This is a genomic window from Frankia sp. CcI49, from assembly GCF_001983215.1.
Lineage (GTDB): Bacteria > Actinomycetota > Actinomycetes > Frankiales > Frankiaceae > Parafrankia > Parafrankia irregularis.
Map to the genome: position 1 here is coordinate 1 of NZ_MOWP01000048.1, position 57671 is coordinate 57671.

General features: G+C 71.6%; 42 protein-coding genes and 2 tRNA genes (1 of these 44 running past the window's edge). 9 read left to right on the forward strand and 35 right to left on the reverse strand.

Annotated features, from left to right (window positions below):
- Nucleotides 1–229: 229 nt before the first annotated feature.
- Nucleotides 230–1237 (reverse strand): NAD(P)H-dependent glycerol-3-phosphate dehydrogenase, encoded by a 1008-nt coding sequence (locus tag CcI49_RS37045; RefSeq protein ID WP_198955743.1) that lies wholly within the window; start codon nucleotides 1235–1237, stop codon nucleotides 230–232.
- Nucleotides 1234–2283 carry a 1-acyl-sn-glycerol-3-phosphate acyltransferase gene (locus CcI49_RS44325; RefSeq protein WP_277872780.1) on the reverse strand — a complete coding sequence of 350 codons (1050 nt, stop codon included), beginning with the start codon at nucleotides 2281–2283 and terminating at the stop codon, nucleotides 1234–1236. Before CcI49_RS44325 ends, CcI49_RS37045 begins: the two co-directional genes overlap by 4 nt.
- Nucleotides 2284–2542: 259 nt before the next feature.
- On the opposite strand from CcI49_RS44325, the gene cofC reads away from it, so the two are divergent.
- Both cofC and CcI49_RS37060 read left to right on the forward strand, forming a co-directional pair.
- On the forward strand, nucleotides 2543–3319 hold the full coding sequence (cofC, locus tag CcI49_RS37055) for a 2-phospho-L-lactate guanylyltransferase (RefSeq protein WP_054565451.1): 777 nt from the start codon (nucleotides 2543–2545) through the stop codon (nucleotides 3317–3319).
- Nucleotides 3316–4134: a cyclase family protein gene (locus CcI49_RS37060; protein ID WP_054565018.1), complete on the forward strand. Its 819-nt coding sequence runs from the start codon at nucleotides 3316–3318 to the stop codon at nucleotides 4132–4134. Before cofC ends, CcI49_RS37060 begins: the two co-directional genes overlap by 4 nt.
- On the opposite strand, the gene CcI49_RS37065 is transcribed toward CcI49_RS37060, so the two are convergent.
- Nucleotides 4110–6647 carry a bifunctional diguanylate cyclase/phosphodiesterase gene (locus CcI49_RS37065; RefSeq protein WP_076834336.1) on the reverse strand — a complete coding sequence of 846 codons (2538 nt, stop codon included), beginning with the start codon at nucleotides 6645–6647 and terminating at the stop codon, nucleotides 4110–4112. The two genes, CcI49_RS37060 and CcI49_RS37065, sit on opposite strands and share 25 nt — an antisense overlap.
- Nucleotides 6648–7072: 425 nt before the next feature.
- Complete coding sequence (locus CcI49_RS37075; RefSeq protein WP_054565021.1) at nucleotides 7073–8092, reverse strand: transglutaminase family protein; 1020 nt, start codon at nucleotides 8090–8092, stop codon at nucleotides 7073–7075.
- 249 nt (nucleotides 8093–8341) lie between these two features.
- Between CcI49_RS37075 and CcI49_RS37080 the strand changes: the two genes are divergently transcribed.
- The gene (locus tag CcI49_RS37080; RefSeq protein ID WP_054565022.1) at nucleotides 8342–10537 is read left to right on the forward strand and encodes an RNA degradosome polyphosphate kinase; all 2196 of its coding nucleotides are present in this window, start codon (nucleotides 8342–8344) and stop codon (nucleotides 10535–10537) included.
- A gap of 150 nt (nucleotides 10538–10687) precedes the next feature.
- Here CcI49_RS37080 and CcI49_RS37085 read toward each other — a convergent pair whose 3' ends face one another.
- The 3 genes from CcI49_RS37085 to leuC form a co-directional block, all read right to left on the reverse strand.
- Nucleotides 10688–10972 (reverse strand): HU family DNA-binding protein, encoded by a 285-nt coding sequence (locus CcI49_RS37085; RefSeq protein ID WP_006541029.1) that lies wholly within the window; start codon nucleotides 10970–10972, stop codon nucleotides 10688–10690.
- A 571-nt stretch (nucleotides 10973–11543) separates the two neighbouring features.
- A complete protein-coding gene (leuD, locus tag CcI49_RS37090; protein ID WP_054565023.1) occupies nucleotides 11544–12131 on the reverse strand; it encodes a 3-isopropylmalate dehydratase small subunit in 588 nt (195 codons plus the stop codon).
- A gap of 84 nt (nucleotides 12132–12215) precedes the next feature.
- A complete protein-coding gene (gene leuC / locus CcI49_RS37095; protein WP_054565024.1) occupies nucleotides 12216–13613 on the reverse strand; it encodes a 3-isopropylmalate dehydratase large subunit in 1398 nt (465 codons plus the stop codon).
- Nucleotides 13614–13850: 237 nt separating this feature from the next.
- Here leuC and CcI49_RS37100 point away from each other — a divergent pair, with 237 nt between their 5' ends.
- Together CcI49_RS37100 and CcI49_RS37105 are read left to right on the forward strand one after the other, a co-directional pair.
- A complete protein-coding gene (locus CcI49_RS37100) occupies nucleotides 13851–14636 on the forward strand; it encodes an IclR family transcriptional regulator (RefSeq protein WP_054565025.1) in 786 nt (261 codons plus the stop codon).
- A gap of 439 nt (nucleotides 14637–15075) precedes the next feature.
- Entirely contained in the window at nucleotides 15076–17262 is a 2187-nt protein-coding gene (locus CcI49_RS37105; protein ID WP_076834314.1) for a serine/threonine-protein kinase, read from the forward strand.
- 464 nt (nucleotides 17263–17726) lie between these two features.
- Here CcI49_RS37105 and CcI49_RS37110 read toward each other — a convergent pair whose 3' ends face one another.
- From CcI49_RS37110 to CcI49_RS37130, 4 genes are all read right to left on the reverse strand, one after another.
- Nucleotides 17727–19460: a HAMP domain-containing sensor histidine kinase gene (locus CcI49_RS37110; protein ID WP_076834316.1), complete on the reverse strand. Its 1734-nt coding sequence runs from the start codon at nucleotides 19458–19460 to the stop codon at nucleotides 17727–17729.
- Between the two features lie 920 nt (nucleotides 19461–20380).
- Nucleotides 20381–20453, reverse strand: a tRNA-Glu gene (locus CcI49_RS37120).
- 45 nt (nucleotides 20454–20498) lie between these two features.
- Nucleotides 20499–20570, reverse strand: a tRNA-Gln gene (locus tag CcI49_RS37125).
- A 145-nt stretch (nucleotides 20571–20715) separates the two neighbouring features.
- On the reverse strand, nucleotides 20716–21492 hold the full coding sequence (locus CcI49_RS37130; RefSeq protein ID WP_006541022.1) for a fumarylacetoacetate hydrolase family protein: 777 nt from the start codon (nucleotides 21490–21492) through the stop codon (nucleotides 20716–20718).
- Between the two features lie 313 nt (nucleotides 21493–21805).
- On the opposite strand from CcI49_RS37130, the gene CcI49_RS37135 reads away from it, so the two are divergent.
- Nucleotides 21806–22072: a hypothetical protein gene (locus tag CcI49_RS37135; protein WP_006541021.1), complete on the forward strand. Its 267-nt coding sequence runs from the start codon at nucleotides 21806–21808 to the stop codon at nucleotides 22070–22072.
- Here the strand turns inward: CcI49_RS37135 and CcI49_RS37140 are convergent.
- The 7 genes from CcI49_RS37140 to CcI49_RS37170 all read right to left on the reverse strand — a co-directional run bounded on the left by CcI49_RS37140 (nucleotide 21984) and on the right by CcI49_RS37170 (nucleotide 30999).
- Complete coding sequence (locus CcI49_RS37140; protein ID WP_054565028.1) at nucleotides 21984–22832, reverse strand: hypothetical protein; 849 nt, start codon at nucleotides 22830–22832, stop codon at nucleotides 21984–21986. The two genes, CcI49_RS37135 and CcI49_RS37140, sit on opposite strands and share 89 nt — an antisense overlap.
- Nucleotides 22833–22921: 89 nt before the next feature.
- Nucleotides 22922–24706, reverse strand: coding sequence for a murein transglycosylase (locus CcI49_RS37145; protein ID WP_241840494.1), 1785 nt, complete (start codon nucleotides 24704–24706; stop codon nucleotides 22922–22924).
- Nucleotides 24707–25269: 563 nt separating this feature from the next.
- On the reverse strand, nucleotides 25270–26850 hold the full coding sequence (cimA, locus tag CcI49_RS37150; protein ID WP_116437606.1) for a citramalate synthase: 1581 nt from the start codon (nucleotides 26848–26850) through the stop codon (nucleotides 25270–25272).
- Nucleotides 26851–27391: 541 nt separating this feature from the next.
- Nucleotides 27392–28069, reverse strand: a complete 678-nt coding sequence (locus CcI49_RS37155; RefSeq protein WP_006541017.1) for a Crp/Fnr family transcriptional regulator — start codon at nucleotides 28067–28069, stop codon at nucleotides 27392–27394.
- Between the two features lie 108 nt (nucleotides 28070–28177).
- On the reverse strand, nucleotides 28178–28564 hold the full coding sequence (locus tag CcI49_RS37160; protein ID WP_054565031.1) for a CBS domain-containing protein: 387 nt from the start codon (nucleotides 28562–28564) through the stop codon (nucleotides 28178–28180).
- 237 nt (nucleotides 28565–28801) lie between these two features.
- Complete coding sequence (locus tag CcI49_RS37165) at nucleotides 28802–29725, reverse strand: branched-chain amino acid transaminase (RefSeq protein ID WP_054565032.1); 924 nt, start codon at nucleotides 29723–29725, stop codon at nucleotides 28802–28804.
- Nucleotides 29726–29967: 242 nt separating this feature from the next.
- Entirely contained in the window at nucleotides 29968–30999 is a 1032-nt protein-coding gene (locus tag CcI49_RS37170) for a 3-isopropylmalate dehydrogenase (RefSeq protein ID WP_076834324.1), read from the reverse strand.
- A 412-nt stretch (nucleotides 31000–31411) separates the two neighbouring features.
- Here CcI49_RS37170 and CcI49_RS37175 point away from each other — a divergent pair, with 412 nt between their 5' ends.
- Both CcI49_RS37175 and CcI49_RS37180 read left to right on the forward strand, forming a co-directional pair.
- Nucleotides 31412–32815 carry an EAL domain-containing protein gene (locus tag CcI49_RS37175; protein ID WP_076834326.1) on the forward strand — a complete coding sequence of 468 codons (1404 nt, stop codon included), beginning with the start codon at nucleotides 31412–31414 and terminating at the stop codon, nucleotides 32813–32815.
- Nucleotides 32812–33120 (forward strand): DUF1059 domain-containing protein, encoded by a 309-nt coding sequence (locus CcI49_RS37180; protein ID WP_054565035.1) that lies wholly within the window; start codon nucleotides 32812–32814, stop codon nucleotides 33118–33120. Before CcI49_RS37175 ends, CcI49_RS37180 begins: the two co-directional genes overlap by 4 nt.
- Before the next feature lie 72 nt (nucleotides 33121–33192).
- On the opposite strand, the gene leuA is transcribed toward CcI49_RS37180, so the two are convergent.
- The 12 genes from leuA to gatC all read right to left on the reverse strand — a co-directional run bounded on the left by leuA (nucleotide 33193) and on the right by gatC (nucleotide 48614).
- Nucleotides 33193–34896 (reverse strand): 2-isopropylmalate synthase, encoded by a 1704-nt coding sequence (gene leuA, locus CcI49_RS37185; protein ID WP_076834327.1) that lies wholly within the window; start codon nucleotides 34894–34896, stop codon nucleotides 33193–33195.
- Nucleotides 34897–35302: 406 nt separating this feature from the next.
- A complete protein-coding gene (locus CcI49_RS37190) occupies nucleotides 35303–36172 on the reverse strand; it encodes a septum formation family protein (protein WP_076834337.1) in 870 nt (289 codons plus the stop codon).
- A gap of 109 nt (nucleotides 36173–36281) precedes the next feature.
- Complete coding sequence (gene serA, locus CcI49_RS37195) at nucleotides 36282–37871, reverse strand: phosphoglycerate dehydrogenase (protein ID WP_076834329.1); 1590 nt, start codon at nucleotides 37869–37871, stop codon at nucleotides 36282–36284.
- Nucleotides 37872–38150: 279 nt separating this feature from the next.
- Nucleotides 38151–39146: a ketol-acid reductoisomerase gene (ilvC, locus tag CcI49_RS37200; RefSeq protein WP_054565038.1), complete on the reverse strand. Its 996-nt coding sequence runs from the start codon at nucleotides 39144–39146 to the stop codon at nucleotides 38151–38153.
- A 93-nt stretch (nucleotides 39147–39239) separates the two neighbouring features.
- A complete protein-coding gene (gene ilvN, locus CcI49_RS37205) occupies nucleotides 39240–39764 on the reverse strand; it encodes an acetolactate synthase small subunit (RefSeq protein WP_076834330.1) in 525 nt (174 codons plus the stop codon).
- A complete protein-coding gene (locus tag CcI49_RS37210; protein WP_255354706.1) occupies nucleotides 39761–41605 on the reverse strand; it encodes an acetolactate synthase large subunit in 1845 nt (614 codons plus the stop codon). The genes ilvN and CcI49_RS37210 overlap by 4 nt, the downstream gene beginning before the upstream one ends.
- 324 nt (nucleotides 41606–41929) lie before the next feature.
- Nucleotides 41930–43756, reverse strand: a complete 1827-nt coding sequence (locus CcI49_RS37215) for a penicillin-binding transpeptidase domain-containing protein (protein WP_076834331.1) — start codon at nucleotides 43754–43756, stop codon at nucleotides 41930–41932.
- Nucleotides 43757–43952: 196 nt separating this feature from the next.
- A complete protein-coding gene (locus CcI49_RS37220; protein WP_076834332.1) occupies nucleotides 43953–44864 on the reverse strand; it encodes a metallophosphoesterase in 912 nt (303 codons plus the stop codon).
- A 38-nt stretch (nucleotides 44865–44902) separates the two neighbouring features.
- Nucleotides 44903–46420, reverse strand: a complete 1518-nt coding sequence (gatB, locus tag CcI49_RS37225; protein WP_054565042.1) for an Asp-tRNA(Asn)/Glu-tRNA(Gln) amidotransferase subunit GatB — start codon at nucleotides 46418–46420, stop codon at nucleotides 44903–44905.
- Nucleotides 46417–46692, reverse strand: a complete 276-nt coding sequence (locus CcI49_RS37230; RefSeq protein WP_054565043.1) for a hypothetical protein — start codon at nucleotides 46690–46692, stop codon at nucleotides 46417–46419. Before CcI49_RS37230 ends, gatB begins: the two co-directional genes overlap by 4 nt.
- A 75-nt stretch (nucleotides 46693–46767) precedes the next feature.
- Nucleotides 46768–48300, reverse strand: a complete 1533-nt coding sequence (gene gatA, locus CcI49_RS37235) for an Asp-tRNA(Asn)/Glu-tRNA(Gln) amidotransferase subunit GatA (protein ID WP_076834339.1) — start codon at nucleotides 48298–48300, stop codon at nucleotides 46768–46770.
- Nucleotides 48301–48317: 17 nt separating this feature from the next.
- Nucleotides 48318–48614, reverse strand: coding sequence for an Asp-tRNA(Asn)/Glu-tRNA(Gln) amidotransferase subunit GatC (gene gatC / locus CcI49_RS37240; protein ID WP_006541000.1), 297 nt, complete (start codon nucleotides 48612–48614; stop codon nucleotides 48318–48320).
- Nucleotides 48615–48879: 265 nt separating this feature from the next.
- Here gatC and CcI49_RS37245 point away from each other — a divergent pair, with 265 nt between their 5' ends.
- Nucleotides 48880–49596 (forward strand): ACT domain-containing protein, encoded by a 717-nt coding sequence (locus tag CcI49_RS37245; protein WP_054565455.1) that lies wholly within the window; start codon nucleotides 48880–48882, stop codon nucleotides 49594–49596.
- A 171-nt stretch (nucleotides 49597–49767) separates the two neighbouring features.
- Here the strand turns inward: CcI49_RS37245 and CcI49_RS37250 are convergent, their stop codons facing one another.
- The 5 genes from CcI49_RS37250 to CcI49_RS37270 form a co-directional block, all read right to left on the reverse strand.
- Nucleotides 49768–52191, reverse strand: coding sequence for an EAL domain-containing protein (locus CcI49_RS37250; protein ID WP_241840496.1), 2424 nt, complete (start codon nucleotides 52189–52191; stop codon nucleotides 49768–49770).
- A 140-nt stretch (nucleotides 52192–52331) separates the two neighbouring features.
- Nucleotides 52332–54500 carry an NAD-dependent DNA ligase LigA gene (gene ligA, locus CcI49_RS37255; protein ID WP_116437604.1) on the reverse strand — a complete coding sequence of 723 codons (2169 nt, stop codon included), beginning with the start codon at nucleotides 54498–54500 and terminating at the stop codon, nucleotides 52332–52334.
- Nucleotides 54501–54635: 135 nt separating this feature from the next.
- Nucleotides 54636–55745 carry a methionine synthase gene (locus CcI49_RS37260; protein ID WP_076834345.1) on the reverse strand — a complete coding sequence of 370 codons (1110 nt, stop codon included), beginning with the start codon at nucleotides 55743–55745 and terminating at the stop codon, nucleotides 54636–54638.
- A gap of 211 nt (nucleotides 55746–55956) precedes the next feature.
- Nucleotides 55957–57015, reverse strand: a complete 1059-nt coding sequence (mnmA, locus tag CcI49_RS37265) for a tRNA 2-thiouridine(34) synthase MnmA (RefSeq protein WP_054565044.1) — start codon at nucleotides 57013–57015, stop codon at nucleotides 55957–55959.
- Nucleotides 57016–57127: 112 nt separating this feature from the next.
- Nucleotides 57128–57671, reverse strand: partial view of a cysteine desulfurase family protein gene (locus CcI49_RS37270; RefSeq protein ID WP_054565045.1) — the 3' end only. Its footprint extends 647 nt past the window's final position; the window shows 544 of its 1191 coding nt (coding positions 648–1191); the start codon falls outside the window, past its right edge; it ends in the stop codon at nucleotides 57128–57130.

Consider the following 57671-nt stretch of genomic DNA (forward strand, 5'->3'; position numbering starts at 1 on the left):
CCTCGGCCGGCGGCAGGTCACCAGACCCGCACACCCAACGATCACCCGAATCCCCGCCACCAATTTGCTACAGGCTCCCTGACGACCAAAATCCTCAACGCCTGCTCGGTGGCAACGGCTGCCCGAGGCTCGGGATCTCGCGACGGGCACTCCGGCGACCAGGATCCTCAGACCCTGGTCGCCGGCAGCAGCAGCGGCTCGCAGCGGCAACGGCAGTACCGCCCCGCTGCTAGCGGGGGCGGTACTCGGGGCCGGGCTCGTGGCTCATCAGGTCCTTGACGGCCTCCAGCGGTGGCAGGCCCTCGTAGAGCACCCGCTCGACCTGGCGGGTGATCGGCATCGACACCCCGAGGCCTTCGGCCAGCGCCAGCAGCGGCCGGCAGGACCGCACACCCTCGGCAACCTGGAGCTGCTGCGCCAGTACCTGCTCCAACGTCATCCCACGGCCGAGCCGCTCACCGAAGGTCCGGTTCCGGGAGAGCGGGGATCCGCAGGTGGCGACCAGGTCACCGAGCCCGGCGAGCCCGGCGAACGTCATCGGCTCGGCGCCCAGCGCGGCGCCGAGCCGCATCGTCTCAGCCAGCCCGCGGGCGATCAGCGAGGCCTGGCTGTTGGTGCCGAAGCCCATGCCCTCCAGCATCCCGGCCGCGAGGGCGATCACGTTCTTCACCGCCCCGCCGAGCTCGCAGCCGACGACGTCGCCGTTGGTGTAGGGCCGAAGGTAGGGCGTCCAGCAGGCGCTCTGGACCTGGTGCGCGGTGGCCGCCGAGGAACTCGCCACCACGGTGGCGGCGGGGTGCTCGACGGCGATCTCGCGCGCCAGGTTGGGGCCGCTGACGACGGCGATGCGATCGGGGCCCACGCCGGCCGTCTGCGCGATCACCTCGCTCATCCGGTGGCTGGTGACAGCTTCCATGCCCTTCATCAGGCTGACGTAGACGGCCCCCGGCCCCACCATCGGCGCCCAGTCGAGCAGGCAGGACCGCAGCGCGTGCGACGGCACCGCCAGCACCACCAGGTCGGCGTCACGCAACGCCTGTTCCGGCCGCACCGTGGCGCGCACCTGGTCGGGAAGCCGGACGCCCTCGAGGTACCGGGGGTTCACATGACGGCCGTTGATGGAGTCCGCGACCTCCCGGTCCCGGGCGACCAGAGTGACGCGCGCTCCCGCGTCGGCCAGCACCTTCGCGAAGACCGTGCCCCAGGAACCCGCGGTGAGCACCGCCGCGCGCCTCACCGCCGCTCCCCCGGCGCGGCCGGATCCCCGCCGACGCCACCACCGGGCGCCAGGTCCCAGGGCTGCGCCAGCTCCCGGCTCGGGTTCGGGTACGCATCGGCCGGGGCATCGGGCTGGACGGGAAGGACCTGATCGAGCCCGGGGCGCCGCGGGCACGGTTCGCCGCGCAGACGCTCCAGCTCGACGAGCAGATCCGCCATCACCGCGTCAGTCACCTCACGTAGCAGCCGCGCGCTGTCGGCACCGCCGTCCACGGCCGCACCACCCGTGGCCCCAACGCTCACGGCCGCGCCAGCCGTGGCCTCACCGCTCACGGCCGCGCCAGCCGTGGCCTCACCGCTCACGGCCGCGCCAGCCGTGGCCTCACCGTCCACCACCTCAACGTCTACGGCCTCAACGCCCGCGGCCTCACCACCGGCAGCATCGCCACGGCCCGTCGCCCCGTTTCCAGGCAGCGTGCGGGACCGTTCGGCGAAACGGGCCAGATCCACAGCTCTCCCAGCATGAATCCGGATCTCCGGGCGGCGGATCAGCCGCAGCCGGCGGTCCTTTCCCCAGATCTGTTGTGCACCCCACTGGGCCACCGGGATGACCGGCGCGCCCGTGGCGAGAACCAGTCTCGCCACACCGGTGCGGGACCTGCTCGGCCAGTAGTCCGGATCGGTGGTGATCCCACCTTCCGGATAGATGACCACGGCCCGCCCGGCCCGCAGCGCGGCGATCGCGTCGCGCAAGGCGTCCTGCGCGCTCGGATCCCGGCGGTACACCGGAATCTGGCCGGCACTCGCCAGCACATGGCGCAGGATCGGAACCTCCCACAACTCGCTCGTCGCCATGAACCGGGGGTTACGCCCGGCGGCATACACATAGTGCGCGAGCAGGGGTGGGTCCACCGTCGAAAGGTGGTTCGCGACCAGGATGACACCACCCGAAGCGGGGATGTTCTCCTGACCGGACCAACGCCGCCGGGTCAGCAGCCGCGAGAGCGGCAGGATCATTGCCGCGGCGAGTGTGATCCCGGGGCCGCCCCGCCACGGTCGTCTCATGAACGCGAAGTCTTGCTCAGCGCCGGGAAGCCTGTCGAGTTCGTCGCGCGGTGGCGGGACACGGACCCGCGCGAGGCCTACGCCACCGATCGTACGTTCCGGCCGCGTTCGGACCGATCCGGGCAGCTGTGCCCGGCCCGTGCCAGCCGCCGGACGCGTCGCGGGCAGCCATGCGGCGTCAGCCGCGCCGGCCGGCCCCCGGGGCTGCCCCAGCCCGCCACGGCGCCTTCGCCGGTCCCGATGGCCTATCGTCTGCGCTGTGCAGTCCGCCGAGACGATGCCGCCATGGGTCGTGCTGGTACCGCTGAAACCGCTGCAGGCGGCCAAGTCCCGGCTCGACCATCCCGATCGCGGCGCGCTGGCCCTGGCGATGGCGCTGGACACCACCGCGGCCATCCTCGACGTCGACGCCGAGGTGGTGGGCTCGGTCATCGTCGTCACCGACGACCCTTCGGCCCGCGAAGCCCTGGCCGACCTCGCGAAGGCGTACCCGACCGCCACGTCCACATCGACGTCCGCGGCAGTGGCGGTGGACGTCGACCTCCACCGCCCCGGCAGACCCGACGGATCCGTCGGGCGGGTGGGACGTCTGCTGGTAGCCGCGGACGAGCCGCGCAGCGGGCTTAACCCGGCGTTCGCGCATGCCGCGGCACTCGCCCGGCGGCTGCATCCGGGATGGGGGACGGCTGCTCTCTCCGCGGACCTGCCCGCGCTGCGGCCACAGGAGCTGCGCCGTGCGCTGACGGTCGCGCCGTCGACCGGCCACGCCGTGCTCGCGGACGCCGTCGGCACCGGCACCGTGCTGCTCAGCGCGGCACCCGGCACCGAGCTGCGCCCGCGGTTCGGGTCCGGCAGCTTCCGGGCGCACCGCGACGCGGGAGCCACCGACCTCACCGGGCTCCTGCGCGACCAGGTTCCCGGGCTGCGCCGCGATGTCGACACGGTCTCCGATCTCGCGGACGCCCGCGCACTCGGGCTGGGCCCGGCGACGAGGCGGGTGCTGAAGGCCGACCCGTCGCCACGCAGCGCGGCGTGAGCACCCCGCGCGCCGCGGCGGTCTCCCTCGGCGGGCTCGACGAGCTCACGGTGGTGAGCCTCGCCCACATCCATGATCCGGCGACGACGCCGATCTTCCCGGGGGACCCGGAGTTCACGCTGACCACCGCGGCGACGATCGACGAGGACGGCTACTACCTGCAACGGGTGAGTTGCGGTGAGCACACCGGAACGCACTGGGGGGCACCCGGCCACTTCGAGCCCGGTGGCGCCCTCGCCGACGACCTCGGCCCCGCGGACCTCTTCCTGCCCGCCGTGCGGGTCGACGTCCGGGCCGCCGCGGCCGCGGACCCCGACTACCAGGTGACGCTGGGCGACCTGGCCGCCTTCGAGCGCGAGCACGGCCGGATTCCCGCCGGGGCCGCCGTCATCGCCTGGACGGGCTGGGCCGACCGCTGGGGCACCCCCGCCTACCCGAACCTGGACCGGCACGGCCGCCTGCGCCAACCGGGCTTCGGCCTGGACGCCGTCCGCTGGCTGATCGGCACCGGGCGGCTCGGGCGACGGGGCGCTCTGGGCTCGGACACCTTCGGCCCGGATCCGGGCTCGGACGAGACGTTCGCGGTCTCCAGGGAGCTTTTCCACGAACACCGCATATCCCTGGAGAACCTGACCAATCTCGCGGCGCTTCCCCCGGCCGGTGCCTGGGTGCTGGCCGGGGGCACCGTCAACCGGGCCGGCTCCGGCTCCGCCGCCACGGTGTTCGGCCTGGTCCCGCCCCGCCCGCGCGACGGCGGCCGGCGCAGGCGAACCACGCGAACCATCCGCCATCAGGATGGTCGACGCCACCGCTGATCCGCCGGGACGGTGGCCGCGGGCTCCCCGCTCGGGATCGTGGCCGTGGGCTCCTCGATCGTGGCCAGCCCTGACAGCGGCCCCGGCCGGGCGAAGAGGAAGCCCTGACCGAGCTCGCAGCCGAGCCGGTCCAGCTCCACGAGCTGGGCCTCCCGCTCGATGCCCTCGGCGATCACGACCGCGCCCAGTGAATGCGCCACGTCGATCATCGATCGACGCAGGTTGGAGTACCGGCTGCCGTCCATCGGCGGGTCGATGAGCGTGCGGTCCAGCTTGACGACGTCCACCGGCAGCCGGTGCAGCACAGCCAGGTTCGTGTTGCCCGCGCCGACGTCGTCCAGCGCGATCGTCACCCCGAGCTCCTTGACCTCCGTCAGGACGTCCGCCGCCGCGGCGAGGTCGGTGATCCGGCTGGTCTCGGTGACCTCGACCACCAGGCGCCGCGGGTCGAGACGGCTCGCGGCGAGGACCCGGGCGACCGTGTCACGCAGCCGGGTGTCACCGATCCGGCTGGCCGAGACGTTCACATGCAGGCGCAGTTGGGAACCGGTCGGGTAGGCGAGGGCGACCTCGGTGCAGGCCCGGGTGAGCACCAGGTCGTCCAGGAGCCCGACCATGCCACCGCTCTCCGCCGCGGCGACGAACGTGCCCGGGGAAACCGGCCCGCGGCCCGGATCCGTCCACCGTGCCAGTGCTTCCAGGGCCACCGCCCGCCCGTCGCGGAGCCGGACGATCGGCTGGTAGTGGACGTCGAAGCCGGCGGAGCTCCCGCCGCGGCGCAGGGCGGTCGCCAGCGCGTCCGCGAGGTGTGCGCCGGCCTCGGGTGAGGCCATCCCGGGGCGGTAGGTCACCAGCCGGTCCCGGCCCGAGCATTTCGCCACCTGCACGGCGGTCTCCGCATGCCGCAGCAGTGCCTCCCCCGTCTCGTGCGTGCGGCGGGCGACGGCGAGTCCGGCACTGGCCCGGATCGACCGCTGCCGGCCACCGAACGACACCGGGCGGCGCAGCGCCGCCAGCACCCGGGCACCCACGACCTCGGGCGACTCGCCACCACCAGCCATGAGCACCGCGAACTCGTCCGACCCGATGCGGGCGACGAGATCGGTCGCGCGGACGCAGTGCAGCAGCCGCTGCGCGACCGTGCGCAGCAGATGGTCACCGGCCGCGGGCCCGAGGCTGTCGTTGAGAACGCTGAAGTCGTCCAGGTCGCAGTACAGGATGGCGATATCGGCACCGGGCCCGGCCCCGGACGCGGCCCCGGACGCGGATCCCGACCCGGCGCCCGCCCCCCGGCCGGCGGCCCGCCGGCGGTCGGACAACAGCCCCCGCAGCCGGTGCTGGAACAGGACTCGGTTGGGAAGCTCGGTCAGCGGGTCGTGGAACGCACGATGGTGCAGCTCCCGTTCGGCGGCACGGACCCGCAGCACGAGCCGACGCCCCGCTCGGGCAGCCTCCAGCCGATCCGCGACCATCCCGGTCGCCAGGGCCGCTGCCAGCCCGATCTCGACGCCGTCGGGCCGATGGCCGCTGGCCACCCCGGTGAGCACGACCGCGGTCGCGGCCCCGGCCAGCAGCGTCGGCACGACGAGGAGTGTCCGGCCCTCCGGTCCGTCGCCACCGTCGGCGAGCACGACTCCGGCCTGCCCGCGCGGCGTGGCGCCGGCTGTGTGCCACGCGGCCGCGAGCACCACGGCACAGCCGGCGATCGACATGATCCCGATGAGGAGCTCCGGCGCGTCCGGGCCGGTGGCACCGTCCCGGCCGCTGGCACTGTGTGCCAGCGATGTCGCGGCGGCCAGCAGAACCAGCCCGGCCGCCACCGCGAGGACGCGGACGCGATCGGTGAGCCGACGAAACGCCGCGGTGTGCAGCGACACCAGCACCAGCACCACGACCTCGGCCGGGCGGACGATCCCCACGAACCGTCCCCAACCATCGTCCGCGGCGGTGAGCGCCGGGCGTACGCCAAGCCCCCAGCCGACGAGGAGCACCGAGCAGGCGAGCAGAAAACGGTCGACCAGACCAGCGGACCCGCCGCCCACGATCCCGCTCCCGAACCCGCCCGCACCACCGAACCCGCCCGCACCACCGAACCCGCCCGTGCCCCTGAATCCGCCCGTGCCACCGAACCCGCCCGCACCCCTGAATCCGCCCGCACCACCCGCACCACCGGCACCACCCGTGGGCACTCCGGGGGGAAGCGGCGGCAGGTCTGGCTGGCTCACCGGCCGGCGCGGTCTGGCCGTGGGCGCGGCGGAGAGGGCTGCCAGGGCGAGCACCGGCATGGCCAGGTAGCCGACATCTGCTGGCGACAGCCGGTATGGCCGGCTCCCGTGAGCCGGCCCGGCCTGCAGCAGCCAGACCGACTGGCCCGCGGTCCAGGCGACGAGGGCCACCGCGGCCCAGATCAGCCATCTGCCGTGTGCCCGTCCAAGGCGGCGGCCCTTCCAGACGCAGCCGGTCGCGGCGGCAAGTGCTGACGCGATCGCGGTGCCGTCGAGCAACAGCGGCACGCCCACCCTCCTCCCCTGCGGCCGGTGGTCCGGTCACCCGCCGGCCGTGGGCCGGATTCCCCGCACGCTGGCCCTCTACGGGCCGCGCCGGCTGCGAGCAGGGGCATGGCGGCTGTTCCTGGATGACGGCGCGTCGCGGCTCGGCCGTGACCTGACGGTTCGGCGCCCACGAGGGTCACTGACCGCGGTGAGCGACCGCGGCGCGCTCGTCGGGCGCTCCCGCGAACCGGGCATCCCCTGCCCGATCAACCATTCGACGCCGAGTGACCAGCTCGTCGGAGAGCGCCTCGCGTCACCGTATCTTGTGATCGGGCAAACACAAAGAGTGTCCACCTGTGGTGCGCGCGGCGCGTCGACGACCATTCCCGCCAGATCGCGGCGTCACGAACAGCCGGATTCGGACAACCAGAAGAAGCGCCCGAAGATCACTCGGTGACCGTGGCGGCAACAACGGGGGCCGCGCAGGCGGCGGGGGCCGCGGCGGGAGGGACCACGCTGACCACGTCGACCCGCTGGGTCGCGACCAGCGCCCCACGGCCCACGCCGACGTAACGGCCGGAGGTCGGCGCCACATCCTGGTAGTCACGCCCGACCCCGACGGTCACATAGCGCAGATCCGCGGTCCGGTCGTGACAGGGGTCGAACGGCACCGCCACCGCACCCGCCCCGCCCGGCGACAGCACCCCACCCCGCGGCACCGCCCTGCCCGACGGCAGCGCACCACTCGACGCGAGCGCACCGCTCAACGGCAGCGCACCGCCGGACGACAGCGCCCCGCTCGGCACGACCACCTCGACCCAGGCGTGCGAAGCCCCTTCACCCACCAGGTGCCCGGACACGTAGCGCGCGGGGATCCCGACCGCCCGACACATGGCGATCATGATGTGGGCCTGGTCCTGACACACCCCGGACCCGCCGGCGAGTGCCTGGGCGGCGGTCGTYCCCACATCGGTACTGCCCGAGACGTACTCGATGCGCTGATAGACCCAGCCGCAGACACGACGGGCCGTGGCGACCGGGTCGGAGCTCGCCAACGAGCGGGCCGCGTCGACCATCGCGGCGGTCGGCGTCGTGAGCGGGGTCGGGGCGAGCAGGCGGCGGCTGCTGAGCGCGGACGCCGGAAGCTCCGGCCAGCCGAGGTCGGCGACCCGCTCCACGACCACGGTGATGTCGAAGTCCAGCGTCGGCGGGACGACGTCGATCCTGATGTTGGCCACCTGCAGCCCGTCCGGCCCGCGCTGCCAGGTCGTGCGCGCGTGGGGCGCGGAGACCCGCAGGTCCATGTAACGCCGCAGCTGACCGCCGTGGCGGACGGGCGGCACGGCGACAAGCCGGTGGTCGAGATCCGTCGCGGCTCCGTCGTAGGTGTAACGGAAGCGCTGGCTCACCCGATAGGTGACCCGCTCGGCGCCCACCAGGTCGACCTCGCCCGCGGGTTCCGACATGCCGTGATGGGGATCATGCGGGGCGCACCCGTCCCTGATCGGCCCGGTAGTTGGCGCCACGCCGTCGATCGTCGCTCGTTTCTGTTTCCCGCCCGTTAACGGCGGAGACGCCGCCACCCAGCCTTTACCGAACAAAGTCAACACGGACCATCATCACTTCCTGCGCGACACAACCAGTCCACACGATGACCTCACATCGTCATCCTTCGCGGCTGCCGAGTTCACGCGGAACTGGCAGCATGGGCAAGCATGAGCGAGCTGGTCGCGACCCGGTCGGAACAGCCGCAGCGAAAGGCTCGGAGCGCGCTGCTGGAACCCCTGGAGGCGCCTCGTGCGCCAGCCCCGTCGGATCTTCCCTCGGGTCGGTTCATCAACCGCGAGAAGTCCTGGCTGGACTTCAACGCGCGCGTCCTGGCGCTTGCTGAGGATGTCTCGACACCCCTGCTGGAGCGGGCGAAGTTCCTCGCGATCTTCGCCAGCAACCTCGACGAGTTCTACATGGTGCGGGTGGCCGGCCTGATGCGCCGCCACGCCACCCGCCTCGCGGTCCGCTCGGCGGACGGCCTGACCGCACGCGAGCAGCTCGATCTCATCAGCCGCACGACCGCCGAGCTCACCGCCCGCCATTCCCGGTGCTTCACCGACGAGGTGGCGCCGTCACTCGCCCACGCCGGAATAACGATCAAACTGTGGCAGCAGCTCGAAGCACCACAGCGGGAACGGCTGCGGGACTACTTCGCCCAGCAGATCTTTCCGGTTCTCACTCCGCTCGCTGTCGATCCCGCCCACCCGTTTCCCTACATCAGTGGGCTTTCTCTCAATCTCGCCGTCGCCGTGCGTGAACCGGGCGGCGAATCCGAACGGTTCGCCCGGGTCAAGGTTCCACCGAACGTCCCCCGACTGATCAGGGTGGATGTCGACGAGAGCACCGAGGGCCTGGCCGGTGCGCGGGATGACTCCACCGCGTGCTTCGTGCCGCTGGAAGAGGTCATCGCGGCTCATCTCGGGCAGCTTTTTCCCGGCATGGAGGTCGTCGACTCACACCTGTTCAGGGTCACCCGCAACGCTGACCTCGAGGTCGAGGAGGACGAGGCGGAGGATCTGCTGCAGGCGCTGGAGCGCGAGCTCGCGCGCCGCCGGTTCGGCCCCGCGGTGCGGCTCGAGGTGGACGCCGACATCGACGACGACCTGCTGAACCTGCTGATGCGCGAGCTGGAGATCACCGAGCGCGAGGTGCACCGGGTCCGCGGCCCGCTGGACATGTCCGTCCTGTGGGCTCTGTACGACCTCGACCGCCCCGAGCTGAAGGACGCGCCGCGGGTACCCGTGACCCACCCCCGGCTGCTCAACGACGAGGGCGAGCCGACGGACTTCTTCAGCGTGCTGCGCGAGGTCGACGTCCTGGTTCATCACCCGTACGACTCGTTCACCACGTCGGTGCAGCGCTTCCTGGAGCAGGCCGCCGCGGACCCGAATGTGCTCGCCATCAAGCAGACCCTGTACCGGACCTCCGGCGACTCCCCGATCGTCGACGCGCTCGTCGCCGCGGCGGAGGCGGGCAAGCAGGTCGTCGTCCTGGTGGAGATCAAGGCCCGGTTCGACGAGAGCGCCAACATCCGCTGGGCCCGGGAGCTGGAACGAGCCGGCTGCCATGTCGTGTACGGCCTGATCGGGCTCAAGACGCACTGCAAGATCTGCCTCGTCGTGCGGCAGGAGCGCGGAGGCCTGCGCCGCTACTGCCACGTCGGCACCGGGAACTACAACCCGAAGACCGCGCGGCTCTACGAGGACATCGGCCTGCTCACCGCGAACCCGGACGTCGGAGCCGACCTCACCGACCTGTTCAACGTGCTGACGGGCTACAGCCGGCAGACCGAGTACCGCTCACTGCTGGTCGCCCCGCAGCACATGCGGGACGGAATCATCGAGCGCGTGGAGGCCGAGATCGCCGCCGCCCGCGAGGGCCGGGAGTGCGGCATCCGCATCAAGGTCAACAGCCTGGTCGACGAGCAGCTCATCGACGCGCTCTACCGGGCGTCGATCGCCGGGGTGCCGATCCAGTGCCTCGTCCGCGGCATCTGTGCCCTGCGACCGGGAGTTTCCGGGCTCTCCGAGACGGTGCACGTCCGTTCGATCCTCGGGCGGTTCCTGGAGCACAGCAGGGTGCTGGAGTTCGTGTCGGCGGGCGAGTACTGGATCGGCAGCGCCGACATGATGCACCGCAACCTCGACCGCCGGATCGAGGCGCTGGTGCGGGTTCCACACGCCGAACGCCAGGCCACCGTGCGCGGGATGCTCGACCATGCCTTCTCCGACCAGGTCTCCGCCTGGGTCCTCGCCCCGGACGGCCGCTGGGAGCGGCACACCACCAGTGCCGACGACGTGGCGCTGTCGGACTACCAGCACGACCTGATGGCTCGTGCGTTCGAGCGCGGGCGCCGCTGAGGCTGGCACATCACCGCCGCCCCGGCACCGCACCCCACCGAGCCGGACACGTCGCCGGGCCGGACGGATCGCCGGGCCGGCGGCGGCCGTGCCGCCGGTCACGGCCGCGCCGGAAGGCGGCCGTGGGCGGCGGCACGGCCGCCGTGCGCTTCAGTCGCTGCTGGCGGAAACGCTGGCCTTGAACTCGGAGCCGGGCCGAAACTTCGGCACCACGGACGCGGCGACGTGCACGGGCTCACCGGTCGCGGGGTTGCGGCCGGTGCGGGCGGCACGCTCCACCCGCTCGAACACACCGAAGCCGGTGATCGTGACCTTCTCGCCGCCGGCCACGGCCTCCTGGATCGCGTCGAACACGGCGTCGACCGCCTTGGTGGCGTTCGACCGCCCGCCCTCGATCTGCTGAGCGATGCGGTCAACCAACTGGGACTTGTTCACAACAACCTCCGGACGCCCCCGCGCTTGACGGGGTGGGGAGCAGATCGGGCATCACACTGCGCTGCACCGTAGGCATCTCCACTGTCGAGGGCAATTCCCATGAGCGTGTCGCGTCACACAAACCCGCACGTCAGCGGGTTCGCGCCGGGTGACTACCGCTTGTGCACTGTTCGACGAGGCCGCCGCATCCTGCAGTTTCGTCACCTTGAGTCACTTTTTGCCAGCGGCGATTCATGCCGAACGTCACGAATTGATAGCCCCCAGACGCAACGAGACGGGTGTGCTTACCGCAACGCACCGGCGCACTACCCCAAGCGGATGTGAGATCACACTCAGCACCACAACGAGCACGCGAGCGGGGATGCCCCCGAGGTGGCGCGACCGCCCTCCGACGCGGTGGCCCGATGGCTGTGGATGTGATCAAAGCAACATCCCCGCAGCGGCCCCGACAGGCCGCCCAATGGCCCGAAAAGCCCTGTGCCGGGCCGGGTCAGAGCGTCCGTGCAAGCCCCGGACCCGGCCGGCCCGGTGGCCGTGACGACCCGGACCGGCCCGGCGCAGGGCTTCGGGCTCAGGCCGTGGTCGGCAGCCAGGCCGGCCGGCCCGCCTCGAAGGCGGTGATCCGCTCCTCGTGACGCAGCGTCAACCCGACGTCGTCCAGGCCCTCCATGAGCCGCCACCGGGTGAAGTCGTCGAGCTCGAAGCCGACCGTCCGGCCGGCGCCGCGGACCTCGCGGGCCACCAGGTCGACGGTGATCTCCGTYGTCGGATCGGCCTCCACGGCGGCCGTCAGCGTCTCGACGACGTCGACCGGTACCACCACCGGGAGCAGGCCGTTGCCCAGCGCGTTGCCCCGGAAGATGTCGGCGAAGCGAGGCGAGAGCACGGCGCGGAACCCGTAGTCCTGCAGGGCCCAGACCGCGTGCTCCCGCGACGAGCCGGTGCCGAAGTCGGGCCCGGCGAGCAGGATCGACGCCCCGGCGTACGCCGGGTTGTTCAGGACGAACGACGGGTCCTCCCGCCACTCGGAGAACAGGCCGGCGCCGAAGCCCGTGCGCTCGATGCGCTTGAGCCACTCGCTCGGGATGATCTGGTCGGTGTCGACGTCGCTGCGCCGCAGCGGCACCGCCCGACCGGTGTGGATGGTGAACGCCTCCATGACAGGCACGTCCCCTTCGAAATCGTTCGAACGGCTTCGTTCGAAAGTCGCTGTGTGCAGGCGGCTACAGGTCGGAGCGGACGGCTACAGGTCGGCGGGCGCGGTCAGGCGGCCGGTCACCGCGGTGGCGGCGGCGACCTCCGGCGACACCAGATGGGTGCGGCCCCCGGGGCCCTGGCGGCCTTCGAAGTTGCGGTTCGACGTCGACGCGCTGCGCTCCCCCGGCGACAGAGTGTCCGGGTTCATGCCCAGGCACATCGAGCAGCCCGCGCTGCGCCAGTCAGCGCCCGCCGCGCGGAACACCTCGTCCAGGCCCTCGGCCTCGGCCTGTGCCTTGACCTCCATCGAACCGGGGACGATCAGGACCCGCAGCCCGTCGGCCACCTGCCGCCCGCGCAGCACCTCGGCGGCGGCACGCAGGTCGGAGAGCCGGCCGTTGGTGCAGGAGCCGATGAAGACGGTGTCGACGGCGACGTCGCTCAGCGGCGCGCCGGGTGTGAGACCCATGTACGCCAGGGCCCGCTCCACCGAGGCCTTCGCCGCCGCGTCGCCGTAGTCGGCCGGGTCCGGAACGGCGGTGTTCAGCGGCGCCGCCTGGCCGGGGTTCGTTCCCCAGGTGACGTAGGGGCTCAGGCTCGGCGCGTCGATGACCACCTCGTGGTCGAAGGTCGCGTCGTCGTCGGTCGCCAGCGTCCGCCAGTAGGCGACGGCGGCATCCCAGTCGGCCCCCTGCGGCGCGTTCGGACGGCCCTTCAGGTACTCGAAGGTCGTCTCGTCCGGGGCGATCATGCCGGCCCGCGCGCCGGCCTCGATGGACATGTTGCAGACCGTCATCCGGCCTTCCATCGACAGCGCGCGCACGGCCTCGCCGCGGTACTCGATGACATAGCCGGCCCCGCCGCCCGTGCCGATCCTGGCGATCACCGCGAGGATCAGGTCCTTGGCGGTGACGCCGGCCGGCAGCTCGCCCCGCACGGTGACGGCCATCGTCTTCGGCCGGCGCTGCGGCAGGGTCTGGGTCGCCAGCACGTGCTCGACCTGGCTCGTGCCGATGCCGAACGCCAGCGCGCCGAAGGCGCCGTGGGTCGAGGTGTGGCTGTCACCACAGACGATCGTCATCCCGGGCTCGGACAGGCCCAGCTGCGGGCCGACCACGTGAACGATTCCCTGCCCCGGGTCGTTCATCGGGAACAGACGGACACCGAAGTCGGCGCAGTTCTTGCGCAGCGCCTCCACCTGGGCCCGCGACACCGGATCCGCGATCGGGAGCAGGGTGTCGGTCGTCGGGACGTTGTGGTCCTCGGTGGCGATCGTCAGATCGGGCCGCCGGACCGGCCGGCCGGCCAGCCTCAGTGCTTCGAACGCCTGCGGCGACGTGACCTCGTGGACGAGGTGCAGGTCGATGTAGAGCAGGTCCGGCTCTCCGTCGGCGCGGCGGACGACGTGTGCGTCCCAGACCTTCTCCGCGAGTGTGCGCCCCATTGGCCCCACTCCCTCTCTGGCGTGAGCCGGGCCCACGCTGCTCGAATCCCGGTGTCATGACTGCGCCGCGGGAGGAGGTCGCCTGGCTCCCGCTCGTCTGGTTTTCCGCTTCGTGGTCTCCCACTCGCCTCGCCTGCCCATCCCGCACTTGAGACGTCTCAGCCCCTGAGACATCTCAGCTCCCGAGACGTCTCAGCTCTTAGGGCATCTCAGCTCTTGGGATGGCAGTATCAGACTATGGAACATAGTAGCGGCGTCGGCGTCCTGGACAAGGCTGCCCTGGTTCTGACCGCTGTGGAGCATGGCCCGGCCGACCTGCGCGACCTCGTCGCCCAGACCGGGCTGAGCCGAGCCACCGCCCACCGGCTCGCCAGCGCTCTGGAGGTCCACCGGCTGCTGGCGCGCGACGCGGCCGGGCGCTTTGTTCCCGGCCCTCGGCTCGCCGCCGGCGGCCCCGCCGCACTGCCCTGGGAGATGCTGGACGCGGCCGGCAAGATCCTGACCGCCCTGCGCGACGAGACCGGCGAGAGCACCCAGCTCTACGTTCGGCGCGGCCCGGTCCGGGTGTGCGTCGCCGCGGCGGAACGCTCCGCCGGCCTTCGCGACACCGTGCCGGTCGGCGCGGCCCTGCCGATGACCGCCGGATCGGGCGCGCAGGTCCTCCTCGCCTTCGCCGACGCCACCGAGCCCGATCTGCTGGCCCGCGCCACGTTCGCCCCGGACATCCTGGCCCGGGTGCGCCGGCGCGGCTGGGCGGAGAGCATCGGCGAGCGCGAGCCCGGCCTGGCCTCGGTGTCAGCCCCGGTCTTCGACGGATCGGGCCTGGTCGCCGCGGTGTCGCTGTCCGGCCCGGTCGAACGGCTCACCCGGTCGCCGGGACGGCGCCACGGCCCGGTCGTCGTCGCCGCGGCCCGGCAGCTGTCAGCGCCGGGCCCGCCGGCTGCGCCGGTCGCGCCGCGCCCGCCGCATCCCGACGATCAGAACGCGACCCCCCGGGAAAGTACCCGAAGTCACGATGGATAGCCGGAGAATGCCGGTCCGCGAACACACAGGAAAATCACTGGATTCTCGCCGTGAACACCACCTGCGGGCATGGCGGGGCGCAATCCAGCCACAGCGGTAAGCGTCAGCGGGACCCCGACGCAACCGGGTGAGATGCGACGTCGTAGCCTTTGGTGGTCAACAGTCAGGATCGATGTTTCCGAGCGGTTGTCCACCCACGGACATGGATGTCGCACGGTTCGGCCTGACCGTGGCTCCGCGGTTTCCGGCCGGGGCTGCGAGTGCCCGGCCCGATGTGCYTCCAGGCCGATCGCTCCGGTCGGACGCGGCGCCAGTGGCCATGCGCAATCCCAGCGACGGCAGGCACGTCGACGCGCTGCGGTTGCYGGGTCCCCGTCACGACGGGGCGCAGGCTCACGCCGGTCAGGCTCCCCACGRCAGTCAAAGGGGGAAAGGCGCAGTGCGCAAACTGGGTTCGCGGTACGTCCTGCACGAGCTGATCGGGCAGGGCACTGCCGGCCAGGTCTGGCGCGGGGCCCACGTCCCCGACGGGGAGCCGGTGGCTATCAAGGTTCTCCGGCCGGAACTCGCGCATGATCCCGAGGTCGTCGACCGGTTCCTCCGCGAATGCGACCTCCTGGTGCGGCTTGACAGCCCCGAGCTGGTACGGGTGCGGGACCTGATCAAGGAGCCCGGCACGCTGGCGATCGTGATGGACCTCGTCGAGGGCATCGACCTGCGCGCGCACCTCGACCAGAGCGGCCCACGCCCGGTGACCGAGGCCGCCCGCCTCGTCATCGGCCTGCTGTGGGCGCTCGACAGCGTGCACGACGCGGGCATCATCCACCGCGACGTCAAGCCCGAGAACGTGCTCATCGACACCTCGGATCCGCGTCGTCCCTATGTGCGGCTCACCGACTTCGGCGTGGCCCGCATGATCCACACCCCGGGCCGGGCATCGCTGACCGGCCCGATCGGGACCCCGCTCTACATGGCACCCGAGCTGGCGGACGACGTCCCACCGACACCTTCGGTGGACATCTACGCCGCCGGAGTCGTGCTCTACGAGCTCATCGCCGGCAGTCCCCCGTTCGACCACGCGCATCCCGCCGACCTGATGCGGGCGCACCGCGAGGAGCAGCCGCTACCCATCCAGGGTGTGCCGACGGCGGTCTGGGACGTCCTGGCCTCAATGCTCGCGAAGTCGCCGAAGCAACGCCCGGCCACCGCGGCGGACGCGGCGGAGGACCTGCTCGACGCCCTCGAGGACGACGACCGGGACCACGACCACGACTTCGACCAGGACTCCGGCAACAACAACCACACCACCCGGATCGACCGGGCCGAGCGACCCGGCGCGGCCGGACGATCCGGCACCGCCAGCCGATCCGGCGCAGCCGGACGTCGGCACGGCGCCCCCGCGGGACGCGACGCCGCCTTCGACGCCGCACTCACCCAGGTCGGTGGGATCGCCCCCGTCGCCGCGACCAGCCTGCTCGCCGCCGGGACGGACGCGACCGGCGCCCACAGCGGCTGGAACGACGCCGCGAACACCCAGGTCGCCGGCATTCCACCAGCCCGCGCCGACTGGGATGCCGCGGCGCACACGCAGATCGCCGGGATGCCGCCCGTGCGGCCAGACCGGGCTGGTGCCGGGGCCGGCCCGGGCACCAGCACCGACTGGTCCGACGCCGCCACCGGGGCCCAGCCCGCGGTCCGGGTTCCCGCGCGTTCGGCGGGTTCGGCCTCCGACCGCAACACGGTGATCTCGAAGAGCAAGGATTCCGCACCCGCGGGCGCGCCAGGAGCGGGCGCGGGCGCACCGAGCGGCCGTTCGGCGGCCGACCGCCGCCGCCGCAGCCGCATCGCGGCCGGTGCCGGCCTGGTCGTGGCCCTCGTCGCCGGAGCCGGTGGCTGGGCGCTGGCCGCCGCCGGGGGCGGCGACACCACCCTGACCACGGACAGCAACCAGCAGATGTTCACCGACGATTCCGGCGTGGTCGCGACTCTTCCCGGGGGCAGCCCGATGCCGCCGGGCATGGCCCCGCCGGCCGCCGGCACGGACGGGCGCTCCACCGGCGCCGCACGCGGCACCGCATCCGGCCGTCCCGGCCAGAGCACCTCGCCCGGCGCCAGCGCCACCCAGTCCGGGACGGCCTCCCCGAGCGCGAGCACCAGCCCCAGCGCCTCGCCGACGGCCAAGGACGGAACCGTCCCCGACGTGACGAACCAGAGCAAGTCGGCCGCGACGAGCACGCTGAGCGGCAAGGGCTTCACGAACGTCGCGACCAGCGAGACCTGCCGGAAGGGCGAGAGCGGCGGGATCGTGCTCGGTCAGAGCCCCAACGCCGGCAGTGTCGTCCCGGTCTCCACGAAGATCACGCTGACCGTGCAGGCCACCGACTGCGTCGAGGTCCCGTCCGTCGCCGGCAGCTCGCTCAGCGCGGCACGGAGCAAGCTGACCAGCGCGGGGCTTGGCGTTCTGGACGGCGGGGGCGGCTGTCAGTGGGGAACCACCAGCACTGCGGCACGGACCAATCCCTCGGCCGGAACCATGATGCACAAGGGCGAGAACGTCTGGCTGGAGCCGAACTGCTCCGCGTCACCAGCCCCGGCCCCGACAACACCAGCCGCCACCCGGACCTGACAGGTCACCCGACCGCGCTCGACACCCACAGCCACCTCGACGCGACTCGGGGCGCGTGAAAGGGACGCGAGAGTCCGAAGGGTTGGGGGTTCTGGTCGTGCTTGCAACCAGAACCCCCAGCCCCTGCGCGGCAGTAACGCCAGCGGTGGTCGCCGCTCGAAGCCGCCGCTCGAAGATCTGAGGATCTTCGTCGTCCCGACGACCACAATCCTCAGATCCTGCCCGGCGGCAGCTCGAAGCCTGGATGCTGCTCAGTTCTTCGGACTCGCCCCATCCGGCTCAGAGGCCCAGCCGCGCTGGGATGGGCCGCGCGGTCAATCTCCGCCCACACCCGGCGCAGTTCCTCCCGGCCGTCGAGGGGCCCGAGGACTACCCAGGTCACCACCCCTCCCGGCACAGCAGACCCCTGCCACACAACTGCGCTGCCACACAACTGCGCTGCCGCGCAACGCGGGTGAGCGGAGTCAGCCAACCCAGTCCGCGGGCAGCGATGACGGCCACCCCTGCGCCGGCTCGGCTGCTGCCCGCCGGCCCGGAGCAGCCGGGGGTACGGCGGGCAGCCGGGCGGAGGACGGCTTGGGGAAGTTCGCCGGCGTCGGGGTCGGTACCTGAGAGCCCGCGCCGCTGCCGGAAGGGCCACCCCGGGGCCGGAGCAGGGCTCCGGAGCCCGCGGGCAGAGCCGGCGGATCGGGTAGGTCGGCCCGGGTGCGCAGACTGCGCGGGAGAGGCATCGGAACCGGCATGGGAGCTGGCTCCGCGGCACCCGTGGCGGCGGCCGGCGAGGCTGCCCACAGGTCGACCTCGACGATGATCTCGCCGTTCTCCGAGGACATCCGAAGACGGCCACCGTGCACCTCGACCAGGCGCCGCACCACGTAGAGCCCCATCCCGGCGCCGTCCGTCTGGCGGGTAGCCGTCCCGTCCCGCTGGGTGAACGGCTCGAAGAGCTGGCGGATTGTCGCCGGATCGAGGTCCGGACCGGGGTTACGCACCCGGAGCACCACCTCGTCGCCGACCCGGCCCGCGATCAGCCGCACCGGCGCGCCCGGCCAGGAGTGCACGAGCGCGTTGTCCACCAGGTTGGCGACGACCTGGTGCAGGGCCTGGCGGGCCATCCGCACGGAGAGCTGGGGCGGCAGGTCCACGGTGACGCTGTTGCCGGCATAGGTCAGGCCGGCGATGACGTCCCGGACCACCTCGGGTAGGTCGGCGACGGTGTTGTCGTCGGTTCCGGTGGCGGTCGCCGCCGTCAGCATGTTCTCCAGCAGCCTGGACAGGCGGTCGGAGTAGGTGACGGCGGAGTCGAGCATCCCGTCGAGCTGGGCGTCGGAGAGGCGGTCGCGGCGGCGCCTGATGGTCAGCAGGGTGCCGCGGATTCCCGTCAGCGGCGTCCGGAACTCGTGGGAGACCGTCGCGACCAGGTCGCTGCGGATGCGGTCGGTCTCCTCCAGCCGGGCCATGAGGCTCTGCTGGCCCTCGTAGAGCTGCTGGCGGTAGTCCTCCTCCCGCCGGCGGGACTGCTCGTTGTAGTGCCAGAAGACCATCTGGGCGCCGGCGAGGGCACAGATGAAGCCGGCGTGCAGGCCGGCCAGCACCAGGGCGTTGTCCTCCATCCGCCCCGCGGCCTCGGCGGTGACGATGTCGCCGATCTCCAGGCTGGCCAGGAACACGAACGCGATCGCCAGCAGGTAGACGGTCCAGTCCTCGTAGAGGGCGATCAGCGCCACCACGACGAAGAAGTGGAAGTACATCGMGGTCTGGCCGTCGGAGAGATGCACGAAGACGACGGAGCAGCACAGCAGCCCCAGGCTCGCCGCGAGGGCCCGCACCCGGCGCATGCCGGGCACCAGCGCCGCACCGAACAGCAGCGCGGGCGGGCTGGCGGCCAGGACACCGTGTGGCAGGCTGTGGTCACGCCACAGGCCGTACACGACGATCGCCGGCAGGTGGAGGGCGAGCACCCAGCACATCAGGGAGTGGCGGGCGGCCCAGTCCTCCGTGGGCAGGCCCCGGCCCCGGGGGAACCAGGAGACCGGCCCACGGGACGTGGTGTCGACACCCGACGCGGCCAGCCCGGAATCCGCCGCGTGGTTCCGGGACGGCCGAGGCTTCTCGGGTCGCCGGGCGGCGCGCCCTACATGGGCACTGCCGTGACGGCGGCGCGCCCGTGCGGGCATGGAGGGGCTGGCGGAGGACATCCGAGCAAGTTTCCCCCGTTCCGGTCCCGGAGCGCCATGGCTGGCACGGGTGGTGTCGTATGACGACTATGCCCAGCTTTGACTAGGCCATCCGCACCACCCGGTAAGGGGCTCAAAAGGGCATGGCGCAGATGCTGGCATTCCCGACAGGCTGTGGTCCGCGAGGTGGCCTCGCCGACGGCCGCCCGTGAAGGAGGACACGTGCCCCCAGTTGCCCTGACTACCGCGACCGCGACCGCCCTCATCACCCAGACAGCGCCGCAACCTGCGGTAAATGGCGCCCAGAGCGGTGTCCGCGGGGTGTTGGCGCCCCGGCCCCTGCTGCGCCTCGTCGGCTCGGAGCAGGTCGACGGGTCCGAAGGGCCCGCGGAGGTCGTCCACGGCTGGGGTGGGCCGGTCACGTGCAACTGCCGGCCGTGCGCGATGGCCCGTCACCCAGCGTCCATGCCTCGTCTCCGTGTCGTTGACTAGGGCCACGCCCAGGAACTAGTCCTCCACCGCCACCTTCCGGTAGGTCGCCCCTCGCGGCGACCTGCGCCCGACCGGGCCCGCCACCGACAACCAGACCACCCGGACCACCCGGGGGCGACCCGCGGCATGCGCCGCGGCCGGCGCAGGCCGGCAAGGCCACTGCGGCCAGCCTGCCCGCCGCCACCGCGCCACCGCGCTGCCACTCCGCCGGCCTGGGAACGGCCCCCGCCACGCTCAGCAGACCTCCGCGTCCGTCGGGCGCTCGTCGAGGGCTCCGAGGCCTACTCGGAGCCCTCGACGCGTTCCACGACAACGCGACAGGGAGACCGCGACAGGGAGACAAGGAGACGTACGTCACTCCCCCGCGGCCCGCGTCGGCAGCGGCGCCTGGCGTCGGCAGAAAAAGAAAGGCGCCAACCCGAAGGTTGGCGCCTGATGTTCTTCAAATGTAGCCCCGACCGGATTCGAACCGGCGCTACCGCCTTGAGAGGGCGGCGTCCTAGGCCGCTAGACGACGGGGCCAGAACCGTTCCTGCAATATACAGCATTTTCGTGCTTTTGGTGCAGCTGGGGTACCAGGACTCGAACCTAGACTAACGGAGCCAGAATCCGTTGGGCTGCCAATTACCCCATACCCCAAGGGGCCCTCGCGGGCGTTGCCTACTGTACCCCATGCACGGCCCAGATCCGCGAGTAGGGGCCGCGGAAAGGCCGGCCAGTTCCGGAGACCGGCGTCCGGGGGTCGGGCCGGTCCAGGACCGCCGACCCCGCGGCACCCGAGGAGCTACCTGGCGGTCACCGGGTTCGTCAGGGTTCCGATGCCATCCACGGTGACGGCGACGGTTTGCCCTGCTTCCATCGGCCCCACTCCGGCGGGAGTGCCGGTAAGCAGGACATCTCCCGGGAGCAACGTCATCGCGCGCGACATGAAGGCGACCAGGGCCGGCACGTCATGCAGCAGGTGACTGGTCCGGGAGTTCTGCCGGACCTCGCCGTCCAGCGTCGTCCGCAGGGCCACGTCGGACGGATCGAGCTCGGTCTCGATCCAGGGCCCGAGCGGGCAGAACGTGTCATGTCCCTTGGCCCGTGTCCACTGGCCGTCCGTCGCCTGCTCATCCCTGGCGGTCACGTCGTTGGCGCAGGTGAAGCCGAGCACGACGGACATCGCCCGCTCCACCGGGACGTCCCGGCAGAGCCGGCCGATCACGACGGCCAGCTCGCCCTCGTAGTCCACCCGCCGGCTTTCGGCCGGCAGCATGACCGGGTCCCCCGGGCCGGCCACGCTGGTCGACGGCTTCAGGAACAGCACCGGGCTCGCCGGCGGCTCACCGCCCATCTCCCGCGCGTGGTCGGCGTAGTTCTTGCCGATGCACAGGATCTTGCTCGGCAGCACCGGAGCCAGCAGCCGGACCTCCGCCAGCGGACGCCGCACCCCGGTGAACGTGAACGGAGCGAACGGATGCGGTGTGATCCCGGCTACAACCGCGGTTCCTTCCTCCGGTGACCCCTCAACCACTCCGAACGCCGGTTCCGATCCGTCTGTAAACCTCGCGATGCGCACTGGGCGACCGTACCGACCCAGCTACGCGTCGGGGGCGTGGTGCGGCGCGCCCAACCGCCGACGCTGCGCAGCCCCGACCCCGCCGGACCACGATCAGGCCACATCCGGCCACATCCGGCCCCGTCCGGCCGCCACTGACCACGTCTGACCATGACCGGCCCGCTCGGGCCGCGCCAGCCTCGTCGAGGCATCCGATTCGCCGGGGTGGCGAAAGGGCACCGAGAATCAGGCAGGATTGCCCCGTACGGGTCCGCGCCCCGGGTCGGGACAGCGGTGACCCATCACGGACCGGCCTCGATCTGGAAGGAGCACGATGACCGAGACTGACACCACTCCCGTCTACGACGTTGGCGCACCCGAGCCCAAGCCGATCGACGAGGAGCTCAGCGTCCAGCTTGGCCACCTCGCGGAGGACGCGATCCTTCGCGGCAAGCCCAACGGCGACGAGCGCTGCGACAACTGCCTGTACTACCTCGACACCGACAAGGACATCACCTACTGCTGGCACCCGAAGCTGCGGATCCTGGTCGGCGGCGACTGGTGGTGCCAGTGGTGGGAGGAGATCCCGGAAGAGGACTGACCTTCCGGGAGGCGACGCCCCGGGGGTGCCGGGCCGCCCCGACGCCCCCACTGGCGCCCCCGATGTTGTCGCTGTCGCCGGTTACAGGCCGGCGACCGGCCAGCCAGGGAGCAGGCAGGACGTCGACGGCGGCGACCGCGACCAGGCTGCTCGCCTCGGCGAGCAGCTCCGCGACCTCCGGTTCCTGCCAGCCACGGTCCGCCGCGTGCGCCAGCTCCTCGGACTCGTGGTAGGCCGCCTCGACCAGCCATCCGCTCGCCGTGCAGGCCGACAGCAGGCCCAGCAGGTCCGGGCGGGCGTCAGGCAGCCGGCGGGCAAGCCGCCGCCGCAGCTCCCACAGCGCCGCCCGGTCGGCGGTCCGCCCCCAGGTGATCCGCACGAACCGCGCCCGCCCCAGCTCGGGGCGGTCTTCCTCCCCTGCCAGGCTCGCCTCCCCGACGAGCTGCACGTGGGGGTGGTCGATCACGGCCACGGGGCACAGCAACCCTCCGAAGGCCTCCCAGGTCCCGCCTTGCCAGAACTCGGTGCGGTCCGCATCGCCGGGGTCATGGAGGTCGAACAGGCCGACGAAGACACCGTCTCGTGACGTCCCGGTGGTGCAGGCGGCCAGCCCGGCGCCAGCCGGGCCGCCGCTCGGTGCACCTGAACCGCTCGGTGCACCTGAACCGCTCGGACCACGCGAACCGCCGGCCCCTCGCTCCAGCACATCACGCAGTGCGCGTTTGTCCCGCACTCGGCCCCGGATCGCCCGCAGCACCATCGCCACCTCCCTGCGACGGTGAGGCTACGGCGCCCGGTTACCCGCAGCCACCTGGAAACAGCGGAACGTACGCCTGTCGTGGCTGGGGATTACGGGGCCAACGACACGACCGGGAAGGGCAGCGTGCTCCCGTCGCCGCCGGTTCCGGCAGCTTCCGGAGCGGCGGCCGAGCTCGTGGTGGCCGAACCCGTGGCGGCCGAGCCCGGGTCCACCTGGGCGCACAGGGCCGTGATCACCTCGCCGAGACCGAGCCGCGCATCGGCGGCGATCTCTCCCACCTGGATCGCGGCCGCGAGCCGGTCCAGGAAACGGGACAGCTCGACAGCGGCCTGCAGACCGCCATCGCCGTCCGGCAGGGTGGCGAGCAGGTCGTCCACCGCCGTCCGGGTGATGCGTCCGGTGTCGCGGTAGGTCTCCAGATGGCGCCGCAACCCGGCCAGCGTGGGCGGAGCACCGGAGAAGTCCGCGGGATCGAGGTCGGCGGCCCGGATCCGCGTCTCGGCGGCCGCGCAGTCAGCACCGCCGGGCAGGACCCGCACCACGACGTCGAAGGGGCCGCGACCCGTCGCGCGGCCGATCGCCAGCCCGTCCACCCGCCCCAGCGAGACGACCTCGTCGCCGCTCGACACGGTCCGGGCACTCGTCCCCGTGGCCACCGTCGCGCCCGTGCTGTCGAGCACCACGAGCTCGATGGTCACCGTCCGGCCGTCGGTGCCCCCGACCCGGCCGCGTACCTCCAACGACTCATGGTCCGAGCCGGTCAGCACATCGCCGCCGACCCCGTCGACGCTGATCGATCCCTGGTCGATCACCGGCGTCAGGCAGCCCTCCCCCTCCGCGCCGGCCAGCGGCGTCAGCGCCGTGACCTCGAACGGCTGGTCCATCGGCAGGCCCTGCGCCCCCTGATCATCCGAGGTGTCGCCACCGGCCGCGTCGGCCGGTTCGGCGCCCAGGCCGCTCACGACCGTCGCGCCGACGGCGTACCAGGCCGCCCAGCCGAGGACGGAGCGGGTGTACGCCTCCGACGGGTTGTACGAGCGCACCGCGGTGAGCACGTTCTTCGGGATCCGCAGGTCACCGGAGGCACAGAGCAGCTCCGCCGCGGCGAGCGTGGCGTCGTCGAGGTCGTTGGGGTCAGCACGTCCGTCCGCGTCGGCGTCCCGGCCGGCCCAGCGCCACATCGCCGGGGTGAACTGCATCGGGCCGACCGCCCGGTCGAGCTCGCGATCACCGTCGAGCCAGCCGTCGTCGGTGTCGCGGATGTAGAACATGCCGGCCGAGCCGTCGAGCCGTGGGCCGACCACCGTGGGTGTGACCCGGCCGGTGGCCGGGTCGATCGCCGCGCCCTTTCCGTGGCCCGACTCGATTGCGCCTATTCCTGCCAGCAGCGACCAGTGCAGGAAGCAGTCCGGCCGCTCGGCGTTCACCCGGTCGGCCGCGCTCGTGTAGGCGGCCAACGCCCGGGACGGGATCGTGGAGGCCTCGGCACTCGAACCGGGTGGCGTGGTCAGCGATTCGTTACGGACCGTCGAATCCGGCGCCGAACCGTCGTCCGCCTCGTCGTCGTCGGCGGCGGCGACGTCGGACCCGGAGCGGGTCGCGGTACCGGCGGACACCGTGAGCCCGTCACGCACCGGCAGCCGGATCTGCCCGGACGCACCGACCACACCGGCCAGGGCCTCCACGGTCGCTCCGCCGAAGGCGGCCCCGTTGTCGGGCAGCACCTCGACCTGGTCGATCCGGCCGTTGACCGGCCCGTGCAGGCTGATCGGTGCGGCGGCGGGCGCGGGCGTGGCCACCGCGGTCACCGCGAGAGTGAGCACTGCCACCGCCAGCGGGAGCTTCAGCAGCGCACCCCAGGAGACGCGTGCCACCTGGCCGGCGTCGCGTCGGCGTCGCCCACCGAGGGCGGCTGACGGCGTCGGGCGGCGGGCCGCCACCTGGCCGCGTGCTGTCGCCGGCCTGCGGCGCCTCGACGGAGGATCGACCCACACCGCCTCGGCCGCGGCCCGCGAGGACCGGTGTGCACCGGCCCGACGGCCCGCCGTGCCATGACCCGCCGGGCCATGACCCGCAACGCCGCTACCTGCCGCGCCACGGACGGCCCGGCGGCTCACAGCCGCCCCCACCGGCTGTTGCTGCTGGTCTGGCACTCCATGACCGGACACCGCGCCATGGCCGGACACCGCGACACCGCCGTCCCCTCTCCCCGGCTTGGTGACCGAGCTCGCGTCTCACCATCGCCTCGGACATCCAGGACACCGATATGCGGTGGATTAGCCGGATCGCCGGAAGCGTCGCGGTCAGCGTAACGGGCACCAAAGGATGGCCGCGCCGCGTTGGCACGAGCGGAGAAATCTTTGGCAGGACGGGCGGACGCCGCATAGGCGGCGTTGACGATGTTGATCTGGCGATGGGGGACCGCCAGGCGACCGGACTAGACCGCGTCGGGGTCGGGACGCTCGCCCTGGCGACGCAGCCCGTAGATGACGGCATCCTGCAACGCCACCCAGGAGGCCGCGATGATGTTCTCGTGGACGCCGATGGTGTCCCAACGGCCACGGCCGTCACTGGTCTCGACCAGCACCCGGGTGACCGCTCCGGAGCCCTGGCTCCCGTCGAGGATCCGGACCTTGAAGTCGACGAGGTCGAGGTCCACGAGGCCCGGGTAGGCCTTCTCCAGCGCGGCGCGCAGCGCGGTGTCGAGCGCGTTCACCGGGCCGTTGCCCTCGGCGGTCGAAACGTGCCGCTCACCGTGGGAGGTGAGCTTGACCGTCGCTTCGCTGACGACCTCGCCACCGGCCCGCTGCTCGACGATGACCCGCCAGGATTCCAGGGTGAAGTAGCGTTCCCGCCCGGACACCTCGTCGATCAGCAGAAGCTCGAAGGAGGCCTCCGCGGCCTCGTACGAGTAGCCCGCGGCCTCACGGTCCTTGACGATCTCCAGCACCCGGCCGAGGGCCTCACGCTCGCCGGACAGGTCCAGGCCCATCTCCCGGCCCTTGAGCTCGAGCGTCGCCCGGCCCGCCAGCTCCGAGACGAGCATCCGCATGTCGTTGCCGACCACGGCCGGGTCGATGTGCTGGTACATGTCCGGATCGACCTTGACCGCGCTCGCGTGCAGGCCGGCCTTGTGCGCGAAGGCGCTCGCCCCGACATACGGCCGGCTGTTGTCCGGTACCGAGTTGGTGACCTCGTCGATGGCGTGGGACACCCGGACGAGGTCGCGCAGCCGCCCGGCGGGCAGCACCTGGCGCCCCAGCTTGGTCTCCAGGCCGGCGATCACGCTGAACAGATTGGCGTTGCCGCAGCGCTCGCCGTAGCCGTTCGCGGTGCCCTGCACATGGGTCGCCCCGGCCTCGATCGCGACCAGGCTGTTCGCGACGGCGCAGGCCGCGTCGTCGTGGCAGTGGATGCCGAGCCGCGCACCCGTGAGCGCCAGCGTCTCGGCGACGACCTCGCCGATCCRGGTCGGCAGCATCCCGCCGTTGGTGTCGCACAGCACGATGACCTCGGCACCGGCCTCGGCCGCCGTGCGCACCATCTCCAGGGCGTAGTCGGCGTGGGCCCGGTGACCGTCGAAGAAGTGCTCCGCGTCGACGAACACCCGCTTGCCCTCGGCGGTCAGATGCCGGACGGTGTCGCGGATCATCGCCAGGTTCTCGGCAGGTGTCGTGCGCAGCGCGCGCTCGACGTGCCGACGGTCAGCCTTCGCCACCAGGCACACGACCGCGGTACCCGCGTCACGCAGCGCCGCGACCTGCGGATCGTCGGCCACGGCCTTGCTCGCCCGCCGGGTGGAACCGAAGGCGGTCAGCAGCGCACCGCGCAGGTTCAGCTCGGTGCGGGCACGGCGGAAGAACTCGGCGTCCTTGGGATTCGATCCGGGCCAGCCGCCCTCGATGAACCCGACGCCCAGCTCGTCGAGATGACGAGCGACGACAAGCTTGTCGGCGACCGACAGCGAGAGCCCTTCCTGCTGGGTTCCGTCCCGCAGGGTCGTGTCGTAGATGTGCAGCGACTCACGGTCGAACGCGGGTTCCGCCGGGGCACCCTCGGTGCGGGCGTCGACGGAAACGGTTCGGGTGGTGGTTGGGACGTCGTGGTGCACAGCTGGACCTCTCGCCGGAACCTTGTCTGGCCGTCACGCGCCCCGGTCTCCATGGTCAGTGACCGGTACGCGCGACGGGGACGGGTTCGCCGCCAGCGTCCCACCTTATGTCGTAACACGCTGGACACGTAGCAAGTGTGGCGAGCGCCATCGTGCCGGCCCACCTGATCTACCTGGGGTTCTCTCGCCCGGGGCCGGGCCGGCGGCCCAGAAGGCCGGCGCCGGCAGGCCCCTGCCGCAATCGATGCGACCCGTTCCTGCCCTCCACGCTACGCACCGCTCGCGGCGCGGCGGCCGGCGGGCCGGCTTCGCGGCTGCCGGGCGTGGCCCGCCGCCACCGAGCCACCGCGCCACCAGCCACGGAGCCACCGAGCTACAGAGCCATCGAGCTACGGAGCGGGAAGCGGGAAGCGGGAAGCGGGAAGGGAGCCCGGAAAAGCGAGCCGGCTCAGTCGCCGGCGAAGCGCCGAAGCCGGTCGACCTGCAGGATGGTGATCGTCTGCCCCTCGGACAGGATCCAGGCGCGCCGCTCGAACTCACGCAGCGCCTGGTTGACCGACTGGCGCGAACCACCCAGCAGCGAGGCGATCTCGGTCTGGGTGAGCCCGAGCTCGATGACCGGGCGGCCGGCCTCACGCATCCGCATCAGCAGCAGCTTGGCGACGCGGCGCGGCAGGTCGAGGAACACCAGGTCCGCGTTCGCGCCGGTCAGTCGGCGCACATGCGCGACCAGAGCCCGGATGAGCTGCTCGGCGACGGCGGGGCGCTCCCGGACGAGCTCCCACACGGCACTGCGGTCCAGCACCAGCGCGGTGCTCGGTTCCAGCGCCTCGACGCTCGCGGAGCGTGTCCCGGCCTCGACGATGTTGAGCTCGCCCAGGGTCTCCTTCGGGCCCGCGATGTTCAGCACATGGTCACGGCCGTCGTCCGCCTTGGTGAGCACCTTCAGCCGGCCCGAGGCGACCACGAGCAGTGTGTCCGCGGGCTCGCCCTCCGTGAAGACCACCTGCCCCCGGCGGAACCGCCGGGTCACCGACCTGCTGGCCAGCCGGAGCAGGTCCTCCTCGTCGAGTTCCTTTAGCAGCGTGGTCGCCCGCAGCAGGGTGACCGCCTCAGTGTCGTGCATTCCGTGAACGTAGCGTTGTCGGGGGATGTGATGCGCCACGGATGCCCGACTCGGTGAATTCATCGGCACAACGTCACTCGACGACCACAGTTGGCGATCCAGATCATGTCAGGCAGCGACCCGCTGGCGACTCCAGCACCGGACGACGTCTCGCATCGAGAGCACGCCCTCGACCTCGGCTCCCGAGGTCACGATCAGGTGCCGGAAGCCACCCCGCAGCATGGCCGCGGCGGCCTCGTCCAGGGACCAGTCAGGGCCGGCGACCACGACGTCCCTCGTCACGTGATCGCCGACAAGCTCGACGTCAGGATCCTGGCCGAGGGCGACCGAGCGAAGAACATCGCGCTCGGTCAGGATTCCGAACCCCTGGCTCTCGCTGTCGAGGACCACCGCCGCGCCGACGTGCCGGGCGGCCATCAGCCGGGCCGCCTGCCGCAGCGTGTGATTCGGCCCGATGACGAGGACCAGAACACTCATTCCGTCCGAAACTCGCATGGCACCCTCCTGAACCGGCTCGCTCCTGACGCTTGTGCGTTCGTGAAACGACTAAGGGAGACGGTAGGCGGCCAAGGTCGAGTTGGCCAGAGCACACGCCAGAACAGCTGTCGATGGTGTCAGAAAAGGGACAGCGCACAGCGGTCATCGCGCCATAAAACGTCCCGAAACGACAACGCCCCCGCCCGGGGAGTTACCCGGGCGGGGGCAGTCGGCATTACGCGGTCGCGGTGAACCTCAGCGGACGGACTCGTTCCAGTCCTTGTAGCGGTCGAGCTCGCCGCGGGTCGCCTGGTGGAAGATGTCGAGGATCTCCTTGGTGACCGGGCCGGGCCGGCCGGCACCGACCGGCCGGTCGTCCACCGACGCGATCGGAACGATCTCGGCCGCGGTGCCGGTGAAGAAGGCCTCGTCGGCGAGGTACAGGTCGGTCCGCACGATGTGCTGCTCCAGCACCTCGTAGCCCTGGTCCGCCGCGATCTGCATCACCGATGCCCGGGTGATGCCGCCGAGCGGACCATCGCTGAGCGGCGGGGTGATGACCTTCCGCCCGGAGACGATGAAGACGTTCTCGCCCGAGCCGTCCGCGATGTGGCCGTTCGGGCTCGTCATGATCGCCTCGTCGTAGCCGGCCTTGATGGCGGCCACCTTGGCCAGCGACGAGTTGATGTACTGCCCGGTGGCCTTCGCCGCCGGCGGGATGATGTTCGCGTCGTTGCGGCGCCAGGTCGAGATGGTGGCGCGCGCGCCGTTGCGCTCGGCGTCCTCTCCCAGGTAGGAGCCCCAGGGCCAGACCGCGATCATCACCTCGATCGAGGACGGCAGCGGGTTGAGGCCGATCTCGCCGTAGCCGAGGTAGATCAGCGGGCGGATGTAGCAGGCCTGGACGTCGTTCTCGACGATGAGGTCCTTCGTCGCCTGGATGAGCTCCTCCGGCGAGAAGGACGGCTCCATCATGTAGATCTTGGCGCTGCGGTAGAGACGCGCGATGTGGTCGGTCAGCCGGAAGACCGCACTGCCGCTCGAGGTGGCGTAGGCGCGGATGCCCTCGAACACACCCCAGCCGTAGTGGAGGCTCGGGTTGAGCACGTGGACCTGGGCGTCGTCCCAGTCGACGAGCTCGCCGTTCATCCAGATCTTTGAAGTGGGGGTAATGGGCATGGCAACTCCAGTACGAAAGACTTCAGGGCGCACGAGGGCGCAGGCGAACACTGTGACGAACAGTCAGAGATGACGAAACTGCCGATCGTCGCCGTGGTCAGGCCCTGTCGGCTGCCGTCGTACCGGATCTACGGCTCCCTTCCGAGAATAGCCCCCGGATGACCGAACGGAAAACGACCGCCGGCGCGGGCACCGCCTGCAACGATGCCGCCGCCACCGCCATAGCGCGGCGCCGGCGCCGATCAGCCGGCGGCGCGCGCCGCCAGGTCATCCCCGATCTCACGGGTGGACCGGCGCCCGCCGCCGTCAGCGGCGGCACGCGCCGCGAGCGACGCGGCGACCGCCGCCTCCACCCGTGCCGCCTCGCCGGTGTGCCCGAGGTGGTCCAGCAGCATGGCGACCGAGGCCACGGTCGCGGTCGGGTCGGCCAGGCCCTGGCCCGCGATGTCCGGCGCACTGCCGTGCACCGGCTCGAACATGCTCGGGTTCGCACCTGACGGGTCCAGGTTCCCGCTCGCGGCCAGCCCGATGCCACCCGTGATCGCGGCGCCGATGTCGGTCAGGATGTCGCCGAACATGTTGTCGGTGACCACGACGTCGAACCGCCCGGGGTTGGTCACGAAGAACATCGACGCCGCGTCGACATGCTGGTAGTCGACGGTGACGCCGGGGAACTCCGCGCCGACGTCGGCCACCGTGCGAGCCCAGAGATCACCGGCCTTGGTGAGGACGTTGGTCTTGTGCACCAGGGTCAGATGCGCGCGCGGCCGCCGGCTCGCCCGCGCGAAGGCGTCCCGGACGACCCGCTCGACGCCGAACCTCGTGTTCAGGCTCTCCTCGGTCGCCACCTCGTGCGGCGTGCCGCGACGCAGCGTGCCACCGGCACCGGCGTACGGCCCCTCCGTCCCCTCCCGGACCACGATCATGTCGATGGTGGGGTCACCGGCGAGCGGTGTGGTCACGCCCGGGTAGAGCCGCACCGGACGAAGGTTGACGTGGTGATCGAGCTCGAACCGCAGGCGCAGCAGCAGCCCACGCTCGAGAACACCACTCGGCACGCCCGGGTCCCCGACGGCCCCCAGCAGGATCGCGTCATGGCCACGCAGCTCGGCTAGCACGCTGTCGGGCAGGGTCTCGCCGGTCCGGTGCCACCGCTGGGCACCCAGCTCGTAGTCGGTCGTCTCGACCTTGGGGTAGACCGCCCGCAGTACACGCAGCCCCTCCGCCACCACTTCCGGACCAATCCCGTCGCCACCTATGACCGCAAGCCTCATGAGGCCTGACTGTAGTCGGCCCCTACGGACCCACTCGGCTGGACCGACCCCGCCGCCACCCTCCGTGAGAGGACCTGCATGCAGCGCTTCGGCGGGCCGCTCCACCGGCCGATCGTGCTCGCCGACCACAGCCCGTGGTGGCAGCCGGGCCAGCCCGACATTCCGTTCAACGAGTGCGCTGCATTCGCGTGCCGATCAGTCGGTCCAAACGAAGCACCGACCGACCCTGCGCATATCAACCGGAACACAATCGCGTTGACTTCGAAAAATGCACAACGGACAAAGTTCGGACCACACCCACGCACAGCACCACAACTCCACGGAGRCAGGATGCCGATGCCGCCGTAAAAGTGGTACGAAATAAACAACTTTGCTGATGCGACGTGCGGGGATACGAGGGGGTGCACGACGCATGGTTCCTCAGCGCCTGACCAGCGGGCGTTCGGCGGACACCGGCCGGCCGACGGGCCGCGGATCCGCGGGTCGAGGAGGCCACGGCGGGGTGGGAGAGGTCTCTGCGGCGGCGAAGCTCCAGCCAGCCGTGGGACCACCGACCCGTCCCGACATCGACCGGATCCTGGCCGACCCGGACGCACCAGACCTTGTCTTCCAGCCAATTGTGGACCTCCGACTGGGCCTGACAGCCGGCTACGAAGCACTGGCCCGCTTCGGCGACGACCCACGCAACGCCCCGGACCTCGTCTTCGCCGAAGCTGATCGTCTCGGTGTCGCCGCCGAGGTGGAGGCGCGGGTGCTGCGCAAGGCGATCGCCGCACGGGATCATCTTCCGGATCGTTGTTTTCTCGCCGTCAACGTCTTCCCGCATCTTCTTTCCAGCCCGGAGGTCGAGTCCGTCTGGCGGACAGCCGATCTTTCCCGGCTGGTTCTCGAGCTGAACGAGGCAGTGGCCATCGACTGCTCCTCGGCCCTGGCCGCAACATCACAGGAGCTCCGCGACAGAGGCGCCTTCATTGCGATGGACGATGTCGGCTCGGGTTACGCGGGGCTGCGCCAGCTCACCTACATCCGCCCGGATTTCGTAAAACTGGACAGATCGCTCGTAACCCACATAGACGACGACCAGGTGAAGATCGCGCTGACCGAGCTGGTCGGCGGGTTCGCCAGCCGCCTCAACGGCTGGGTGATCGCCGAAGGCATCGAACGGGTGGAGGAGCTCACCATGCTCGTCGCCCTGGGCGTCCCGCTGGCACAGGGCTTCCTCCTCGGACGTCCGTCAGCCCACTGGCAGTTCCTCGACCCCTCGGTGGCCAGACGGATCCAGACCATGGCCGCGCGTACCGACCGTTCCGCGCACATCGTCAGCCTGATGGAACCGGCCCGGGTGTCCACCGGCGATCACGGGCAGTGCGCCCGCGACGCGGCGTGCCCGCCCTGCATGCTCGACCTGGCGGACGTGCCGGAGTCCCCGGCTTCGGCTACGGAAACCGGCGCCGTGCGGCAGCCCTCCGGCGACAGCGACCGCGACGGCAACGGCGACCGCGACGGGGCCGGGGAGACGACCATCATCGTCAGCAACCGGTGCCGGCCCGTGGCGCTGCAGCTCGCCGGAGGCGCCGGTACCGCCGGAGGTGCTGGAGCCGCCGGAGGTGCTGCTGCTCAGGCGCCCCGCAGGATTCCCACCTCGCTGTTCGCCCGGCCGGACGAGCCCGTGACCGAGGTGGCGCGCCGAGCCATGACCCGCCCGAAGGGGCGTCGGTTCGACCCGGTGATAATCGTGACCGAAATGGGACGACCCCTCGGCCTGGTACGGATGGAGCGCCTGATGTTGCGTCTCGCGGAGCTGTCGGCGGTATGAGGCGGAACCGGTTCTGGACCGCGCAGGCCCTGATCGCCCCGCGCCCCGTGGGTGATCCCGGCGCCCGGGTCCGAGAGATCACACTGGGGCGCCCCCCGGTGATGAAGGAGTTCTACTGCGGGGCGATCATCCACGACTGTGAGACCCGCCTGGTCGCGCCCAGCGAGGACGAGATCATCGCCTCCGTCGACACGCACGCCCGGGTCGACCACGGGATGACCGACGTGCCGCTGCAGCTCACCGAGCTGGTCCGGCGCGGCATCCGCGACGTCGAGCCCACCGCGCTCAACGCGCACAACGACTGACGACACGCACTGACGGCACGCCCGGAGCGGGCGTGGGCCCGGTGGCAGCCGCGCCACCGGGCCCGCGCCACCTCACTGCGCCGGTGCCGGCGCCGGCGGCGCCACCCGGGCCCGGGCCGCTGCCCGGTTGACCGCGCTGACGACCGCGCGCATCGACGCCGTGACGATGTTCGGGTCGATCCCGACTCCCCAGAACACCGCGTCCCCGACCACGACCTCCAGGTAGGCCGCGGCACGGGCGTCCGCCCCGGAGCCCAGGGCATGCTCGGTGTAGTCGAGGACCCGGATCTGCACCCCACGGTCGGACAGCGCCGCGACGAACGCGTCAATCGGGCCGTTGCCGGTGCCCGTGATCACGTTCTCGACCCCGTGCAGGCGCACCGAGACGGTCACCTCGTCCCGCTCGCCGCTCGCCGCGGTCGTCCGCGATCCCAGCAGCTCCAGCGGCGCCTCCGGGTCGCCGCCCTGCGGGCGGTACTCCCGGGTGAAGATCTCCCAGAGCTGCTCGGCGGTGACCTCGCCGCCGGCGTCGTCGGTGTGCTTCTGCACCACGCCGGAGAACTCGATCTGCAGCCGCCGCGGCAGGTCCAGCGCGTACTCCGACTTCATCAGGTAGGCCACGCCGCCCTTGCCCGACTGGCTGTTCACCCTGATGACGGCCTCGTAGCTGCGGCCGACGTCCTTGGGGTCGATCGGCAGGTAGGGCACCTCCCACAGGGTCTGGCCGGTGCGCTCCATCGCCTCGAAGCCCTTCTTGATGGCGTCCTGGTGGGAGCCGGAGAAGGCCGTGTAGACGAGGTCGCCGCCGTAGGGGTGACGGGGGTGCACCGGCAGCTGGTTGCAGTACTCCACCGTGCGGCGGACACCGTCGATGTCGGAGAAGTCGATCTCCGGGTCGACGCCCTGCGAGAACAGGTTCAGCCCGAGGGTCACCAGGCACACGTTGCCGGTGCGCTCGCCGTTGCCGAACAGGCAGYCCTCCACCCGGTCCGCACCGGCCATGACGCCGAGCTCGGCCGCCGCGACCGCGCAGCCCCGGTCGTTGTGCGGGTGCAGCGACAGCACCACCGCGTCGCGCCTGGTCAGGTTCCGGCTGACCCACTCGATCTGGTCGGCGTAGATGTTCGGCGTCGACATCTCGACGGTTGCGGGCAGGTTGAGGACCACGGGGTTCTCCGCCGTGGGCTCCCAGACATCCATCACCGCCTCGCAGACCTCGACCGCGTAGTCGAGCTCCGTCCCGGTGAACGACTCGGGGCTGTACTGCCAGCGGACGTCCGTCCCGTCCAGCAGCTTCTCCGCGTACTGGACGCACCAGCGCGCGCCCTGCACGGCGATGTCGGTGATGCCGGCGCGGTCGAGACCGAACACGACCCGGCGCTGCAGGGTCGACGTGGAGTTGTACAGGTGGATCAGAGCACGGTCGGACCCGGCCACCGCCGCGGCGGTGCGCTCGWTCAGCTCCTCACGCGCCTGGGTGAGGACCTGGATCGTCACATCGTCGGGGATCCGATCGCCCTCGATCAGCTGACGGACGAAGTCGAAGTCGGTCTGGCTCGCCGCGGGAAAGCCGACCTCGATCTCCTTGTAGCCCATCGCCACCAGCAGCTCGAACAGCTGCATCTTGCGGGACGGGGTCATCGGGTCGATCAGCGCCTGGTTGCCGTCGCGCAGGTCCACGCTGCACCAGCGGGGTGCCCGGGTGATCGTGGCGCCCGGCCAGGTACGGTCCGGCAGCGTGACCGCCTGGAACGGGCGGTACTTCTCGATGGGCATGCCAGACGGTTGCTGAGGTGTGATCACTGTTCCTGCTTCCTCGGGTATGCGGGCCGGTTCCTCAGCGCCTGCCTGAAGCTCAGCGCCTGACTGAGATCAGTGGCAGGGGACCGGTGCTGACGCACGAGAACTCCGCGACGGGGAAGCCAGCCAATATTCCGGATCAGAAAGCCCGGATCAGGCCCCGCCGCGGCACCTAAGAAGAAGCAGCGCACGCATCGCCTCGTCAGCCTACCCGACTGCCGGCGAACCCGACCCGCCCCGCACCGTCGCCCATGYCACTACCCAGACCACCGGATGTCAGATCCGGACGGACGGCCGTCGGCTCCGGACGTCTTTCGGCCCCGGACGTCTGTCGGGCCTGGACGTCTGTCGGGCCTGGACGGGTGTCGGGCCTGGACGGGTGTCAGCCCTGGACGGGTGCCGGGACCACCAGGCGCCCGGACCGGGGAGTCAGGTCCTGCGAACGGATCGTGCAGGCGATCCCGTGCACGCCGCCTTCCCAGCTGGCCCGGTCCGGCCACACCGTCGCGACGGCCCCGCTCGAAGCCACGCCGAAGGCACCCGCGGACGCCAGCAGGGAACCTCCGCAGAGGTCCGTCGCGGTTGCGCTGAGCACGTCCGCGCCGGGCCAGGAGGCGTCGCCGCCGGCCCGGTCCACGACCTTCGTGATCTCGTCGATGTGAGGTTGGGAACAGTCCACCGGCACCGGGGCCAGCCTGGTCGCCGGCGCGGCCGGCCAGGCCAGGCAGTCCCCCGCCCGCAGCCCGGCGAACAGGGCCGGCGTGAGGTCGAAGCCCTGCGAAGCTGCGGCGGCCAGGCCCGCCGCCGCCCCGTTCCCGGCCGGCGATGACGGGCCGGTCGCGAACCTGGTCGCGGTGGTGGCGACCTCACCACCGGTCTCACGGGAGGCGAGCGTGCTGCTGGTGGTGCTGATCCCCGCAGCCGGCTGCGGCAAGGTCGCGACCGGAACGCTGCGCGCCGTCTGGCGCAGCGCTATGAAGGTGAGGCTGATCATCCCGAGCGCGAGGGTGAGCACGGCGAGTACCCAGGTCAGGCGCCTGGCCCGCGGCGCCGGACGCGGCGGGGCGACAAAGAGCCGGAAGACCAGCCCGTGCAGGCCGCGGGGCGCCGGCACGACCGTGCACCGCGCCCCGCCGGCGGGCGGAAACCGGCCCGCACGCTCCATCGCCGAGGGTTCCAGGAAGCGTGCGGACCGCACAAAGCGCTCGTCAAGCCGCACGTCCTCGAACGGATCCGGGTGCCGTGGCGCCATGTGTGTCACGGTAACGCCGGCAAGCGCCTCGGGCGTCACTTCTGCCTAACGATCACCCGGATCAGGTCGAGTCACACCGAGGCGCGACGAAAAGACCCATTCGGCGCTATCAGTCGGTCGAGATGCTGACCGCCCGTGCATAGGACGCACCGATGATCTTCGCGATCTCGGTCAGGATGTCGGGCGCCACCGCGTCGTCCAGGGACAGGGACATGAGCGCCTCGCCGCCGGCGCTCAGGCGGCTGACCTGCGCGTTGGCGATGTTGATGTGGGCCTCGCCGAGCAGTGCGCCGACGGCGCCGACAATGCCCGGGCGATCCTCGTAACGGAAGWAGGCCAGGTGGTTCTCGGGCCGTAGGTCCACCTCGAACCCGTCGATCGCGGTGATCTTCTCGACCTGCCGCGACCCGACCAGGGTGCCGCTGACCGAGACCGCGGTGCCGTCGGGCAGCGCTCCGCGCACCGTCACGAGGTTGCGGTAGTCCGGGCTCTCCTCGGAGGTCTCCAGCCCGACCTCGACACCGCGTTCCTTGGCGATCAGCGGCGCGTTCACATAGGTGACCTGCTCCTCGACGATGTCGGTGAAGACACCCTTGAGGACAGCCAGCTGCAGCACCGAGACGTCATGCACGGCGATCTCGCCCCGCACCTCGACCGTGATCGCCGCGGCGACTCCCCCGGCCAGGCCGGAGAAGAGCTGGCCCAGTTTCTCGGCGAGCGGCAGGCCGGGCCGCACGTCCTCCGCGACGACCCCGCCGGCCTGCACGTTGACCGCGTCGGGAACGAACTCGCCGCTCAGCGCCAGGCGCACCGACCTCGCCACCGCGAGGCCGGCCTTGTCCTGCGCCTCCTGGGTCGAGGCGCCCAGGTGCGGAGTGACGACCACGTTCTCCAGGCCGAACAGCGGCGAGGATGTGGTCGGCTCCTTGACGTACACGTCGAGCCCCGCGCCACCGACCCGGCCGGAGCTGACGGCCTCGGCCAGCGCAGCCTCGTCGACCAGGCCACCACGCGCGGCGTTCACGATGATCACACCGGGCTTGACCCGCGCGAGCTGCTCGGCGCCGATCAGCCCCAGCGTCTCGGGCGTCTTGGGGAGGTGAATGGTGATCACATCACTGACGGCGAGGAGCTCGTCCAGGTCGACCAGGCGGACGCCCAGCTGGGAGGCCCGGGCCACCGACACATAGGGGTCGTAGGCGACGATGTCCATCCCGAACGCGGCGAGGCGCTGCGCGACCAGGACGCCGATGCGGCCGAGCCCCACGACGCCGGCGGTCTTCTCGGTCAGCTCCACGCCGACGTACTTCGACCGCTTCCACTCGCCGCCGACGAGCGCGCCATGCGCGGCCGGCACCCGCCGAGCCACGGACAACAGCAGCGCGACCGCGTGCTCGGCGGCACTGACGATGTTCGACTGCGGCGCGTTCACCACCATGACGCCCCGGTTGGTGGCGGCCGGCACGTCGACGTTGTCGAGCCCGATCCCGGCCCGGGCCACGACCTTGAGCCGCGGCGCGGCGGCGAGTGCCTCCGCGTCGATCTTCGTTGCCGAACGGATGAGGACCGCGTCCACGTCCGCCAGCGCCGGCAACAGCGCGGATCGGTCGGCCCCGTCCACGTGGCGGATCTCGAAGTCCCCAGAGAGGACCTCCAGCCCGGCCGGTGAGAGCTCCTCGGCGACGAGTACGACGGGCACGGTCTGCTCCTAGTAGCGCAGCTCGTCGCCGGCCACCAGTGAGAAGGACGCAGCGGCAACGAGGCCGTGCTGCGCCGCTGCCCGGGCGGACGACGACGGTGTCGAATCAGGTGGGCTTTACGGTGCGCCTACAGCCTACAGAGGACGCTCAGCGCGATCGGTCGCCCACGGCGGTGTGCCCGCTCTCACCACCGAGGGATCACGGCCGGGCACAGCCGGGCACCGCCTGACACGCCGGGCACGGCCGGGCGGCAGTGCCACCCGGCCCGGCCCACCGCGTCAGTCCTTCGCGATCCAGGACATCATCGGCCGCAGCTTGCCACCGACCTGCTCGATCGGGTGCTGCTTGCCCTCCTCGACCAGCTTGGTGAAGGTCGGGCGACCCGCGTCGTCCTCCGCGACCCACTCGCGGGCGAACGTCCCATCCTGGATCTCGCCGAGGATCTTGCGCATCTCCGCCTTGACCGCCGGAGTGACCACACGCGGGCCACGGGTGACGTCGCCGTACTCGGCCGTGTCGGAGATCGAGTAGCGCATCTGGCTGATGCCGCCCTCGTACATGAGGTCGACGATCAGCTTGAGCTCGTGCAGGCACTCGAAGTACGCGACCTCGGGGGTGTACCCGGCCTCGACCAGCGTCTCGAAGCCGGCCTGCACCAGCGCGCTGGCACCGCCGCACAGCACCGCCTGCTCACCGAACAGGTCGGTCTCGGTCTCCTCGGTGAACGTCGTGCGCAGCGCGCCGGCCCGGGTGCCACCGATGCCCTTGGCGTAGGCGAGCGCGATGTCGAGGGCCTTGCCGGAGGCGTCCGACTCGACGGCGACGAGGCACGGCACGCCCTTGCCCTCGGTGAACACCCGACGGACCAGGTGGCCCGGGCCCTTCGGCGCGACCATGAAGACGTCCACGCCGGCCGGCGGCTCGATGAGGCCGTAACGGATGTTGAAGCCGTGCCCGAAGGCGAGCGCCTTGCCCGGGGCGAGGTTCGGCGCGATCGACTCGGCGTAGATCTTGCGGTGCGTCGTGTCCGGCGTCAGGATCATGATGATGTCGGCCTCGGCGGAGGCCTCCGCCGGGGTCACCACCCGCAGGCCCTGCTCCTCGGCCTTGGCCCGGCTGGCGCTCGTCTCGGGCAGGCCGACGCGGACGTCGATCCCGCTGTCGCGCAGGTTCAGCGCGTGCGCGTGCCCCTGGCTGCCGTAACCGATCACGGCGACCTTGCGGTCAGCGAGGTTCGCGAGGTTCGCGTCGTCGTCGTAGTAGATCTCGACCATCGTTGGTGAATCTCCTAGTGGGAATTACTGGTGGGCACTGCCGGGGCACTGCTGGTGGAAACAGACTGCTGGTGGAAACAGAGGGGATGCTCGTCAGGCCGAGCGCTCGACCGCACGCAGGCTGCGGTCGGTGATCGACCGCGAGCCGCGGCCGAGGGCGACCATGCCGGACTGGACCAGCTCGCGGATCCCGAAGGGCTCGAGCATGCGGATGAGCGCGTCCAGCTTGTCACGGGTGCCGGTGGCCTCGATCGTCACCGCGTCCTGGGCGACGTCCACGACCTTCGCCCGGAAGAGCTGGACGGTCTCCAGCACCTGGGAACGGACCGTGAGGTCAGCCCGCACCTTGACCAGCATCAGCTCGCGCTGGACCGAGACGCTCGTGTCCATCTCGACGATCTTCAGCACGTTGACCAGCTTGTTGAGCTGCTTGGTCACCTGCTCCAGCGGCAGGTCCTCGACCGCGACGACGATCRTCATCCGGGAGACGTCCGCGTGCTCGGTGGGCCCGACGGCGAGCGACTCGATGTTGAAGYCGCGCCGGGAGAACAGGCCCGACACCCGGGCGAGGACGCCCGGCTTGTTCTCGACGAGGACCGAGAGGGTGTGCCGGGTCACAGGTTGACCTCCGCGTCGCCGGAGTAGTCGAAGTCGGGAGCCAGGTCGCGGGCGACCTGGATCTCGTCGTTGCTGGCGCCCGCGGCCACCATCGGCCACACCATGGCGTCCGGATGGACCACGAAGTCGACCACAACAGGGGCGTCGTTGATGCTCATCGCCTTCTCGATGGTCGCGTCGATGTCCTCAGGGGACTCGCAGCGCAGACCGACGCATCCCAGTGCCTCGGCCAGCCGCACGAAGTCCGGCACCCGGGTCACCCCGGTCCGCGCCGAAGCCGGGTGGGTGCCCAGGTCGGTGTTGGAGTACCGCTGGTCGTAGAACAGCGTCTGCCACTGGCGCACCATGCCCAGCGAGCCGTTGTTGATGACCGCGACCTTGATCGGGATGCCCTCCAGGGCGCAGGTCGCCAGTTCCTGATTGGTCATCTGGAAGCAGCCGTCACCGTCGATCGCCCACACCGTCGCGTCCGGCCGGCCGACCTTCGCGCCCATCGCCGCCGGCACCGCGTACCCCATCGTCCCGGCGCCACCGGAGTTGAGCCAGGTGTACGGGTGCTCGTAGGAGATGAACTGCGCCGCCCACATCTGGTGCTGCCCGACACCGGCCGCGAAGACCGTCTCCGGCCCGGAGATCTGACCGATCCGCTCGATGACCTGCTGCGGGGCGACGGAGCCGTCCGCCGGCAGGTCGTAGCCCACCGGGTAGGTCCCCCGCCAGCGGTTCAGCGCGTGCCACCAGGCTTCCAGGTCGGGACGCGGCTCGGCCTGCAGGGCGACGGTGAGGTCGGCGATCACCTCCCGGCAGTCACCCACGATCGGCACGTCGGCCACCCGGTTCTTGCCGATCTCGGCCGGGTCGATGTCGGCGTGGATGATCGCGGCCTCCGGCGCGAAGGACGCCAGCCGCCCGGTCACCCGGTCATCGAAGCGGGCACCGAGAGTGATCAGCAGGTCCGACTTCTGCATCGCCGTGACCGCCGCGACCGACCCGTGCATGCCGGGCATGCCCAGATGCTGCGGATGCGAGTCGGGGAACGCGCCACGGGCCATCAGCGTCGTGACCACCGGGATGCCGGTGAGCTCGGCGAGCACGCGCAGCTCGGCGGCCGCCCGGGCCTTGAGGACGCCACCGCCGACATAGAGCACCGGACGACGGGCGGCACTGATCATCTTTGCCGCCTCGCGGACCTGCTTGGCGTGCGGGCGGGTGACCGGGCGGTACCCGGGCAGCTCCAGCGCCGGCGGCCAGACCTCGTGCGGCAGCACCGAGGTGAGGCCCTGCAGGATGTCCTTCGGCAGGTCGACCAGCACCGGACCCGGCCGGCCGGTCGAGGCGATGTGGAACGCCTCGGCGATCGTCCGCGGGATGTCATCGGCCGACTGGACCAGGAAGTTGTGCTTGGTGATCGGCAGCGTGATGCCGCAGATGTCGGCTTCCTGGAACGCGTCGGTGCCGATCGCCCGGCTCGCCACCTGGCCGGTGATCGCGACGATGGGCACCGAGTCCATGTAGGCGTCGGCGATGGGCGTCACCAGGTTCGTCGCGCCCGGCCCGGACGTCGCCATGCACACCCCGACCCGCCCGGTGGCCTGCGCGTAGCCCTCGGCGGCATGCCCGGCGCCCTGCTCGTGCCGGACCAGGATGTGTCGCACCCGGGTGGAGTCGAACAGCGGATCATAGGCGGGCAGGATCGCCCCGCCCGGAATACCGAAGACCACCTCGGCACCGACCGCCTCAAGCGAGTGGACGAGCGATTGCGCGCCGGTGATCTGTGGAGTCTCTCTGGTCATCTGGTCGTCTTCCTTGACGGGGCCGGCAGAGCTGGTCGAGACGGCGATGTACAGGCGGTCGTGGTGCACGCGCCGGGCCGGACATGAAAAAGCCCCTCGTGCCGGAGGCACTGAGGGGCGGCGCGGGCGGTCGGTGACCAGTCGGTCCGACTACACGCGCTCCGAGCGTACGAGGATGCCAAGCAGCACGCGATACACCATCCCCGACATCGGCCACCACGTCAAGCGGACGGCGGTAGCCGGCCCGTGCCACCCAATTCCCCTCAAAAGGAACGAAAAGGGACACAGGGTCGCCTGGCGACCCGCAGGAGTGAAAGATCTCGGTCGTTGGAACGACAAAAATCCTTCACTCCTGCGGCTGGCCAAAGCCGATCAGCCGGCGGCCGGCGGAGCCGACACCTGGCCACCGTCGAGAGCGGTGAAGAACCTGGAGACCACGGGCGCGGCGGACTCGGCACCGAAACCACCGTCCTCGATGACCGTCGCGACCGCGATGTCACCGCGGTATCCGACGAACCAGCCGTGCGTCGGCGGCGGATTCCCGTTCCCGTACTCGGCCGTGCCGGTCTTGCCGCCGACCTCACCCGGCATCGGCACCCCCGCCGCAGTCCCCTCGGTGACCACGGCCCGCATGAAGTCGCGCAGCGGCCCCAGGGCCTGCGCCGGCAGAGCGTTGCTGCGCGGCGACTCCCCCACGACGAACGGCTGGTGCCAGGTGCCGCTCGCCACGGCGGCGGCGACGCTCGCCATCTGCAACGGCGATGCGGCGACCCGGCCCTGCCCGATCGACGCGGCCGCCGCCTCGACGTCGTCGCGCGGGGTCGGGAAGGAGCCGCCGACGCTGGCGATGGGCAGCGGCTCGACACCGTCGAAGCCGTACAGCTTGGCGGCCTGCTCGAGTGCGCCGTCGGGCAGCGACTGCTCCAGCCGGATGAACGCCGTGTTGCAGCTCTTGGCGAAGGCCGTGCGGAACGGGATCATGCCGAACTGCTCCGCCTCGGCGTTCTGGAACTCCCGCCCGCCGATGCTCACCTTCTCGGTGCAGTCGAGCGGGGTGTCCGCCGTCCTGCCGTTCATCAGCGCCGCCGTCGCCGTCACGATCTTGAAGGTCGAACCGGGCGGATACGACCCGCGCACCGCCCGCCCGTAGCCGTTGGTCGGGCGGTTCGCCACCGCGAGCACCCCGCCGGTCCGGGTGTCGATGGCTACCAGCGCCCCGTTCGGCTGCGCGGCGGTGCCGAGGGCCGCCTCGGCCGCACGCTGGACGTCCAGGTTGATGGTGGTGCGGATCGCCTCGCCGTCGCTGCTCGGGTAGGCCTTGAGGGTCTTCACTGTCTCGTTGCCGTCGGTGCGGACCACCACCGAGCCGCCCTGGGGCCGCAGCCGCGAGTCGTAGACCCGCTGCAGGCCGGAGGCCGGATCGATCCGGCCGATGAGGTTCCCGGCGAGCTCGGGGTTGGTGTCCATGGGACGCCCGTTCACGTCCAGCAGCGCGCCCCGCCTACCGGTGGAGTCGGTGCGGTCCAGGCGCAGGCCCGGCTTGAGCTCGGGGTGCACCGAGGACGGCGCCGCCCGCACCTTCCAGGCGTCGCCGCCGGCCCGGGTCAGGCCGAGCGAACCAGAGTACGTCAGCGGTTCGGTGAATCCGGCGAGCGTCAGGGTCGCGGTGTAGGGAACCGTGGCGCTCGCCCCCGAGCGCTCCGCCTTCCCCGCGACGAACTCCGCCCTGGTGACCGAGAGCCGATCGTGGACGTCGGACATCAGCCCGACCAGTGTCGCGACCGGGACGTCGCCGTCGACGCTGACCGCGCTGACCGCGGCACCGGCCCGAGCACGGGCCTGACCGGCCGCGGCATCGCCACCGCCGGTCCCGGCGGCAGCGGCTCCGGTCCCGGCGGCAGCGGTGCCGGTGGCACCGGTTCCGCTGGCAGCGGCACCGGTCCCGCCGGCAGCCGTGTCGGATTCCTCGGCCGCGGACGGCGCGATCGTCAGCGCCTGCCAGGCCTCCAGATAGGACGCGGCCACCGAGACCACCGCGCGGTCAGCCGCCCGTGCGTCCGACCGTTCCTTCAGCCAGTAGGTGAGACCGCCACCAACCGCCACGAGCACGAGCACCAGACCTGCGGCCAGCAGGCCCCGGCGCCCCCGCCCCCTGCGGCGCGACCGGGACGGACCGAACCCCGTAGGTGTGAGGGGCACGACGACTCGCCTCCCCCCATTGCCTCGCAGAACCATCCGGTGGGGCCCGCAAGGCCCGTCCACACACTACGAACGGCTCCGCGACTCCGCATCCGACGCGCCGCGCGACGTCGGCAAGCCGACACGCGGATGGACCGATGGTGGCAACACGGAGGACCACACCTTTGTTGGACCGGCCGACCGACCGGCCAGCCGGTCAGCCGGGCGGGACCACCGCGGACTCCGACTCGTCCCGCGTCGCGCCCCAGGGCGGGATGCGCTCACCGGTCGGCGCGGGCAGGATCTGGCGCAACACCGGTCGTCGGGTCCGCCAGCTGCGCCACTCACGCGGGTAGCCCACCGAGACCTCCTCGAACCGGACGCCGTCATGCCAGGTCGTCCGAGGAATGTGCAGGTGACCGTAGACCACCGCGGCGACGTTGTAGCGGGTGTGCCAGTCCGCGGTGAGCTCGGTTCCACACCACTGCGCGAACACCGGGTAGCGCAGGATCCTGGTGGGCTCGCGCACCAGCGGGAAATGGTTGACGAGCACGAGGGGGACGTCCCGGGGGCATTCGTCCAGCCGGACGCGCGTCTGCGCGACCCGAGCCCGGCACCAGTCGTCCCTGCTCGGATAGGGGTCGGAGTGCAGCACCGACTCGTCGGAGCACACCACGCCCGCCGCGTACGCCGCGGCGAGCGCCTCCTCCTTGTTCGAGGTGCCCTCGGGACGGAACGTGTAGTCGTAGAGCAGGAACATCGGCACGATGCGCACGGGACCACCCAGCCCGGTCCAGATCGGGTAGGGGTCCTCGGGGGTGAGAACTCCCAGGCCCGCGCACAGGTCGACCAGATGGCGGTAACGGGCCTCTCCGCGCAGGGGCACGGCGTCCCGGCTCAACGTCCACAGCTCATGGTTGCCGGGCACCCACACGACCTGGGCGAACCGGCCCGCGAGCAACCGCAGCGCCCATTCGACGTCGTCGAGACGCTCGCCGACGTCGCCGACCACGAGCAGCCAGTCATCGTCATGGCCCGGCCGCATCGCCTCGACGATCGCCCGGTTCTCCGGATGGCGAACATGGATATCGCTGGTGGCGAGCAGACGCCCCCGCGTGGTCCCAGACATCACCGACGATCGTCGCACATTGCCGGGACCACCGTCGGTCAGGAGACTTCCAGCCGCTCCAGCAACAGCCTGCGGACGGCCGCGGCGTCGGCCTGGCCCCGCATCGTCTTCATCACCGTGCCGACGAGCGGCCCCACCGCGTTCAGCTTGCCGCCCCGGACCTTGTCCGCGATGTCGGGCGCGCCGGCGATGGCGGCGTCGACCGCGTCGCGCAGCGCCGAGTCGTCGGAGACCACGGCCAGCCCCCGCGCGGCGACGACCTCGTCGGGCGAGCCGTCACCCGCGAGCACACCGTCGACGACCTTTCGCCCGAGCGCGTCGGTCAGCTTCCCCTCGGCGACGAGCTCGCAGACCCGGGCCACCTGGGCCGGGCTGATCGCCAGCTCACGCGGCTCGACACCGGCGTCCGAGGCGCGCCTCGCCAGCTCGTTGAGCCACCACTTGCGCGCCCCGGCCGGGCTCGCGCCCGCGGCCACCGTCGCCTCGACCAGCTCCAGCACCCCGGCGTTGCGCATCTCCTGCAGCTCACGGGCGGAGTAGCCGAGCTCCGCGACGAGCCGGGCCCGCCGCTGCGCCGGCAGCTCCGGCAGGACCGCGCGCAGCGCCTCGACGTACTCCGAGGTGAGCGCGAGCGGCGTCAGGTCCGGCTCCGGGAAGTAGCGGTAGTCGGTCGCCTCCTCCTTCGACCGGCCAGAGGAGGTGCGGCCCGACGCCTCGTCGAAGTGCCGGGTCTCCTGGATGACCCGCTCGCCGGCGTCCAGCAGCGCCGCCTGGCGCACGACCTCGAAGCGGACAGCCCGCTCGACCGAACGCAGCGAGTTGAGGTTCTTCGTCTCCGAACGGGTGCCGAACGGCGCGTCCGGCTGCCCTGCCGCGGGCCGGGGCCGCAGCGACACGTTCGCGTCGCAGCGCAGCGAGCCCTGGTCCATCCGCACGTCCGAGACCGCCAGCGCCCGGCACAGCTCCCGCAGCTCGTCGACGTAGGCCCGAGCGACCTCGGGGTGCCGGATGTCGGGCTCGGTGACGATCTCCACCAGGGGGATGCCGGCCCGGTTGTAGTCGACCAGGGAGTGGGTGGCTCCGTGGATCCGCCCGGTCGCCCCGCCGACGTGCAGCGACTTGCCGGTGTCCTCCTCCAGGTGGACCCGGGTGATCCCGACCCGGTGGATCTCCCCCTCGACCTCGACGTCCAGCCAGCCGTTCGAGCACAGCGGCTCGTCGTACTGACTGATCTGGAAGTTCTTCGGCATGTCCGGATAGAAGTAGTTCTTCCGGGCGAACCGGCACCAGGTCGCGATCGTGCAGTTCAGCGCGAGCCCGATGAGCGTCGCGAACCGCACCGCGGCCTCGTTCACCACCGGCAGCGCCCCGGGCAGGCCCAGGCAGACCGGGCATACCTGGGTGTTCGGCTCCGCGCCGAACGTCGTCGCGCACCCGCAGAACATCTTGGAGGCGGTGCCGAGCTCGACATGGGTCTCCAGCCCGATCACCGCCTCGTAGCGCGCGATGGCGTCCTCATAGGAGGGGGTGGCGATGACGGGAGCCGATGTGCTCACCGGGATGACTCCTCTTCGATGCCGTCTTCAAGGCCGTCTTCGTGACCGCCGGCCGCCGGCCGCCCAGGTGTTGTCCCCTGGCTGCCGGCCTGACGCCGCGTGTCACGGACATGGACGTAGCCCAGCGCGAGCGCCGCGGGCAGGCCGATGATCCCCCAGACGAGCAGGATCGGGCTCAACGTCAGGACGCCGAGGACGAGCACCACGAGCGTGAGCCCCCAGACAATCAGCAGAAGTGCGCGGTCCTGGCGACCGCTGCGCAGCTCGACCATCTCTTTCTCGTCCCTCCTCTCCTGGTGTGCTGGCCTGTTGTCCACAGCGTCGGATTGTCCACAGCGTCGGTTTGTCTACAGCGTCGGGGCTTCGTCGAGCAGGGCGTGCCCCCGCCGGGCGTCCAGCGCGGCCTCCAGTGCGCCGCCGACCAGGTAGAGCCGGTCATCGGCGAACGCCGGCGCCATGATCTGGATGCCCACGGGCAGCCCGTCCACCAGCCCGGACGGCAGGCTCATCGCCGGCCCACCGGCGAGGTTGGACGGAATCGTGCACAGGTCCGACAGGTACATCGCCACCGGGTCGTCGACCTTGTCCCCGATCGGGAAGGCCGGCGTCGGCGTGGTCGGTGAGACCAGCACGTCAGCCTGTTCGTAGGCGGCGGCGAAGTCCCGGCTGATCAGCGTCCGGACCTTCTGTGCCTGCCCGTAGTAGGCGTCGTAGTACCCCGAGGACAGCGCGTACGTGCCGAGCATGACCCGCCGCTTCACCTCGGCACCGAACCCGACGTCCCGGGTACGGCTCATGACCTCCTCCGCGCCGGCACGACCGTCGTCCCCGGCCCGCAGGCCGAACCGCATCGCGTCGAAGCGGGCCAGGTTGGACGAGCACTCGCTCGGTGCGATCAGGTAGTACGCCGCCATCGCGTAGGTGAAGTGCGGGCAGCTCACCTCGACCACCTCGGCACCGAGCCCGGCCAGCTCCGCGACGGCCGCGTCGAACGCGGCCTGCACTCCCGGGTCGTAGCCCTCGCCGGCGAGCTCACGCACCACGCCCACCCGCATTCCGCGGATGTCCCGGCGGCCGGCGGCCTCCACCACCGGAGGCACCGGCAGCTCGACGCTGGTGCTGTCCATCGGGTCGTGCCCGGCGATGGCCGCGTGCAGCAGGGCGGCGTCGGCGACGGTACGGGTGATCGGGCCCGCCTGGTCCAGAGAGCTGGAGAAGGCGACGAGGCCGTACCGGCTGACCCCGCCGTAGGTCGGCTTGACCCCGACCAGACCGCAGACGGCGGCCGGCTGACGGATCGAGCCACCCGTGTCGGTGCCGATGGACAGCGGCGCTTCGAAAGCGGCCACCGCGGCCGCGCTGCCACCGCTGCTGCCACCCGGAATCCGGGTGAGATCCCATGGGTTACGGGTCGGGCCGTACGCCGAGTTCTCGGTGGAGGAGCCCATCGCGAACTCGTCCATGTTGACCTTGCCGAGAATGACGACGTCGGCAGCACGCAACCGGGAGACCACAGTCGCGTCGTAGGGCGGCCGCCAGCCTTCGAGAATCCTGCTGCCGCAGGTGGTCGGCATGCCGCGGGCGGTGAACACGTCCTTGAGTGCGAGCGGCACACCGGCCAGTGGACCCAGCCGCTCCCCCGCGGCACGCCGGGCGTCCACCGCGCGGGCGGCGGCAAGCGCGCCTTCCGCGTCGACGTGCAGGAACGCGTGCACCGCGTCGTCGACCTTCGCGATGCGGTCCAGGGCGGCGAGGGTGGCCTCCTCCGCGGAAAGCTCACCTGCGGCGATCGCGGCAGCCGTCGCGGCGGCCGTCAGCCGGACGACGTCGTCCGTCCGGGCGGACTCCACGGGCGTCGAGATGCCTGAAACGTCGGTCATGTGCAGCCTGGTGCCCTTCACTCTTCCGGATCGAGAATGCGCGGCACCCGGAACCGGCCCTCCTCGGCGGCGGGCGCGCCGGCGAGGACGTCGGCGACCGGCAGCGACGGGCGAGTCACGTCCGCGCGGAAGACATTGGTGAGCGGTACGGCGTGCGAGGTCGGCGGAATGTCCGCCGCCGCCACCTCGGCGACCCTGGCCACGGCGCCGAGAATCGCCTCCAGCTGCGGTGCGAGCGCGTCGAGCTCAGCGGAGGACAGGGACATCCGCGACAGGCGGGCAAGGTTCGCGACCTCGTCCCGGGTGATCGCCATTCCGGTGGACCCCTCGTGAGCGGTGGGCACAGGCCCTACATCGGCTAGGTCGTGGCGCGCGCCGCGCGGGCAGCGGCGTACCTGGCGAAGCGCGGCGTCAGCGTGCACTCATCGTACGGGTCCGCGTCGCGGAGCCGGCGCGCCGCGCGACGCACGCAGCCACCCACGATCACCCGTTCCCGAAAACCGTTTCCTTACAGGCAGGTGACCTGCATCGACATCTGCCCGTGACGTGATCGCCATGACAGCGTCACACATCTTGCGCATGCTCAGCCGCATGTCGTACCTGCTCCGGCTCCTTCTGCCCGACCATCCTGGCGCGCTGGGCGCGGTGGCGACGGCCCTCGGCGCGGCGGGGATCGACATCGTGAGCCTCTCGGTCGTGGAGCACACACCCGCCGGCGCGGTCGACGACATGATCGTGCTGCTGCCGCCCGGCGGTCTGGCCGACCGCGTGTTCACCGCCGCCCAGTCCGTTCCCGGGGTGACCGTCGAGGCCCTGCGCCCCTTCCTCGCCGACGGTGCCGGTATCGGCGACGACCTGGAGCTCGTCGACGCGCTGACGGAACGTCCCGCCGAAGCCGCGGCCGTGTTGACCGAGCTGGTCTCGGGTGTCTTCAACGCCGACTGGGCCCTGTTGCTCGAGCACCTGGCGCCGGGTGACGTCCGCGTCCGCGAGGCGTCGGTGGGCGCTCCCAACCTCGGCAGCGACGACCTGGGCGTGCCGGAACGGGTCCGCATCTCCCTGCCGTGGCTGCCGTTGGAGAAGGCCAGGCGAATCGCACCCAGCGATGGGGAGTTCCCGGCTCGCTGGGAGGCGGTCAGCATGGAGCTCGCCGCCGCGCCTGTCGGCCACGACCAGCTGGTCCTGCTCGTCGGCAGACCAGGCGGCCCGGCGTTCCGCGGCTCGGAGATCGCGCGTCTGGCGCATCTGGCCGGCATCGCCGCCAGCCTCGCCCGTACCAACGGCCCCCGGCGCTAGCGAGCGACCGTCCGCCGGCCCGTCAACGACGCCCGGCCCGCCAGCGACACCCGACCCGCCAACGGCGCCTTCGGCGGACAGCCTGACCTGGAGCATCGCAGCGTCTCGGCAGGCGATCGTCCGGTTCGGCGCGCAGCGCACTGGAAGCTGACGGAACCCGATGCAGTCCCGTCAGCCGTCGTGACTCAGGCTCACCACGGCGTCCTGTGACTGGCCGTGCCTGGAGCCCACCTGGCGGGCCTCACCGGGACGATGTCCGGTGAGAAGCTCGCCGGCCTGGCCGGGCTCGACCAGCCACCGGGTGACCAACGCCGCGGGCAGTGCCGGCGCCACATGCCAGCCCTGCGCGGCGTCCGCGCCGAAACCGGCGAGCTGGCACCACTCCGTCGATGTCTCGACGCCTTCCGCCACGACGCGCATCCCGAGGTCGGACGCCATCCGCACCACGGCGCGAATGAAGGCGACCTCCCTGGTGGCTGCCTCCCAGGCCGCGGTTTCCCCATCGGCCAGACCCATCGTGACGGCGTCTCGGGGGTCGGCGCCCAGCCGGCCGATCACCGTCCGATCGATCTTGATCTCGCCGATCGGCAACCGACGCAGGGCGTCCAGAGAGATCAGTCCGGTGCCGAAGTCATCCAGGCTCACGGTCACGCCGAGGTCGACCAGATCCCGGAGCGCGCGGGCGGCCCCGTCGCCGTCGGCGGTCAGCGCCCGTTCGGTCACCTCGAAGGTGAGTGCGCCCGGTGGCAGGTTGTTGGCGGCAAGCGCGCTCGCGACGGACCCGACGAAACCGGGGTCGCGCAGATCACGCGGGGAAACGTTCAGCGCGACCGCGGCCGGGATGCCGGCCGCGTGCCACCGGGCGGTCTGGGCCAGCGCCGTGTCCATCGCCCAGGAGGTGATCGGACGGATCAGACCAGCGGACTCGGCGAGCGGGACGAAGACTCCCGGCAGCAGCAGACCGCGGCTGGGGTGCCGCCAACGCAGCAGCGCCTCGGTTCGGCGCACCCTTCCGTCGACGATCTCCGCCTGAGGCTGGTAGTGCAGTTCGAGCTGCCCGTGGTCGAGGGCGTAGCCCAGCTCCGCCGTGGTCCGCGTACGCAGCCGGGCCCGGCGGGCGTCACGCGGGCCGTAGGCCTGGACCCCCAGCCGGTGCTCCTTCGCCGCGTACATCGCGATATCAGCGGACTGCGACAGCGCTGGCAGATCAGCGCCGTGATCGGGGTAGAGCGCCACGCCGACACTCACATCGATGTCGCAGAACTGACCGTCGATCTCGTACGGCGCGCGCACGACACCGCGAACCCGCCCGGCGACCTCGGTGGCGACAGCCCGACCGTCGGCGCCGGGTGGAAGCCAGGGAAGCAGCACCGCGAACTCGTCACCACCGAGCCTCGCGACGACATCCCCGGGGCGCAGGGCAGCGGCGAGACGAGCCGCGGCGACAACCAGCAGACGGTCGCCGACATCGTGCCCGAGCCGGTCGTTGACCTCCTTGAACCGGTCGAGGTCGAGCAGCAGCAGCCCGACACGAGTACCGGTCCGTTCCGCCGCCGCGATGCTTAGCGCCGCACGCTCGGCGAGGGCGGTCCGGTTCGGCAGGCCGGTCAGCCCGTCATGACGGGCCTCATGCTCCTTCTGCCGCGCGCCCTCACCGACCCTCGTCACCACCCGCAGCGCGGGCAGGAGCAGCAGCGCCATCCAAGGTCCACGCCCGGCGGCGATCACGATCAACGGCGCCAGGGACAGCAGGGCCGCGGCGACCGCCAGCCGCCGATGCAGCTCGTTGTACAGCAGACGGAACGATGCATCGCCACGGCTGCCGCTCCCACGGCTACCGCCCCCGCGGACGTCGTTCCGCCAGCCGCGGGCAGCTCCGCCGACACGCGCGCCCGGCCGGTTCGGCCGGGCAGGCCGGGCCGGCCGAACCGGCCCGCGCGACCGAAGCGGCCCGACTGGAGCGCCGGCCAGGTCATCGATCACGAACAGCACCAGCGCGGCGAGGGCGACAGCCGGCAGCTCGGCGGTACCGAGGGTGCGGTCGAGACCGAACGCCGCGACGACGGCCCCGGCTGCGGCGAGCCCAAGCGCGCGACGCCCCACCCGGGCGACCACACGCCCCAGCGAACTCCGTCGCGGCAGCTCCAGCAGAACGCCCACGACGAGGTGAACCGCCAGTGCCGGCGCGGCACCCCAGCCGAGCAGAATCGCGAACAGGAAGGTGCCCGTGAGGTCCGTGCCGCCGCCGCCCACCACCTGGCCCGCAGCGGACCCGGGCCCCAGCCCCGACAGCAGCCCAGACCCCGCCCCAGACCCTGGCAGTGGCCCGGTGATCTGCGCCGATGCGGACGGCATCAGCGATGGGTGCGGCTGCGGGCCGACGGCGACGGTGAGCCCGGCGAGCAGCGCGAAGGCCACCCCGAGATCGTCGAATCCGCCGCGGCTGGCCGCGACGGCGATGATCGCGAGTGCGGACAGGCATCCCAGCGCCCCGCCCACGGTCACCCAGACGGCGGACAACGATGCGGGTGGCCTGGACAGCCCAGACGCCTCGGACAGCCCCGACGGCCCGCCGCTCGGCCGAGGGCCCCCCATCAGCAAAGCCCAGGTCCGCCCGGAGCCCATCCGTCGACGTGTTGCAGATGCTCGTAAGCGCGGCCCGTCACGCGGCCAGGTACATGACAGAACATATGAGTGCTCACCGTGATGAACCTTTCGCTGCCAGGATTCGAAGGCTACCCCTCCCCCTCTTCGTGCACGGCAAGCGCCCTGGCCGCATCCGCTCCGTCACCGAGCAGCGCCGCGAAGCCCGTCTCGTCGAGCAACGGAATCCGCAGACTCAGCGCCTTCTGGTACTTCGAGGCGCCTGGATCCACTCCGGCGACCACGAAAGTGGTCTTCTTGCTCACCGAGCCGGTGACCTTTCCGCCACGCGCCTGCACCGCCTCGGTAGCGGTGTCCCGGCTCCACCCCTGCAGCGTTCCGGTGATGACGACGACGACACCGTCCAGCAGCCCGGGGCCCTCTCCCGCGCCCTCATCCGCCAGACGGGCCCCACCGGCTGCGATACGGGCGACGACATCGCGATGGCGGGGATCGGCGAACCAGTCGACCACCGCTTCGGCGATCTTCGGCCCGACCCCGTCGACGGCGGCGAGCCGCTCGGCCGGCGCGGCGGCGATCGCGTCGAGGGAGCGCAGCTCCCGGGCCAACGCGCGGGCGGCGGTCGGCCCCACATGCCGGATCGACAACCCGACGAGCAACCGCCACAGCGGCCGGTCCCGAGCCGCCTCGATCCCGCGCAGAATCTGGTCGACCTTCTTGCTCGCAAAGCCACGCAGGCCCTCGAAGGACTCCGGCGCGAGCTGAAAAATGTCGCCTATGTCACGGATGCGACCCTCGGCGAGTAGCACCGTCGCGGTCTCATAGCCCAGCCCGTCGATATCGAGCGCGCCGCGCGACGCCAGGTGGAAAACCGACTCCCGCAGCTGCGCCGGACACGACACCGTGTTCGGGCAGCGGATGTCCACCTCGCCTTCGGGACGGACCAGCTCGGTACCGCACTCCGGGCAGTGCGTGGGCATGACGAACGCACGCTCCGAACCATCCCGCAGGTCGACGACCGGGCTGACGATCTCCGGAATGACGTCGCCGGCCTTGCGGAGCACGACCATGTCCCCGATGAGCACTCCCTTGCGGCCCACCTCGTCGATGTTGTGCAGGGTGGCCATACCCACCGTCGACCCCGCCACCTTCACCGGCTCGAGGACCCCGAACGGTGTCACCCGGCCCGTTCGGCCGACGTTGACCTGGATGTCCCGCAGCCGGGTCGTGACCTCCTCGGGCGGGTACTTGAACGCGACCGCCCAGCGGGGTGCCTTCGAGGTGGCGCCGAGCCGGCGCTGCTGGGCGAAACCGTCGACCTTGATGACGACGCCGTCGATCTCGTGCTCGACGTCGTGCCGCTGCTCACCCCACGCCCGCACGAAGGCGAGCACCTCATCGACCCCCGCGCACACCTGATAGCGCGTGGAGACCGGCAGGCCCAGCTCAGCCAGCCGCTCGTAGGCAGCCGACTGTGACTCCACCTCGAACCCCCGGTTCGCGCCGAGCCCGTGCACGATCATGGCCAGCGGGCGGCTGGCCGTGACCCGGGGGTCCTTCTGCCGCAGCGACCCGGCAGCCGCGTTTCGCGGGTTGGCGAACGGCGCCTTTCCCGCCTCGACCAGTGACGCGTTGAGCTCGGCGAACCCCGCGGTCGGGAAGTACACCTCCCCACGGACCTCCAGCAGCTCCGGCACGCCCCGGCCACGCAGCCGTGCCGGCACACTGCGCAGGCTGCGCACGTTCAGCGTGATGTCCTCACCGGTACGGCCGTCGCCGCGGGTGGCCGCGCTCACCAGAGCGCCGGCCTCGTAGACGAGGTCGACCGCGAGCCCGTCGATCTTCAGCTCGCACAGCCAGGCCTCCACCGGCTGCTCCCGCGCGGCACGTGCGGCCCAGGCGTGGAACCCGTCCTCGTCGAAGACGTTGTCCAGCGACAGCAGCCGTTCCAGGTGGGTGACCGGCGTGAAAAGCGTCGAGTAGGAGCCGGCTACCTTCTGTGTCGGCGAGTCCGCGGTTCGCAGCTCCGGGTACCGCTGCTCGATCTGGTCAAGCTCACGCAGAAGCGCGTCGTACTCGGCGTCGGCGATGGTCGGCGCGTCGAGCACGTAGTAGCGGTGGGCATGTTCCTCCAGATCACGGGCCAGCTCCGCGGCACGCGCGCGCACAGCCGTGTCAGGCGCCTCGGCCTCGGGCACCCCCGCGTCAGGCACCGGCACCGCCGCGTCGGGCACCGGCGCCGCCGCGGGCACCGCCACCACCTGGTTGTCGGCCATCGGCTCGACGCCTTCCTCCGCCATGCTCACCGAACTCCCCACGCCACAGCTGCAGCGGAACTCACCGGCCGGATGTCACTGAGCCTTTTCCACCGCCGGCTCCGACCTGCCGCGACACGCCCGACGAGCGTGCGATGGAAAAGGCTCACTGTGTGGAAATCACTGCGGTGATTCCACCAGGACCCGCGCCGCCAGGCGGCAGTGCCGCAGCACGGCACGCGCATCGGCCACCGTGGCATGAGCCAGACCACACGTTGGTGTCACCGCGACCACCTCTCCCAGCAGCTCCGGACGGAAACCCAGCCGACGCCACAGGTCGACCGCCACCGCGACGGTACGACGAGGGTCCGACAGATCCTGGCCGACTCCGGCGGAGGTCGGTACCAGGCCGAGCATCAGCCCCATCCCCGCCTCGACCGCCTCGCCGACGGCGTCGTCCTGGTCCCGGGTGAGCAGCGTCGCGTCCAGGCCGACGAAGCGGGCCCCGGCCTGGCGCAGCAGTCCGATCGGGACGTCGGGCGCACAGCAGTGCACGCCGGCCGCGATCACCGCCCCGACCGCGGTCGCCGTGGCCAGGACGGCCGCCAGCCGCTCCGTCGCCGGCCCTTCCTCGACCGCGCGCAGCACCGAGAAGCCACTGGGTGTGCGGATGCGTCCGGCGAGCGCCGCCGGCAGCGCCGGCTCGTCCAGCTGGACCACCAGGCGGGCTCCCGGTATCCGGCGAGCGAGGTCGGCCAGCAGGCCGCTGAGTCCCTCCGCGAGTCCCTCCGCGAGGTCACGGGTGGCGCCCGCATCCGCGAGCGCCTTGTGCCCGCGTGGCAGCTCCACCGTGCTCGCCAACGTCCAGGGACCACCGACGGCCACCTTGAGCGGGCCGGTGTAGCCGGCGGCCGCCTCGGTGAACGCGTCGAGGTCCCGTTCAAGCAGGTCGCGGGCCCGGCGGAGGTCGAGCCCCGGGCGGGGCACCAGCCGCCAACCGGATGGCTGCAGATCGACCGGCAGATCCGCCAGCACCGCGCAGGTCCGGCCGATCATGTCGGCACCCACTCCGCGGGCGGGCAGCTCCGGCAGGAAGGGCAGGTCCGGGACCTCCCCCAGCACGTAGCGCGCCGCTTCGACCGGGTCGAGGTCGGGCAGTGACCCGGCACCCGACGCGCACCCCGCCGACCACGGCAGGCCTTCGGGCGCGGCAGGGGTCTGGCCAGCCGGCGACGCGCTGTCCCCCTCCTCCGGCGGCCCCGGCTCGCGCTCCGTCGCGGACCACATCATCGCCACATCGACTCCTCAATCTCCGGAACAGTCTCCGGACGCATCCCGGGTCTCAGGCGCATCACACGCCCGCGGCCGGCCGGGTGCCGTCGCCGGGTGCCCTCGTGCCTGGTGCCCTGGTGCCGATGCCATCGGGCCGGTCCCGGGGCTGGCCCACGCCGCGGGCCCCAACGTGGCTTCCGCCGTCAGGGACCGGATCCGGAAAAGGATGTCAGGCGGCCAGCGAGCGGATGCGGCCGCCGCCGAGCACACGGTCGCCGTCGTAGAACACCACGGCCTGACCGGCCGCCGTCCCGCGCACCGGCTCGACCAGCTGCACGTCAAGCTCCTCGCCACGGGCACGGACCACCGCGGGGACCACACCACCGTGTGCCCGCACCTGCGCCACACACGACACCGGGCCCTCGTGCGGCCAGACGATCCGCTCCGCGACCAGGCTGCGCATGTCCAGCGCCCGCGCCGGCCCGACGGTCACCGTGGACGTCACCGGGGACACCTCGAGCACGTAGCGTGGACGGCCGTCCGGCGCGGGGTGACCCAGCCGCAGGCCCCGGCGCTGCCCCACCGTGAAGGCGTAGGCGCCGTCGTGCTCACCGAGGGTCTCGCCGGTCTCGGAGTCGACGATGGGGCCGGGCCGCGGCCCCAGCCGGTCACGGAGCCAGGCCCCAGTGTCCCCGGCGGCGACGAAGCAGATGTCGTGGCTGTCCGGCTTGTCGGCGACGCCCAGCCCACGGCGCGCCGCCTCCTCACGCACCTGGGCCTTCGTCGAGTCGCCGAGCGGGAATCGAGCCGCGGCGAGCTGGTCGGGGCGCAACGTGCCGAGTACGTAGGACTGGTCCTTGGCCAGGTCCACCGAGCGGCGCAGGGTGCCATCCGGGTCGAGTCTCGCGTGATGCCCGGTGACCACGGCGTCAAATCCGAGCGCGAGCGCCTTGTCCAGGACGGCGGAGAACTTGATGCGCTCATTGCACTGAACACATGGGTTAGGGGTTCGTCCGGCGGCGTAGTCGGCGACGAACTGGTCGATGACCTCCGCCTCGAAGCGGTCCGCGAGATCCCACACGTAGAAGGGGATACCGAGCACGTCGGCGGCACGGCGGGCGTCCCGCGCGTCCTCCAGAGTGCAGCAGCCTCGAGAACCGACCCGGTCGGAGGCCGGCGACCGGGACAGGGCGAGATGGACGCCGGTCACATCATGACCGGCGTCCACGGCCCTGGCCGCGGCGACCGCCGAATCGACGCCACCCGACATTGCCGCGAGCACCTTCATCCCGCTCACGATCCCATCTCCCGCTCTCCCGCTCTCCCGTCCGGCCAGACGGCCCTCCGACCAGCTGTCAGGATCCGCGAGTCCAGACCCGCACGACCAGACCCGCCCGAGATCAGATCCGCGAGGTCAGGCCCGCGAGCTCACCAGCCCGGCCCGCCCGTTCGACCACCTGCCCGATCACCGCGACCAGCGCGTCGACGTCCGCGGCGACCGAACCGTGCCCGAGCGAGAAACGCAGCGAACCGCGAGCGTGCGCCTCCTCGACACCCATAGCCAACAGCACATGAGAGGGCCGCGCGATTCCCGCCGAGCAGGCGGAACCGGTCGAGCATTCCACTCCGTGCGCGTCGAGCAGCATGAGCAGCGAGTCGCCCTCACAGCCGGGAAAGGTCAGATGGGCGTTGCCGGGCAGCCGGCCGGCGCCGGAGGGCGCACCGTTGAGGACGGCCCCGGGAACCTCCGCGAGGACCCGACGCACCAGGTCATCGCGCAGGTCGGTAAGCCGGAGCCGCTCCGCGGGCAGCTCCGCCGTGGCGACGCGCGCGGCCGCCGCGAAGGCGGCGACACCGGGCGTGTTGAGCGTGCCGGAACGGACGTCGCGCTCCTGGCCACCGCCGTGCAGGTGCGGCTCAAGCTCGAGGCCTCGCCGCAGGAGC

Excerpts from the sequence above, each read along its gene's own strand:
- CcI49_RS37175 (WP_076834326.1), top strand. The coding sequence starts at position 31,412 with ATGGTTCCTCAGCGCCTGACCAGCGGGCGTTCGGCGGACACCGGCCGG.
- CcI49_RS37135 (WP_006541021.1), top strand. The coding sequence starts at position 21,806 with ATGACCGAGACTGACACCACTCCCGTCTACGACGTTGGCGCACCCGAG.
- CcI49_RS37230 (WP_054565043.1), bottom strand. The coding sequence starts at position 46,692 with ATGGTCGAGCTGCGCAGCGGTCGCCAGGACCGCGCACTTCTGCTGATT.
- mnmA (WP_054565044.1), bottom strand. The coding sequence starts at position 57,015 with ATGAAGGTGCTCGCGGCAATGTCGGGTGGCGTCGATTCGGCGGTCGCC.
- CcI49_RS37180 (WP_054565035.1), top strand. The coding sequence starts at position 32,812 with ATGAGGCGGAACCGGTTCTGGACCGCGCAGGCCCTGATCGCCCCGCGC.
- leuC (WP_054565024.1), bottom strand. The coding sequence starts at position 13,613 with ATGGGGCGCACACTCGCGGAGAAGGTCTGGGACGCACACGTCGTCCGC.
- CcI49_RS37260 (WP_076834345.1), bottom strand. The coding sequence starts at position 55,745 with ATGATGTGGTCCGCGACGGAGCGCGAGCCGGGGCCGCCGGAGGAGGGG.
- CcI49_RS37140 (WP_054565028.1), bottom strand. The coding sequence starts at position 22,832 with ATGGTGCTGCGGGCGATCCGGGGCCGAGTGCGGGACAAACGCGCACTG.
- CcI49_RS37080 (WP_054565022.1), top strand. The coding sequence starts at position 8,342 with ATGAGCGAGCTGGTCGCGACCCGGTCGGAACAGCCGCAGCGAAAGGCT.
- ligA (WP_116437604.1), bottom strand. The coding sequence starts at position 54,500 with ATGGCGGAGGAAGGCGTCGAGCCGATGGCCGACAACCAGGTGGTGGCG.
- CcI49_RS37155 (WP_006541017.1), bottom strand. The coding sequence starts at position 28,069 with ATGCACGACACTGAGGCGGTCACCCTGCTGCGGGCGACCACGCTGCTA.
- ilvC (WP_054565038.1), bottom strand. The coding sequence starts at position 39,146 with ATGGTCGAGATCTACTACGACGACGACGCGAACCTCGCGAACCTCGCT.
- CcI49_RS37160 (WP_054565031.1), bottom strand. The coding sequence starts at position 28,564 with ATGCGAGTTTCGGACGGAATGAGTGTTCTGGTCCTCGTCATCGGGCCG.
- CcI49_RS37245 (WP_054565455.1), top strand. The coding sequence starts at position 48,880 with ATGCTCAGCCGCATGTCGTACCTGCTCCGGCTCCTTCTGCCCGACCAT.
- CcI49_RS37170 (WP_076834324.1), bottom strand. The coding sequence starts at position 30,999 with ATGAGGCTTGCGGTCATAGGTGGCGACGGGATTGGTCCGGAAGTGGTG.
- CcI49_RS37190 (WP_076834337.1), bottom strand. The coding sequence starts at position 36,172 with ATGGCGCCACGGCACCCGGATCCGTTCGAGGACGTGCGGCTTGACGAG.
- gatC (WP_006541000.1), bottom strand. The coding sequence starts at position 48,614 with ATGGCGATCACCCGGGACGAGGTCGCGAACCTTGCCCGCCTGTCGCGG.
- CcI49_RS37100 (WP_054565025.1), top strand. The coding sequence starts at position 13,851 with ATGGAACATAGTAGCGGCGTCGGCGTCCTGGACAAGGCTGCCCTGGTT.
- CcI49_RS37220 (WP_076834332.1), bottom strand. The coding sequence starts at position 44,864 with ATGTCTGGGACCACGCGGGGGCGTCTGCTCGCCACCAGCGATATCCAT.
- CcI49_RS44325 (WP_277872780.1), bottom strand. The coding sequence starts at position 2,283 with ATGAGACGACCGTGGCGGGGCGGCCCCGGGATCACACTCGCCGCGGCA.
- gatA (WP_076834339.1), bottom strand. The coding sequence starts at position 48,300 with ATGACCGACGTTTCAGGCATCTCGACGCCCGTGGAGTCCGCCCGGACG.
- CcI49_RS37250 (WP_241840496.1), bottom strand. The coding sequence starts at position 52,191 with ATGGGGGGCCCTCGGCCGAGCGGCGGGCCGTCGGGGCTGTCCGAGGCG.
- CcI49_RS37165 (WP_054565032.1), bottom strand. The coding sequence starts at position 29,725 with ATGCCCATTACCCCCACTTCAAAGATCTGGATGAACGGCGAGCTCGTC.